Genomic DNA, 57,671 nt, shown 5'->3' with positions numbered 1-57,671 from the left:
TTTCCGGCAACTGCTATTCACAAAATAATTTTAATGCACGTATTATAGATGGAGAAACGAATACTCCTCTCCAGGGGGCTAATGCTGTGGTTAAAGGCAGCAATCTTGGTGATACCGCCAATGATGAAGGTTTGATTGAAATCAACGGTATTGCAGATGGAGAAAAGACTATAATTTTCAGCTATATAGGTTTTGAAACTCTTGAAACCAGTTATAATTTCCCACTTTCAGATGAAGATATTAAAACTATCTATTTGTATCCGGCTGGTGAACAAATGGATGCGGTCTTTATCTCTTCCACACGTTCCCGACGCACCATTGCAGATCTTCCAACAAGAGTGGAAGTGATTTCGGGTGAAGAACTGGGGGAAAAAGGAAATATGAAGCCCGGTGATATCCGGATGCTCCTGAATGAGACCACAGGGATCCAGACCCAGCAAACATCAGCCACTTCGTATAATTCGAGCATTAGAATACAGGGACTTGACGGGAAATATACTCAGTTATTAAAAGACGGGTATCCCTTATATTCCGGGTTTTCAGGCGGCCTCAGTCTTCTTCAGATCGTACCTTTGGACCTAAGGCAGGTGGAAGTGATAAAAGGTGCTTCTTCAACATTATATGGAGGCGGAGCCATCGCCGGACTTGTTAACCTTGTTTCGAAGACGCCTACAGACGAGGAAGAACTTAACCTGTTATTGAACGGGACCTCTGCTCTTGGTCTTGATGCAAGTGCCTTTTACTCCAACAAATTTGGAAAACTGGGCACCACGGTTTTTGCTTCTTATAATATTGGAACCCCTTATGACCCCGCCGATATTGGTCTAACAGCCATTCCGGAGTTTGACAGGTATACTTTGAATCCCAGGTTTTTCTATTATCCCAGTGAGAATGCTACTCTGGATCTGGGGGTAAATGCCGTGATAGAAGAACGAACAGGAGGAAATATCGAATTCATTGAAAATGATGGGGGAGTAGAGGATCCTTATTTTGAAAAGAACAATACCCAGAGAATTACAACCCGTGCTGGCTATGAGCAGCATTTTGAGAATGGCGCCAGTCTGAATATAAAAAACAGTTTTAGCTTTTTTGAGAGAAAGATCCGCATTCCGGATTTTGTATTTTCCGGAGATCAGTTCGCCTCTTTTAACGAAATCACCTATGCTTTTGGAGACAGGGAGTCAGAATGGATTGCAGGAGCCAATCTTTGGGTAGATAGCTTTAACGAAGATGAGAATCCTGAATCCCGGGGAGTAGATTATAACCATCTTACCTATGGAGCCTTTTTACAGAATAACTGGAAGGTTTCAGAACTTTTGAGCCTGGAAACCGGATTAAGACTGGATCACCAGAACGATTATGGTACTTTTTTACTACCCAGATTATCGGCAATGTTTAGTATTTCTGAAAGCTTTACTGCAAGACTTGGAGGGGGGCTTGGCTATAAAACGCCTTCCATCTTTACGGAAGATGCCGAAAGAATCCAGTTTCAGAATGTACTCCCTGTAGATGTTTCAGAAACTGAAGCGGAGCGTTCCTACGGAGCTAATTTCGATATGAATTATCGAACTGAACTGTTTGAAACCATTGATTTCAGCCTTAACACACTTTTCTTCTACACCCGTGTAGACGACCCCCTTATTCTTACAAATACCATGGGAGAGAATTTTGAATATTTACAGCCTGAAGGATATCTGGACACTAAGGGAGTTGAAACAAATGTGAGATTATCTTACAAGAATTTTAAATTATTTGTTGGACATACACTGGCTGATGTAAATCAACATTATGGAGATGAAACTTCAGAAATGCCCCTGGTAGCCCAAAACAGGCTGAACAATGTTCTGGTCTATGAGATAGAAGATAAACTCGTGATCGGTCTGGAGGGGTACTATTTTGGTCCTCAGAAGCTTGGGGATGGTACAACTGGTGATAATTACTGGATCTTCGGGTTGATGAGCGAGATGAAATGGGAAAGATTCTCATTATTCCTGAATTTCGAGAATTTTACAGATACACGCCAAACCAGGTTTGACTCAATCTATACTGGTTCGATTTCCAACCCTCAGTTTAAAGATATATACGCTCCGGTTGACGGATTTGTTATTAATGGTGGAATTAAGCTACAGGTTTTATAAATGATGGGTTTTTTCACCAAATTTGCGACTTCAATTTTGATCTATGTGGAAAGCTGCAATTGAAGCTATACAGAATAACGATAAAGACTGGATAAATAATAACCACCTGGCTTTCCGAAGTTTTTTCAGGGAAGAAAATACACTGGAAAAAGGAAAGCTCGGGAAAAAAGCTTTGGATCTGCATTACAAGGAAAGGCTTTTCAAGATGTTCATTGAAAATTCACTGGGCGGACTTGAACTTGATCTTAAAACAGGTGCAAAGTGGATAGAAAACGCTTCCCATCTTGATGGTAACTGGGGCTGGCTGCTGGCAATAGGAGTAGGGGGAGGATATTTTACCCATTATCTTGAAGAAGATTTAAGGGAGTCCTTTTTTAAACCTGAAAACGCATTGATCGCGGGTAGCGGAAAACCTGTAGGCAAGGCTGAAAAAGAAAAAGACCTGTGGAAGGTGAATGGTAGCTGGGATTATTGCAGCGGGAGTGAACAGGCTTCTCTTTTTACTGCTGTCACCCAGAAAGATGGCCGTATTACAGCCATGGTATTACCTAAGGACCAGGTGAAAATTGAAAGGAACTGGAATGCCATAGGACTCAAACTTACCTGTAGTCATAGGATAATTGCTGAAAACGTTCAGATCACGGAAGATCATTTTTTTGATCTTTCTCAGTCGCCGGCCAGTTCGGAATATCCTTTAAGCAGTTACCCTTTTGATCTTTTCGCACGTGTATGTTTTGTTCCTGTGGTCCTTGGAATTAGTAAAAGCCTTTGGCTGGAGGTTCAGAAAATAGTTGACCGTAAGATGAATATCTGGAAACAATATCAGCCGGAAAAGTATCATAAAATCCAGCATTTGATATCTGAGTTTGAAAAGGAGCTGGATAAATTGTCCAATGCTTTCTATGCAGCTGTTGAAAGAAGCTGGAAGGGCCATTTAAATAAACGGGATGCTCATATAAGTGCGGTACAAAAATACAGTCTGGAATTGAGCCATTTCTGTTATAATAAGACTTCCAGGATCGTTCCGCTACTGGGAATGGAAGTGATGGAGCTGGATCACCCCGTTCAGGTCTGCTGGCAGGATCTTCAAACTGCCTACCAGCATATGGTTTTCAGGGATTATTAATCTCAGGTAAGCTCTTTTCTTAGAACTACAAGCGGCGGACTTTTAATTACGCTTATACTGTTACCGAGACCTATTGCCATTACGAGCAGTGTAATTCCCGGAAATAAGACAAGGAAGGGTATCCACGATGGAACAAATGAAGTCTCAAATACTAGCCATCCCAGTAACTGACTACTTATAAGGGATAAAAGTATTCCTGAAAGTCCGCCTAAAATTCCCAGGTATAAATATTCCAGAGCCAGGATCTTAAGTATCTGGTCACTTCTGGCTCCGATGGTCCTTAACAAAACACTCTCCTTAATACGCTGATATTTGCTCGTTCTTACGGCACCAATAAGTACAATGATCCCTGTAAGTATACTAAAGAAAGCCATGAAATTAATAAGCCATGAGATCCTGGTAAGTATCTTTTCTATAAGGCTTAAGACCTGTCTAAGGTCTATGATGGTAACATTTGGAAAATTGGCCACCAGTGCCTGCTGCAGGGAGGCTGAACTTGCTTCATCAGGAACTTTAGTGGTGAGTACCCTGAATTGTGGTGCATCCTCCAGCACTTCTGTTGGAAATACTATAGAAAAATTCAGTTGCATCCGGCTCCAGTCTACTGTTCGAATGCTTCCTACAATGGTTTTTAGGATCACTCCCTGTACATTGAAGCTTACTTCGTCGCCTACACTCACCTTTGCGTCTTCAGCGAAATTGTCGCTTACCGAAATCGGAACCAGCCCGTTTTCGGGCCTTTTTCCTATCCATTCTCCCTGTTCCAGAACTTCCGAAGAAATAAGTGTATCTCTGTAAGTGGTTCGGAACTCGTGGTTAAGTACCCAGCCATTTACTCTGGAAGTTGTATCATTTCTTATCTCGTTTACCGATTTTCCCTGTATACTTTGAACCCTCATGGTTACAATGGGAATGTTTTCAAGCACCGATAGTTCCTGACTATTTATAGTCTCCTCAACATTTTCACTTTGCTCAGACTGTACATCCAGCAGGATCATATTCGGACTATTGGACTGATCTTCCAGAGAAGCCTGGGCCAGTAGCAGGTCTTTTGTGAAATAAAGCGTGCTTATTAAGAATGTTCCAATTCCAATTGCAAGAACAAGTATCAGGGTTTGATTCTGTGGCCTGAAAAGATTTAAAAGGCTTTGCCGGGGAACAAATCCCCAGCTGGATGGGAAATATTTCTTTATCATTTTCATGAAAAGATTGGCTACGCCGGCCAATAGGGAAAATGATACTATGATACCAATAACGAATGAAATGGAATACTCCCAGTCTTCCAGTAACCAGTAGGAGAACAGAAATATAAATAGGAAAATACCCGAGAGCACAAGCAAACCAGCCTTTTTAGATCTTGCCGGACTGGCATCCTGCACCCTTAAAGTATGAAGTGGAGAAACATACAGTGTTCCTATCAAAGGGTACATGGCGAACAGAACAGACATAAAAATCCCCAGCAATATCCCCATGAAAATTACCCTGGGAGCGAATGAGATCTCCACATCTACGGGTATAAAGTCTTGTAAGATCAGCGGAAATAGCTGCTGGAGAATCAATCCCAGGCCTGTTCCAATGATACCTCCCAAAAGACCGATCATCGAGATCTGTAGAAGATAGATCAGAAAGGTTTGTCGCTTTGTGGCTCCAATACACTTTAATACAGCTATGGATTTCAGTTTCTCCTTAATATAGATATGGATGGCACTGGCAATTCCAACGCAGCCAAGCAAAAGGGCTATAAAGGCTACAAGATTAAGGAATTTACCGAAATTCTCATACCGCCGTCCCATTCTTTCACTGGTGGAAGTATGGGTATCCAGGTCTGCATCATTCGCATCCAGCATGGGATCCAGTTGCTCATCAAATTTTTCCATATCCAGTTTAGGATCGGCCAGGAAATAATATTTATAGGTGATGCGGCTACCCGTTTGCACCAGACCGGTTTTTTCAATGAATTTATATGGAATAAGGACCGGGGGAGCTACAGAACTGAAGACAGCCGAACTTCCGGGAACCGATTTCAAAGCGCCGATTACCGGCAAGCTGATATCTCCGATTTTAATTTTATCACCTGGGGCAATTCCCAGCTGAAGCATTACGGTGGCGTCCAGAAGAGCGCCTTCTTTTTCCTGATATTCTGAAGCAGCGCTTACCGGTTGCGTCTCAAGTTCTCCATAGAAAGGGAAATCACCCTCAATTCCACGAACCTGTACCAGTTTTGTCCCATCTTTTCCCGGGAATGCAGCCATAGATGCAAAGCTGATCTCTTTTCCTTCTGGACCTCCCAGAGAATCTATTATAAAGGACACCCTCTCATTCGGTGTTTTGTCACTGTCAATAATATAATCAGCCCCCATCAGGGCTTTAGACTGAAGGGAGATGTTCTTTTTAAGATTATTGCTAAATGACTGAATGGAAACCACTGCTGCGATTCCAAGAACTATGGAAGCCATAAAAAGGATCAGTTTCCTGCTGCTGGCCTTTCCATCCCGCAATGCCATTTTCATGAGCCAGGAAAACCCTGCTTTATTTGAACTATTGTGATCCTCCATTTTATTTATACTTTCCGGGTTTCAAGTATTCTTCCTCCTTTGAGCCTGAGTATTCGCTGGGTTTTTTGAGCCAGTTCCAGGTCATGGGTTACGATCACCAGAGTGGTACCCGATTCTTTATTAAGTTCGATGAGCAGGTCAACTACTTTTTTTCCTGTCTCTTCATCCAGATTTCCCGTGGGCTCATCAGCAAAAAGGATTTCCGGCTTATTGCAAAATGCTCTTGCCAGGGCGACTCTTTGCTGTTCTCCTCCAGACAGTTGCGAAGGGTAGTGGTCAAAACGATCTCCAAGCCCAACTTTTACCAAAAGTTCCTTTCCTATTTTCACAGCGTCTTTATCTCCACGTAACTCCAGCGGAACTGCAACGTTTTCCAGGGCTGTTAAAGTGGGGATCAGTTGAAAATCCTGGAATACAAAACCAACTTTTCTGTTTCTTAATAGTGCTCGCTGATCTTCATTAAGATCATTGAGCCGGGTGCCACAAAGTTCAATGTCCCCGGAGTCGGCCTCATCCAGGCCTGCGCATAACCCCAGTAAAGTGGTTTTTCCACTTCCTGAAGGGCCAACTATGGCAAAGGTTTCCTTTTCATCAATATCAAAATTGATATCCTGTAGTACAGTTAACTTTTTTGAACCGCTGGAATAGCTTTTCTTTAAGTTTTGTACGTTTAATATCTTTGCCATCTTTCGTTTTTGTTTTTTTTTCTTTTTTTACTGGAACAAAATAATGAAATGATTTTGATTTAATTACCTGTGTTATGAGAAGCTTATTAGTTGTTTGGTCTTTACTGTTTATTTTTCTTTCCTCATGTGGAAATAATGAGAAAAAGAAAGGAGAGGAAGAGAGTAGTGATAAGGAGGTCGTTAAGCAGGAAGAAAAACAACAGGATAAAGGAGTTATTCTTTTTTTTGGGAATAGTCTTACCGCAGGATATGGACTCGAACCAAATGAAGCCTTTCCGGCTCTTATTCAGAAGAGGATAGATTCTCTTGGATTGTCATACGAAGTGGTTAATGCGGGGCTTAGTGGTGAAACTACGGCAAGTGGAAAGAACAGGGTAGAATGGGTGTTGAATCAGGATGTTGATGTTTTTGTTCTTGAACTGGGAGCCAATGATGGTCTCAGGGGAATTCCTCTTGACGAAACAAGAAAAAACCTTCAGGAGATAATCGATATTGTAAGGGAAAAGAATCCAGGGGCCGAGATCGTACTTGCAGGAATGCAGATCCCTCCGAATATGGGTCCGGAATACACTTCAGAATTTCGTAATATCTTTCCAGAACTGGCAGAAAAGAATGAAATTTCGCTTATTCCTTTTTTGCTCGAAGATGTGGCGGGCATTCCTGAACTCAATCAGGGAGACGGCATTCATCCAACGGTAGAAGGACAGGAGATAGTGGCAAACAATGTTTGGGAGGTTTTAAAAGCTATTTTAGAAGATCCCAAATCTTAGGCTGTTTTTGCTATAACCTTATTATTTATCATATTTTTTTATCTGATTTTCACACGCCAGAGAATAAATGCTCTATTGCTGAAATTTAGAGAGTTCTTTGGCTGTTTTTTGCAGTTATTTTGAATGAAATTATCTTATTGTGGCGTTTTTCTTCTTAAGACGGCTCATTTATATGTAACATTTCATATAAACCCCTACTTATAATATAATTCGGAAAATCCGATGAATTTTTCTTATTTTAGGAAACTACTATTTACACCTTATTAATCATCGAAATCAATTTTTAATTGCAAATGAATTTCACTTCGTAATTCATCTTTTGAAAAACGATTCGCAAACTTAAACTTTTATGCAAAGAAGAGAATTTGTTCAGCTCGCAGGATTAGGTGCCGGAGCATTGATTTTACCCATGAGTATGATGGGGAATGAAATTCCGGTGGAAGCACTTCTGGATCCAGGTATGGACGTAGCCATGAAGAAAAAACTCGCCGATGTTGCTTTAAATACAGCGAAGTCCCTTGGGGCCAGTTATGCCGATGCAAGAATTGGTAGATATCTAAATCAATATGTTTTTACAAGGGAAGATAAAGTCCAGAATACTGTAAATACCGAATCCTTTGGGATAGGAATCAGAGTAATTGCCGATGGAACCTGGGGATTTGCTTCTACCAATGAGGTAAATGAAGAGGGTATCAAGAAAGCCACCCAACAGGCTGTGGCGATTGCCAGGGCTAATTCTAGTATTCAAAAAGAGCCGGTTGTTCTTGCTCCGGTTAAATCTCATGGTGAAGTCTCATGGAAAACACCCATTAAGAAGGATTTTAAGGAGGTTCCTGTTTCTGAAAAAGTAGATCTTTTGTTGAGCGCGAATGCGGCAGCAATGGACAATGGTGCCAACTTTGTAAATTCCGCTCTGTTCATGGTAAATGAACAAAAGTATTTCGCTTCAACTGAAGGTTCTTATATAGATCAGGATGTACACCGAATTTGGCCAACATTTGGAGTAACTGCAATTGACAGAGAAGCTGGAAAATTCAAATCCAGGGATGCCTTAAGCGCTCCAATGGGAATGGGTTATGAATATATGGACGGACTTGCTTCGGAAAAAGTTGAAGGGCCTAATGGTCTAATTCTTTACCGTAACAGTTATGACATGATTGAAGATGCTAAAAATGCGGCGCTTCAGGCCAAAGAGAAATTAACGGCGAAATCTGTTGACCCGGGGAAATATGATCTTGCTTTAGAGCCAAATCATTTAGGACTTACTATTCATGAGTCTGTTGGACATCCACTGGAACTGGACAGGGTACTGGGTTATGAAGCAAACTACGCCGGAACCAGTTTTGCAACTTTGGATAAATGGAAATCCGGCGACTTTAAATATGGTAGTGATATTGTAAATCTCGTTGCAGATAAAACCCAGCCTCATAGTTTAGGTGCCGTTGGTTATGACGATGAAGGGGTTAAGACAAAAAAATGGGATCTGGTACGAAACGGAGTGCTTACTAACTATCAGGCAATTCGCGATCAGGTCCATATAATCGATCAGAATGAATCTCATGGGTGCTGTTATTCTGAAAGCTGGAACGATGTACAGTTCCAGAGAATGCCTAATGTTTCCCTGGAACCGGGAAAAGAGAAATATTCAATTCATGATATGGTAAAGGATATTGAAAAAGGAATCTACATAGCCGGTAGAGGCTCCTATTCAATCGATCAGCAACGATATAATTTCCAGTTTGGAGGAACTCTATTCTACGAAATTAAGGATGGAGAGATTGCAGGTATGCTTGATGATGTAGCATATCAGTCCAATACTCAGGAATTCTGGAATTCCTGTACAAAGATTTGCGATAAGGATGATTACAGGATGTTTGGATCCTTCTTTGATGGAAAGGGGCAGCCTCCACAGGTTAGTGCCGTTTCACATGGTTGTTCTACAGCTAGGTTTGATGATGTAAATGTTATTAACACAGGTAGAACGGTTTAAAAATTTAATTTAAGAATATAATCATGGCAATATATACAAGAGAAGAAGCACGGCAATTAATGGAAAAGGCCCTGGCATTTTCTAAAGCAGATAATTGTGTTATCAACCTTAGCGGAAGTGAAAGCGGGAATATTAGATATGCCCGGAATACGGTTTCTACGTCTGGCCATAGATCCAATCAATCTATGGTAGTGGAATCTAGTTTTGGTAAAAAATCAGGAACAGCAACCATCGATGAATTTGACGATGCTTCCCTGGAAAAAGTAGTTAGAAGATCTGAAGAACTGGCCCAACTCTCTCCTGAGAATCCTGAATTTATGGAACCATTAGGGCCACAACAATATGATGAGTCAAAAAGTTATGTGGAAGCTACTGCTAACATAAGCCCGGAAGACCGGGCAAAAGTGGCCGGGACAAGTATTGAGGCTGCAGCAGCCAAAGATGTTACGGCAGCGGGATTTTTAAATGATTCTGAAGGTTTTAGTGCGCTAATGAACTCCAAAGGACTTTTTGCATATTCTCAGAACACCAACATAGATTTTACGGTTACCATGCGATCTAATGATGGAACTGGCTCTGGTTGGGTGTCCCGGGATTTTAACGACGTGAATAAGTTTGATGCTGCAGAAGCATCTAAAGTTGCGATAGATAAAGCAGTAATGTCCAGGAATGCCCGTGCGATTGAACCTGGAAAATATACCGTGATCCTTGAGCCTGCAGCTGCTGACGGACTTTTAAGCGGTCTGGGCAGAGCGGTAAGCGCCCGTACGGCAGATGAAGGCAGAAGTTTTATGTCTAAAGGTGATGGCACCAAATTAGGTGAAAAAGTAGTGGATGAACGCGTAACAATTTATAGTGATCCATTAGATCCAAGAGTTCCTACTGCTACCTGGAATAGTGAAGGCACACCACTAAAGAAAACCATGTGGATTGAAGACGGAGTGGTGAAAAATCTTGCTTACAGTCGTTTCTGGGCAGATAAAAAGGGAGCTGAACTAGTTCCGTTTCCTTCTAATTTTATTATGGAGGGCGGTAATGCCACCAGAGATGAACTGATAAAAAGTACCAAACGAGGTATTCTGGTTACCAGGCTATGGTATATTAGAAGCGTTGATCCCCAGACCTTATTATATACAGGGCTTACCAGGGATGGAACTTTCTATATTGAAGATGGAGAAATCAAGTACCCGGTAAAGAATTTCAGATTTAATGAGAGCCCGATTATTATGCTGAATAATCTTGAAGAACTTGGGGAACAGGTGAGGATAGACGGAAGCCTGATTCCGTATATGAAAATTCGGGATTTCACCTTTACCAGTTTATCAGACGCGGTTTAATTGAATTTAATTAATGGAAACTGGTTGTTTTGAGAATTATCTTGGCAACCAGTTTTTTTGTTTGGAGAATTTTTAGGAGCAGAGATTAGTGAGAAACGAATTTTTCTTTACAAGATTGCAGTATGAGTCCGGGGATTGGGATGTGGATCAGCGTATGCCTTCCAATGTACTGAACTCCCTGGTAGAATACACGACTTTGAAGATCGATACCAGAGAGAATATTGTCCCGCTTTCCAGCGACGAAATTTTTGAATGTCCATTCTGTTATATCTCCGGGCATAAGCTCGTTCAGTTTACCAGGAAGGAAAGAGAAAATTTTGAGAAATATGTAAAAAACGGAGGATTCGTTTTTGCTGATGACTGCAATCATGATATCGACGGACTTTTTGCGAAATCATTTGAAAGGCAGATGGAAGAAATATTTGGAGCTCAAAGCCTCAAAAAAATTCCTGATAACCATGAGATCTATTCTTCATTTTTCCAATTTGATGATGGTCCGCCAACCACTTCACAGGAACTAAATGGCTGGGGAGACGATCTGGTACACGATTACCTTAAAGCTATTGAGATCAACAATAAGATAGGAGTTCTGTACAGTAATAAGGATTACGGCTGTGAATGGGATTATGACTTCAGAAATAAAAGATGGAATAAAATTGACAATACTAAATTTGCTGTGAATATTGTGATGTACGCCATGACGGTTTAATAATAACTATGGAGAACAAATTAAAAGAACTGGAAGATGAGGTTAATGTACTCACTTCAAAATTATCAGATTTAAAAGCAGAGATTGCTAAAGTTATCATTGGTCAGGAGAAAACCATAGACCAGCTTCTTATAACTTTCCTGGCTGGAGGTCATGCTTTGCTGGAAGGTGTTCCCGGGCTGGCAAAAACCTTGATGATTCGAACCTTATCAGACGGGATTGATCTTCTGTTCAGAAGAATTCAGTTTACACCAGATCTGATGCCTTCGGATATCATCGGTACTGAAGTCCTGGAAGAGGATCATTCCACAGGAAAGAAATTTTTTCAGTTCAACAAAGGTCCCATTTTCGCTAATATTATCCTGGCTGATGAGATTAACCGAACGCCTCCAAAAACCCAGGCAGCTTTACTGGAGGCGATGCAGGAATTTGAAGTTACTTACTCCGGGAAGACCTATGATCTGGATAGGCCGTTTTTTATTCTTGCGACCCAGAATCCAATTGAACAATCAGGGACCTTTCCGCTCCCGGAAGCGCAACTGGACCGGTTTTTACTGTATATCAAGATTGGATACCCTGAAGCTGTTGACGAATTCAATATATTAAAGAGCACTACAGGAAAAAGGTCCGGAAAGGTGAAGCCCGTAATCGATGGTTCTGAAATTATAAGGCTTCAGGAGCTCGTTAGGGAGATCCCTATCAGCGATGAATTAATTGAGAAGGTAAATAATATAATCCGTGCAACAAGACCATTGGATAGTGAGGTTGATTATGTGAAAAAATGGGTGAGCTGGGGTGCCGGGCCAAGAGCGGGACAGGCTATGATTCTAACTGCGAAGGCCAGAGCACTTTTAAAGGGAAGACTTTCTGTAATACCCGAGGATCTTGTGACGATAGCAAAACCGGTACTCCGACACAGAATTATACCTAATTTCAGGGCCCAGGCAGAAGGAATTACTTCCGATGAGGTGACAGAACAGATCATAAAAATAATTGGAATCTGAATTTAAATGCACAGCGACTATAAAGATCTTTTAAAACCTGAGGTTATTAATACCATTTCTGGTCTGGAACTTATAGCCAGACTGGTGGTCGACAATTTTCTTTCAGGTTTAAATCACAGCAGGCGGGTGGGATCTGGAATGGAATTTAGCCAGTATCGCGCCTATGAGCCTGGTGATGATCTTAGATTGCTGGACTGGAAAATGCTAGCCAGGTCCGGGAGGTATTATGTGAAGCAGGCCGAAATCGAAACCAATGTTTCGATTAAATTTATTCTTGATTCCAGTGATTCTATGGCTTATGAGGAAAATGGCCTGTCCAAACTGGCATTTTCAAAAGTGATTGCCGCCTCTCTTGGTTTTTTGTCACATAGGCAGGGAGACGCTTTAGGATTATTTGCTTTGAACGATAAGAGTCTGTTTCATCTTCAGCCGGAGGTAAGAAAACAGCATTACCATCGTTTTCTTCAGAAATTATCCCAGATCCAGAACGAAGGAAAATGGCCAAAAAATCCAGCAGCACTGGAAAAATTCCATGATCACAGTCAAAGGGAAATGATCTTATTTATCACGGATTTTTATGAATATGATACGGAGATTTCCAGTTTGATAAATAGTCTGAAAAGCCCGAGAAATGAAATTATAGTTATTCATTTAATGGGTAAAAAAGAACTGGAATTTGACTATTCCGGTACTGTTATTCTTGAAGACCTCGAAACAAAACAGAGGATAAAAGTAAACGCCTCTGAAGCCCGGAAAAATTATGTTTCTCAGTTTAACCAGCATCTTAAAAATTTGAAAGAAGACTTTTTGGCTTCGAATATTCATTACCATCTCTTTAATATGGAAGATGATCTCAATGAGACGCTGCAGTTTTTCCTCAAAAACAGAACTCAAATTTTATAATGTATTTTGCCAATCCAACATATTTATGGGGTCTCCTGGGGCTGCTGGTTCCCATATTCATCCATTTATGGAGTAATAGAGACTCCCGGGTGATAAAAGTTGGAAGTATAAAAATGTTCACGGAAGGGGAATCCAGGAATAGCAGAAGTTTCAGGCTAAATGAAATATGGCTGCTGTTACTTAGAGGGCTCATAATAGCTGTTCTTGTTTTAATAATGGCAGAATTAAGGGTTCAAAAAGATAACCGCACACAGGAAATTGCCTATTACTTTGAGGAAAGTATTCTGAATAAGGCTAGTGTTTTGGAACTGGCCGATAGTTTGTCTGCTCACAAGCCCGTTTTTTTATTTAAGGAAGGCTTGCCGGTTTTCGAAAAAGAAGGGAATAAAACCAGACAAAATATTATTCCCGATTACTGGAAGCTGGCCAAAAGTCTCGAAAAAGAAGATTTTGACAGTGCGGTAGTTTTCTCATCGGGCTATTTAAATGGATTAAAAGGTAAAAGGCCGATTATATCTAAAAATATTAACTGGATAACCGTTGATCTGAATGATTCTACCAGGAAGCCACTGGTTCTAAGGAATGTTAAGGATTCCCTCCAGATTGTTTACGGGATTGGGAATTCGCAACGTCTATTCTATGAAAAGGAATTGATTGCTTCCAATTATAAGGGGACGGAAGACCTGGATTCAATACCTGAGATTTGGATAAAACCTTTCGAAATTCAAATTTTTTACGATGACAGTTTAAGGGCCCAGGCAAAGTATTTTCGATCGGCAATCAATGCCATTCAAAATTATACAGGGCGACAGATTGAATTTGATTCCATTTCCCAGGAAGAAATAAAGCAGGAAAAAGATTTACTCATCTGGCTTTCAAATTCCGAAGTTCCAGATCTTGAAAATAAGGTTTTACAGTTGCGAGAAAATGAATTTGCTGACAAGCTCATAGTGGAAGGAAATGTTGAAAATAAATTCTTCCTTACACAGAATATTTCCGCGGAAAATATTCTCGATCACAGGCTTAGTGAAGAGCTACTGAAATTGATCATTCCTTCTGAAGAAATTTATGATCGTAGCAGCGGGATCGATAAAAGAAAGATCTCTGAAGGTTTTTTGGAAACTGGATATTCGGAAATCGAAGACAAAGAATTGCGAATTTATTATTGGGACCTTTCCAGGTATTTATGGATACTTCTGTTTGTGTTGCTAATAGGCGAACGAATACTGGCAAAAATAAGAAGACAATGAGCGGAATGGCAGCCTTAAAATATTTCCGTAGAAAATGGCAATTATTACTGTTGCTGGAAGCAGTTATTGTGGGGATTGGTCCCGCGATTCTTGGGTTGGTTATTGGTTTAAACATTTTCTGGATTATCGCAGTATTCTTATTAAGCACAGCAACTTATTTTATACTCCAAAAACCCTGGAACTTAAATTTGTCAAAAATTACCGGTTTTATTGATTCCAGATTTTCTGCCGCCGAATATAGTTCAGGCTTACTCACAATTCCGGACAGGAACCTAACTTCCCTTGCACGACTTCAAAAACGAAAAACTGAAAAGCTTCTTGAGGGAAATATAAAGAACATCAAACCACAGGTTAATTTTGAAAGAGCTTTTAGTTTCCTGCTCGTATTTTCAATCCTTACGGCGCTTATATTTTTTTCTGGTCCCTCTGCTGGAAACGATTCTAACCGGATTGATGAAAAAACCAGAATAACTTTCACTCCTTTAGATTCTTTGGATCAGTCTTTTGAGGCACCTGAAATTCTAGAGCAGCAGGTGTTTGTAAAATATCCGGCCTATACCAATCTTGGAACAGTTTCATCCGAAGAAATGAATATTAAAACGCTCAGAAATTCCAGGATCACCTGGGTTTTAAGATTTACTCAGCCTGTGAAAGAAGTGTTTTTTGATACTAAAAATGACCGATTTGCTTTTAAATTACAGGGAAGTGAATATAGATATGGAACCACTGCAACTGAATCGGGATTTTATAATTTCCGTTTTAAGGACAGCACGGGTAATAGTTATGTCTCAAAAGTTTATTACCTGGAAGTAGAAGAGGATCAAAAACCGGAAGTGATAATAAAAAACCTTCCGTTATTTTCCGGTTTTGAAGCCGAAGACGAAAAAATACTGAGTTTTGAGACCCAGATAAGCGATGATTATGGGATCAATAATGCGTATATCATCGCCACAGTAAGTAAGGGTAGTGGGGAGGCGGTAAAGTTCAGGGAAGAAAAGATAAATTTTGAAAAGGTAATTTCGGGTAACCCGAAATCGGTTGTTCTAAAAAAATCGATCAATCTTGATGATCTTAAAATGGAACCTGGTGAACAGCTTTATTTTTATGTAGAAGCCATAGATCATCTTAAACCTGTTCCCAATGTGGCGAGGAGCGAAACCTATTTTGCCGAAATTCGGGACACTACAGAGGCCGCGACTGCGGTATCGGGTTCCATGGGGGTGGATTTGATGCCTGATTATTTTAGAAGTCAGCGGCAGCTTATTATTGATACTGAAAAACTGATAGCTGAAAAGGATCAGATCTCAGAAAAGGAATTTAATAGCCGGAGTAATGAACTTGGATTCGATCAAAAAGCACTGCGGTTAAAATACGGTGAGTTTATGGGGGACGAGTCTGAATCTGGAATCGCAGCTCAAAACCATTCTGAAGAGCCGGCAGCGGAAACCGATGAAGATGATGAAGATCCTTTGGAGGATTATACTCACGATCATGATTCTGAAAACGAACATAATCTGGTTCCTGCAGAAAATGACAAAGAGGAAGACCCACTTCATGAGTATCTTCATAATCATGATGATCCGGAAGAATCAACGCTTTTTACGCAATCATTAAAATCCATGCTTAGAGAGGCTATGAATCAAATGTGGGATTCTGAACTACACCTCAGGCTGTATGAACCACAAAACTCTTTACCTTATCAATATCGTTCCCTCAATTTGCTTCAGGAAATTAAAAATAGCGCACGTATTTACGTTCACAGGATCGGGTTTGATCCGCCTCCAATTAAGGAAAGTACCAGATTGAGTGGTGATCTGGATGAAGTCCGGAGTTTTTCAGAGAATACGAACAAGGCCAACGAAAATCAGTTTCAAGCTATTAGAAAGTCAGTTTCCAGATTGGAAATTATAATACAAAATGACCTGCAGCTTACAGAGTCAGATGAAAATTTATTCCAAAGGGCGGCGGAAGAACTTTCCTCCCTGGCAATTGAAGATCCCTTAAAGTTCATTGAAATTCTTAGTGATCTAAAACTTATTGCGGAAGGAAAAAAACTGACTACCGATAGATTAAAGCAACTTCAGAAAGGCTTGTTGTTAGCAATTCCAAACAATGATTCACGTCCCGGGATTGAAAAAGCATATAAGGACGAACTACAGGAAATGTTTTTAAAAGAACTGCAGAATGTGGAGTGATATTGAATTTTTGAACAGCGACTGGATGGCCTATATAATTCCGGGCAGCATCATTCTATTAGTGATTTTTATCTGGAAGGAGTGGAAAACTAATTCAGGAACAAGACTGTTTTTGTTAATTGGGCTGACCGTAATAAGCATCGGTTCTCTCATTATGCTCGCTTTAAAGCCGGCCGTACCCCATTTGATCTCAGGAGATACAGTAATAATTCTTACGAAAAACTATCAGCAGGCAAAATTAGATAGTCTTATGGCTATTTATCCAAAAGCTGAAAAGATAAATTATTATGAAACCGGGGATTTAACTGATAGCGAGGCCGCAGGAGAAGTTTTTATCCTTGGGAATGGATTAAAACCCTACGATTTTCATAAAATCGAAGCCGAGAACAATCCCAATTTTATACCTGGTGAAATGCCAGAGGGAATTGTTCAACTGAAGTTCAGTCAGGATGTAAGCATTGGAGATAGTATTAAAATCAAGGGATTATATAAAAAACCGGTTCCTGGAACCCGACTGGTTCTGGAAGATTTTACCGGTAATTCGCTCGATTCGGTTAAATTTTCAGAAACAAATTCAGAAAAGTTTCAGTTAAATGCAAAGACCACTGTGGGAGGAAATTATCTATATAATTTAACCTTAAAGGATTCCGCTGAGTCCATTCTGAGATCCGATGTTTTACCGATAACAATAACCGATCGCAGTGCTCTAAAAATTTTAATTCTTAATAGCTACCCGCTTTTTGAAACAAAATATCTCAAAGAGTTTCTGGGGCGTGAGGCTAATGAAGTTAGTCTTAAAACAAGAATTTCCAAAGGCAGATATAAATATGAGTTTGTGAATACTGAAAGTCGCACTCTGGGTAAACTTACTGCCGAATTCCTGAAAGATTACAACCTGCTGATAATAGATTCTGATTATCTCGATTTGTTAAGAACCGGCGAGACAAATGCCATAACTGAGGCAATGAATACTGGGGGGCTGGGGGTCTTTATTCAGCCCGGTGAGGACTTTTTTAACGGAAGGCAGGAAATAATTCAATTTAACTTTGTTAATGATCAAAATGCTGTACGCTTAAATTTTGAAGCTTCCGAAAAACTTGTGAAACACGACTACCTCTTCTCTTCGCAGGAAACGCTTATTCCCATTATTGAAAATAAGGGAAGAATATATGCCGCTTATAAATTAAGAGGATCGGGCAAAATTGGAAGCTGGGTTCTTGATCGTATGTATCAATTGGTTCTTAATGGAGATATTCAGACCTATGAATATTTGTGGAGCCGGGTAATAAATACACTGTCAGGTAAAAAAAGCATTGCCGTAGAATGGAAGATTGAAAATTTCCCTGTCTATAAAAATGAACCAGTATCATTTACCCTAAGGACAAATTTTTCAAAACCCAGGGTCCAAACAGGATATAATGTTCCAGTACCCTTATCAATGGACACAGAAATCCCTAATTTGTGGAGTGGCCTGGTTTATCCATCTAAAACGGGGTGGAATCATTTAGCTTTTACCAATGATTCATTGAGTGCTACCGATTATTACGTTTTTGAGGATAGCAGCTGGGAGGCCTTAAATAATTCCAGGATCCGTGAAGCCAACCTAAAACGTTTTTCAAATAGATCGAAAGAGAATTTCCCTGTTGAAAGGTTAAAGCCTATTAATCAGCTTTGGTTTTTTATCATATTTCTTATTTCCGTTTTCTTCCTTTGGCTCATTCCAAAGCTATAACAGATGTAGCCTAATTTGAAAAATTATTGTTTGCTGGAAGCAAAACGCATTCAATAGGAATGTCTGGGAGGTCTAAAGCCTTTATTGTAAACAAAAGCTTTCTCTTAAAATTCCATCAAAGTGGGGGCGGGCTTAAGACCTGGACCTTTGACCATTGGTTCAGGTTCGGTTTTTACACATCTTTTAAATGATAGTAAAACAACTGATGTTTATGCTGGCCTTTCCATTCCTTTTTATAAGAAAAAAAATAAGGAAACGGAGGGATAATTTTTTGAATTATTTAGAATGTTAGCCGTTCTTCGTCAATCACGTGGGACATTTAATCTTTTATATGGGAGTATATTTCTCAAGAATTATTAAAAAATAGAGATCCTGCACAGTTATTTTTTAGGAGTTGGAATATCCGGTTAAAAATGGATATTTTACCGATATATCGGAACTTTTAGGGATGCATACACATCCGTGCTTTTTGTCCTGTCTGAAAATAAATTGGAGAGAATAGATCCGGATCCCACCGTTAGGGGTCCAAATCTGAATCCTGTACCCGCGGTAAGCACTTCATATTGCCTTACACTCAGGGGTAAATAAAAACTGAATAATTTAGTCTCAAATCTGGGCATTGCCGTCACGGTATTAATTACCCTATTAGCAAATCTTCTGGTGCCTGAGATCATAGAAAGGGAGCCGTTAAGACTCAAATAAAAATTCTGTTTGATATTATAATCTACTAAAATGTGAAAAGCAGTAGGCAGATTAATTTTGCTTGTGAAAACATTTCCTTCACCAGAGTAATTTTCATCAAGGATTTCTTCTATGCTTTTATTTTCAAAATTATCTGTGTCTACACTATTGTTCATGTTATAATTCGTTATTTCAGAATTCTTATAGGATATTCTTCCAATATCTGTTACTGAAAGCCCGACTTTAATTTTATAAGAGCTCCATTTGTTAATCTGTGGGTCAGCAGTTTCTGAATTTCTGTATTCGTAAGTAAAACCTAAATCCCCACCCAGACCGGAAGAAGTATTTTCTATTTCAATATAATCGCTATCAAATCCCGGCGTACTTCCATAATCAAGGGTACCCGATGTGCTAAGCATCCTGTCAAACATATTATACCTTCCAGTTAACTCCGGGGAATTACTAAAAATACTCCCTGCACCCATTAAATATTTTAAACTTAAACCACCCTTAAAAAAATGTTGATCTGCCTGCATTAACACTCGCCCATAGGTAATGCCTATTTCACCCCATAAATGTGCAGTTTCCGAAAATTCATATATTCCAAAACTATAGGTTTCCTCAGAGGAAAAATCCTCGATAAAATCTTCGACCAAATTACCGCTGATATTGTTGAAATTGATAAAAGATCTCAGTCTACTCGTAATAGCAAGGCTTTGGATAGGAGATATTTTATACATTAATGACGGCCCCAAAATATCAACATTAGCAAAGATTTGATTATCATTTCTGGAATACTCTTTACCATTAACATTCAATTCCAGATCATCTATGTAGTCCAGTACTTCATCCTTATCCAGTGATAAGTAATCGCTGCCAGCGAAACCGCTCACCGAGATTATATTAATATCCATCTTCATTGGAGAGTCGGCCACCGCAGAAGGATTTAATATAACTCCATGAATTCCGCTGTAGTTACCCAGACCATGACCAATATAAGACTGTGAATTTGTAGTAGTAACCAATAAGAAAATTAAATACAGGAAAGGAATGAATTTTTTCATTAAGATTTGGGTTGGTTAGCACTAATATTCAAAGATTATTCGTTAATCATGCTTTTATAATATGCTAAATACAGGGTAGCTGGGGGCGGTGTAACTAACTGTTAGAGTTAAAAATAGGTAAAAAAAAATTATAAAAAGGAATTTTTTAAGTTAAAGACGGTTAGGAATAAATTTTTGGATCCTGAGCTTAAATAAAATATACGAAGAGTAATGAAGTGCTGATCGATCGATGTTAATTTTTTTTGAGAGCATGGACCGCATATAAAGAAATAGCAGCAGTTGTACCCAGACTTCCTCCGAAACCTTCAAAAAAAGAGCCTGTAGCTAAATAAATCCCAGAAAATAAAATTCCGGCAATAAAGATAATCCTGATTCGGGGAATCACCTTAACGGAAGCCATTCCAATAAAAGAGGCTCCCATAATTACAAAAGGCAGATTTCGGGTAAGCTGCGGATTCAGTAATTCCGGAAAAAAATGGAACCAAAGCCCTGCAAGAACCGATATGCCTGCCGAAGCGGTTACGGCTCCGAGTTTCAAGTGGTTATTCAGGATAAAGGTGATCAGGGCACTTAAAAATCCTGCAAGTATAAAAATAGCTATATCCATATCAAGTAAACAGATAAAGAATGGAATAGACTATTGAAACTCCTCCAAAGGCGATAGAGCCCAGTTTCCCTCCATAACCATTCAGTATGTTCTTAGCCATTACATATAATATTCCCGTAGCCAGGCCGGCGAAGAAAATAAACAGGTAACCGTTGGCCACGAAAGGCGCCGTCATCCCCGCAAAGGCGCCGCAATATAGTGCTGGAGGTATAAGCTTCAGAATTTCAGAATTTTTATTTAGAAGAGGAATAATAGATCCCAGTAAGCCGATGATCCCGGCGGCGAGAACCACACCTATATTTAACTTTAGATTAAAAAAGTAGGTTAAAAGGGCTCCGTAAGTGGATACTGAAATTGATATTAGGTCTCTTTTTTTAAAGATCTTCTCATATGAGTTCCGGATGTTTAAATAGAAGAATACCAATAGTACACTAACGGGAAGCAGGATTAAATATAAATTAAGGTTTTCCCTGTTATCCATAAATACAGCCACGAGAAAGCTGAAATGGAAAACGATAATTAACAGGAAGGTTATCTTTTGAAGAGTTTTTTGCAATGAACCGGCTTTCAGAGAATTCGTTGCAAAAATCAGAAAAAAGTTTCGAACTGAAAATTTATTTCTGCTTAAGAAAGAGACCGTTTATATATTCTGTATTCTGTCAGGCTGAAGCAGGTCCGGTTTTTATTCAATTCTGATTTTTCAATTAGTTAGAAACCTGAAATATTCCAATCTCTACCGCAATAGCACAGCACCTTTTAACCTCCTTGATTCACTTTCGGAAAATATATTCTGAAAGTCGTACCCTTATTAAGCTCACTGCAAACTTCTATCCTCGAATCGTGTTCCTCCAGGATACTTTTTACGGAATTCAGGCCAACTCCCACCCCTGTTTTTTTTGTAGTGTAAAATGCATCGAAAAGTCTCTCTTTTTGTTCTTTTTCCAGACCATGACCATTATCTGATATACACAATAAAATATCTTTATCCTGGTCATTAATATCGATGCTTATAATACCCTCGTCCGGCACCACGGCTTCACTAGCGTTCACTATGATATTAAGAAGTGCGATTTCAAGCTTTTCTCTGTCGGCAAGTACATAATACGGGCCTTTATAATTTTTATTCACTTCAATCCCTGCGAGGTAAATACGATCAGAAGCCTTTTCCAGAATATTTTCTATTATTTCTGCAAGGTCCTGTCTTACCAGAACGGTCTTGTTGTAATTAGAAGAATTCAGGAGATTACTAACCATGTCATTTAATGTTTTAGTGCTGTTTTCCAGTATCCTAAAATATTTCTGACTTGCCTCCTTCTCGCTATCCGGAAGCTTTTTTTCCAACACCTCAGAGGCCATACCTATACTTGTTATGGGGTTTCTAAGCTCATGAGCGAGGGTTCTGGCAACTTCTCCCATAATGGAGAATTTTTCAGCATTTATTAAGGCTTTCTGAGTCTCTTTTTGCTGATTAATGTTCCTGATCAGAAGTACATACTCATCAACCCAGTTGGCATCACGACGGTGGAAAATCTTACCTCTTACGCTGAACCATTCCCAACGATTCCCTTTTAAGCTGAGTCTTATTTCAATATCATGGATATCATCATCATCAGATTTTAATATTTTTCTTTGAAATTCCAGGACCCTTTCCCGGTCTCTGGGATGGATATAGGGAATTATATCAGCAATAGGCGTCCCCAGAATTCTCTCTTTTGTAAGGCCTTCTTCAGGATAGATATCCTTATTGATATAGCGAACATTTTGATCCTTAAGGTTAAGTATAACTATGGTCTCCGGGGATGTGCGCACCAGTTCCTGTTTGAACCGGATGGTTTCTTTTAATTCCTGGTCTTTTAATTTACGTTCGGTAATATCTTCGAGGCTTGCAATAAGCAAATCACCTTGTGATCTTACTGTTATGCGAAACCAGTTGTTATAACCTTTTTTATTAAAATAGATTTCTTCGTCAAAAGCTTTGCCGGTTTTCATCACTTCTTTTAGCTCATCAAAGAGCCCTACTTTAAATCCATGCGTGGAAGTTTCCAGATAGGTCTTTCCAAGAGGATTCTCATCAGAATACATTTCCAGCAGTACCTTATTTACTTTTATATATTTAAAATCCTTTATTTCACCTTCTCTATCATATAACGTCCTGAATACAGCTATTGCCAGGTTCGTAGTATCAAAGACTGTCTGGAGCAGAGCGGTGTTCTCTTCAAGTTGTCTCTGGCGTTTCTTTGCATTCTTTTCCAGCTCGATTTGCGCCAGTTCCATTTTTTCTTTGGCAAGCTTCTGGTCGGTTATATTATGAAACAGTACCGCAACCCGGCGACTGTTATGGTCCCCAAATCGGAAAGCATAAAGATCAAGCCAGGAATTATCAATTTTACCTGCTTTATATTGAAAACGAATGGGTTCGTCTGTTAGCGCTACCTTACCATAGGTCTGAAACCAGTGTTCTTCATGATCTGGAATAAGCTCGCGCATGGTTTTACCCGTAACATCCTTTAGATCTATCTGCTTCTCGAAAGCCGGATTTATCTCCTGGAAGAGATAATCAACAGGCTTTCCGCTTTCATCGTAAATCATTTCAATAATACAAAAGGCCTCATCTAAAGATTGCAGTAAATGCCTGTATTCATTGCTGATCGAATTTTGAGTGGAAGTTTCAGTAGTTTCAAAATCATCTGATAGGGATGCCTGACTTAAAATAAGCTGCTCTCCATCCGGATTCCAGTTATACAACCTGTCTCTAAAACAGAAGGAAGCCCATGAACCACCCCTGGCCTTCAGCCTTATGGAAATATGTTTTTCTTCTTTACCGGAACCTTGGCCCAATGATTTGAGATGTTCTAAATAAATGGAATAATCCTCCGGATGTATAATCTTCTTATAAATGTCTACATTATCACTTAACCAAATACCACTTATCCCGCAATAGTTTTCCAGTGCAGGATTCAGATACCTGATTTTTTTATCAGTTGAATGCACAACTAAAAAAACAGGATGGTGGGGTGGAGGATTAATCTGCGAACCAAATTGATAAGACATATCTGAAGTTTGCAGTGCATCGAACTTATCGTTGGTCATACACCAGAATGTACTAGTTAAATTTAACTCAACAATTTACAAAAAAAAGTTAAATAAGAGTGTTTCACCCGATAAAACGTTAATATAAAGGGGTATTGTGTTAAGAATAATTTCATTTAAAAAGTTTAGCATATTCTGGTACTATTAAACCTTCATAAGCAGATTTTGAAATTAGTCCTTCTTCACAATTCAGGAACTGGCATTAGTTCTTTGTTTATTTCCTCGATGGAAATGGATCAGATAACTTCCGGGCTTGTTAAAAGGATGGAAAGATCCATTATTTCTTTAATTTTTCTATTCAGCGTCTGTTGGTTTAGTATATTTATTAAATCTAAAATCCCTGAATTAAAGAATTGTTATTGATGGAAAAGAAGATCCTGATACCTACGAATTTTTCGAAATACGCCTGGAACGCCCTGATTTATGGTCTGGCTATTTATAAGAATCAGGCCTGTAGTTTTTTTCTGTTCAATTCTTATGCGTCACAGCATTTTCTTGGAGAGAATATTTCTATCTTGAAGGAAAGCGAAGGGCATACGGCAAAGGAAAAATCGGAACATGGTCTTGATAAATTATTGAAAGGCCTGAGTTTTAGAAAGGAGAATCCTAGACATCAATTTGAGACGATTTCTTACAACGGAAGTCTTACCGAAGGATTGCAGGAAGCGGTGGACACTCACGGCATAGACCTGATATTAATGGGGGCGCCTGGTGATAATGCTGCTATTAATTCAGCTTATGATAACAGTATCACAAAGGTCATAGAAAAGATCGAGAACTGTCCGGTTCTGGTTATTCCGGAGCTTATCCAGTTGAGTAAGGATTTCAAAAGGGAAATAGTATTTCCAACTAACTTCAGAAATGGTTTTAAACTGAGGGAACTTAAAGCATTAATAGATATTTCAGATTTTCTGAATGCGGCGGTGAGGGTCTTATATATCGATACCGACAATAAGGGAATGACGGATGAACAAAAGGCTCAAAAAGAAAACCTGGCTTCGCTTTTTTCCGATATTGAATGCAGTTTTCATACACTTACCAAAGCCAATGTAACTACCGCGGTTCATCTCTTTATCGAAAGCAGGGATAGTGATCTGCTGGCCCTGTACAAACGTAAGCAGGGGTTCTTTTCAAAACTTTTCAATCAGACGCTTATAGAAGAGGTTGATTTCCATGCCAGTGTTCCTATTCTTATCCTAAAGGAAATGAATTAAATTAAATTAAATTAAATAGGGGGATTACTCTATGAATCTTTGATGGTCTTTAAGCCATTTGTTTAAAATAATTTTTTTATTCTCTGAAACTTTACGGCCTTCAAAGTCATACCAGTTTTCTTCAGAAACAGGTTTTATAAATTCCTGGACCGTACTGCTGAAAGTAATTCCAAATAATTTAAAAGAGGTCTTTGCCTTAGCTGTATATGCCTCTCCTTTTTTCGATAGATTGATGAGCTTCATGGTCCTTCTTCCCTTTAAAAAATGATGGATTACAAAAGTAAACAAAGTCCTTACTACCGCTAAATATTTATAATGCCTTTAAGATTTTCAGGCTCTTATTTAGGCTATATCCGGTGTGGGGAAATATTCAATAAGGATAAAATTAAAAAACACCCTGAAGAGGGTGTTTTTGTCTTAGCTCTTATCTAAAAGGAAATCTGTCTAATCCTAATTCGATCCCTGATTCGGCTTAATTTGTCCACAGGCTACAGGTAAGGTTATAATATATTGTTCCTCATCTTCTGTAATTACACTCATACCATGCAGGACAATAGCTCTGTTCTGTAGCGGGGTAATATCGCTATCAATCCCATCTGAATATTCGTAAGTCTTTGTAAAATTAATATTACCATTAGCATCAGCCACAGGGAATGAAAGCTCATCTGAGGTATCCATAACTAACGGAAGTTGAATTCCTCCATAAAATGGAGCACCTTCACCTACACTAACCAGTCCATCTCCATTCTTATCGGCAGAGGCAGGCGGACAGGTAGAATTTCCTTTATTTTCAACAAAACCATGAATGTGCTGTGGATGAAGCATCTCTGGTTCCAGGCCGGTAGCCGAAATACTAACGGTTAGCGTACTGCCTTCCAGGCTTAATTCCGCCGTACCCGAGACTCCTGAATTATTCAATGAGCCAAATTCAACAGTATACATTTTTGCTTTAGCACCGTTATTAGCTAATTCATTTGGTTCAATGTGAGCATTTGCCACTGTAGGGTCTTCCATCACCGGTTCCTCTTTTGAGCAACCAGCTGCAAAAATCAAAAATGAGGATAATACTACTGCGTTTAAAATCTTAATAGTTTTCATAATTAAATTTTTTAGTTCACAAATACTTACGCAGCTTATTACATCATGGTTTTTTGTAATGTGTTAATATTCAGTTAAATAAGGGTGACAGGGTATTTGCAGTGAAAACTTATGAATGTACGGGTGCCTGAATTTGTTCATTCCCGGGAATTAAATCCCAAAATTTGTGAATATCTAATGGGCGGATCACCCCTTGTCTTTTTTTCAAAAATATATATTTGCGGCCCTAAAAAACTGAAATATGAGTGTTACCTGGTATGAATGCAAAGTAAAATACAGAAAAACCCATGAAACCGGTGAGTCTAAAGTTACTACGGAAACTTACCTGCTGGATGCAGTTTCCTATACGGAAGCCGAGACCAGAATTACCGAAGAGATGAAGGCTTACACAAGTGAGGAGTTTTTGATCAAGAATATTAAACTGGCCAATCTGGCCGAAGTCCATCCTTTTGAAAATTCAGATCGCTGGTTCAAGGCTAAGATCTCACTGATCGCCTATGATGATGAAAGCGGTAAGGAAAAGAAGTCCAATATGTATCTGCTTATTCAGGCGAACGATGTAAAAGAAGCTTTTGAAAATACCACCCAGGCCATGCAGAATACCATGGGCGAATATACCATCCCGGCTATTACCGAATCTACCATTGTGGATGTCTTCCCTTATTTTGATGGAGAAGAAAATGATGCCGTAAACAATGTGGAAGAAACGGAAAATGAGAAAGTGGACGAAAGTGAACTGGTTTGAATCTAACTGGTTGAAGAATTTTACAATCATTAAGAACCACCTGCATAGATTTGTTAGGTGGTTTTTTTATTGATGGATTATTGATCCCGGTTCTGGAATTCTAACTCCGTGAGATTAATTCTGCAATCTATATTCATTCGGCGTGCAGCCCGTATTCTTCTTGAACATCCTGTTGAAGTGCTGCGGATATTTGAATCCTAATTCGTAAGCTATCTGACTGATGGACTTTTCGGTGTCAAAGATCCGGTCTTTTGCCACATCTATTAATTTCAGGTGGATATGATCTATTGCCGATTTACCGGTTTCTTTTTTGATAAGATCTCCAAAGTAGTTAGGAGAAAGGTTCAGGGCTTCAGCAAAATAGCTGACGGAAGGAAGTCCTATTTTCTGTGGATTTTCAGACTGGAAATAATCGTTCAGTAATCTTTCAAATTTAGATACTATCCCCTGGTTTAAATTTTCACGGGTAATGAATTGCCGGTCATAAAAACGATCGCAATAGTTCAGCAGCAATTCGATATTATTTGCAATGATGGTTTTGCTATGTTTATCTATATTCTGATCCAGCTCATAATCTATTTTTGAAAACAGCTCTTTAATGATCTGTTGTTCCTTTTCAGATATATGCAGGGCTTCATTCAGTTCATAAGAGAAGAAGGAATAGGTATGCATTTTTTCAGCCAGGGAGGTTCCTTTGATGAAATCGGGGTGAAAAAGTAATGCATTTCCTTTGGGATTATAATCCTTCGCGCTTTTAATGCCAACCACCTGTCCCGGCCCCATAAAAACTAAAGTGCCTTCCTCATAATCATAGGAACTCCTTCCATATTTCAATTCGCCACAGTTCACACCTTTTAAAAAGATGGCGTAAAATTCAAATCTATACTTTCCACTCGATAAGGGTTTAGCCGTAGAGCTGTCAAACGAAGTAATTAGCGGGTGCCTCGTTGCGATTTCCTTTAATGCATTGTACTGGGAAATGCTTTCTACCTTTAGTATCTCTTCCATAAGAAAAAGTCAAAATTCATTAACAAATATACCAATCAGATTATTAGTAAATTAGATACTCGCGGTATATCAGTGAAAATGGTTAGGATATCAGTATTCTATATACTAAATATGCCCTTATAATGAAGGATATTTGATTTATGAGAAATCCAGGGGCAAATAGCGAAAATCAAGACTATAGATGACTTATAAAAAATACCGCAAATTAGAAATTTTCCTTTCGGATGAAAATGAGTATGTGCAGTTTTGACCCCTTAGAAGACGGGGGTTTTAATCCTGCTAATCAAAGCACTGCCGGGCAAACACTGCATGGCGACCACGCTTTTGTATTTTATCAGAAGCCTGCAAATGCACGAAAGCTTCCTTTGGTGTTCTGGTATGGGGGGTACGGTTAATAAATATGGAGGGGACGTTACCCTTGTTCCTCTCCCCGCAATCGGACTTAATGGGGGATACTCTTTTTCCAATGTCAGACCTGAACAATAAGCAGGTCGCGGAACATTTATTTGAATGGCTAAAACAGAAAGAGCTGGATTAAAAAAGCAACTAAATTCTAAAATTTATATCATGAAGAACATAAAGACTTTCTATTTAATTCTTGTAATCGGGTTACTTATACCTGGCTGTATGATGGCTCAGGACAGTATTTTCCCAAAAGGCAAATTAGCCCCAAATGTTCATCATACCGGGGATGTTTGGTTGAGCCATGTGTTTGATGCAGATGAAACATTTGATTTTAATATAGCCCAGGCTGTATCTGCAGAAGGTTCCAAACTGAATTGGCATTTGCATCCCAAAGGCCAATTATTATTAATAACTCATGGTGTTGGTTTTTATCAGGAAAAAGGAAAGGAAGTTCAGGTAGCCCGTGCAGGAGATGTTATCAAATGTCTTCCCGATGTGGAACACTGGCACGGAGCGGCACCAAATAGCCCTGTTACATATATAGCAATTAGTGGAAACGCGGCTACAAAATGGACAGATACCCTTACCGCTGAGACTTATAATAGTTTTAAAGTTCCTGAGTTAGCCAGGAAAGATACAGAACAGGAGATCATTGAACTATCTAAAGAGAAATGGCAATGGATGGCCGATAAGGAGGCTGATAAACTTGCGGATTTATTCCATGATGAATCTGAATTTGTGCACATGGGCGGAAGCTGGGGAAAAGAGCGTGAAGTTGCAATAATCAGAAGTGGAGGTATCTATTATAAAAAAGCTGATATACATAAGGTCTCGGCCGATGTAATGGGCAACACGGCCATCGTTTTAAACGAGATCACCCTGCTCGCGGTAGTTGGAGGAAATGAGGTTACAAATCCATTCATTGTCACCGAAGTTTACGTAAAGGAAAACGGAAGCTGGAAATTAGCCAATTTGTCGTTTGTAAAACAACTTTCCGGCTCTCCGAAAGAATAAGAAAGGGATGATTTTGAAACCGACACTGATAATCTTTTGCCTATTGCTTTCGGTTTGCAGTAATACAAAACCTGAAAGTATACTGATCGTTTATCTATCCCGAACCAATAACACAAAAGTGGTAGCAGAGATCATTCAGAGAAATGTCGGTGGGAAACTGGTAGCTCTGGAAAAGAAAAACCCTTACCCCGAAAATTATCAGAAAATAGTAGCCCAGGTAGACCGGGAAAATGAGAAAGGATATCTGCCTCCTTTAAAAACCAATATTAAGGATCTTGAAAAGTATGATATTGTATTTATCGGATTTCCCACCTGGGATATGCAGATGCCCCCGCCGGTGAAGACCTTTCTTAAGGAAAACGACCTTCGGGGGAAAACGGTAATCCCATTTAACACTAATGCCGGCTATGGCGTAGGGCAGGGGTTTGACCAACTGAGGGAGTTATGTTCCGATAGTAAGATTCTCAAAGGCTTTTCAGTAGAAGGTGGATATGAAAAGAAAGGTGTATTTCTTGCGATCAAAGGGGAACGTGAAGCGGTGGTTGAAGATCAGGTTATCGCATGGTTAGAAGAAATCAGATTAAAATGAAAAAAATAATCACATTTCTGTACGGTATAATCGCTTATATGCTCTTTTTGATTACCTTTTTGTACGCCATAGCATTTTTTGGAAACCTTTTGGTGCCAAAACGCAATCGATACTGGAGCTGAGGTCGGGTTTTGGGATGCCCTGGGAATTAATGTAGTGTTGCTTAGCATTTTTTGCCCTGCAGAATAGTATTATGGCCAGGCCGGGATTTAAAAGATGGTGGACGAAGATAATCCCGAAATCTATAGAACGCAGTACTTATCTTTATTTACAGAGAAATAAACGGAAAAGGTTGAACCTTTCCCCGGTTTGCTTTCCACCTTAATACTTCCGCCGTTATTTTCCAGCATTCGTTTGATGATATAAAGCCCCATACCTGTGCCTTCAATATTGTGGGAAACCCTGGTGGATTTATGGAAGATAGCCTCCTGATGCTCCTCGGCAATTCCAATGCCGTTGTCCTTTACCTGTAAGACTACGTAATCATCCTGTTTAACTGTAGAAATGTTGATCTTTAATGGTTCCCCGGCCTTCTTATATTTAATTGAGTTTCGCAGCAGGTTATATAAGATACTTCTTAAATTATTTTTTGAGAAGATAATTTCTGAAGTTTGAAAATCAGCAGCTATTGAAATACTTTTATTAAAGATTTCCGACTTTAAAGAAACAATCACGTCCTGCGCGATGTTCTCAATATTTACCCTAACCGGTTCTCCATCAAGTTCAGGTTGATCTTCACTTACGGCTATAAAATCTTTTAGCAGATCTCTCATGGCATTGGAGCTGGCCTTTAGAGTAGCTATATATTTTTCGAACTGAGGTGTATTTTGTTTGTTATAAGCATTCAATAAAGTATCAGAAAGCAGTACTATAGCCGAAAGCGGTTGTCGTATATCGTGGGAAAGAGCGTCTATTAGTGTGTGATATTCAGAATTTAACTTCTCAAGTTCTCCTATGGCTCTAATTCTTTTAGTGATATCTACAAAAGTAATAATTACCCCATCGTTCCTGTTCTCCTCAAAAACTCTGTAGGGAAGAATATTCATTTGGTACCATTTCCCATCTGTTGTTTGTACTTCCTTCTCAAGAATCTCCCCGGTTTGGATCACTTCTTCAATATTTTCAATAAGAGTGGGAAAACGAAAATTTTCTTTCACGTCATGAATATCTCTGTTTATATCCTCATCTGTAAGAGAGAAATGCCTCATCGCAGGAGGGGTGAATTTCTTCAGGATAAGATTTCCATCGATGAAAAGCTGCGGAATTATTGTATTGGCGAAGTAATTCTCAAGATCCTGATTTTTCTTATATTCATTTTCTGATTTATTTTCATCAATTACTTGAGGCATGCTGGAAAATATCATTTTTTATGAATTTTTTAAAGGTAAGCATTAATTAAGGGAACATCTTACTATTGAAGCCTTATTAAATCTTAGTAAGTTCCTGCACAAGAGTCTTTTCTTCTGCCGATCAAAATCTTAGACAGGTATTTATTTTTCCTGCTTTATGGTCTTATTTTCTATAGAGGTGATTCTTTTAAGTATGGTAGAAAGGATCAAACTAAAGAGTACGAAAACAATGAAAATAATAAAACCGGGTTGTAAAGAGGTTTTGTTGGTGGAAATACTCACGAGGGAATCAGTATCTCGATTAACAAGTGCCAGCTGGTTATCAAGTATTCCCTGGAAACCTATATAAGCCATAAAGATCGCAATGACATAAACATCTGCCATACTCCATTTTCCTGATTTAAAAGCGAAGAAGTTCAGGATCCCGTTCTTTCTTGTCTTATCATTTCCGGCCAGGTAGATTTGTGTAGCCAGTAATTTTGCAACAGGAAAAATGATACTGAAGACAAGAATAAGAATCCCTACCAGGTATGAGTCTATCTTTCCGTTATTGAAGAGAATTCCTATTACGTCCAGGATGCTCTTGCTTCGAAAGAAGATTACCTGGTCATTAAATGTGATACTTTCCCCTATCAGTAGAAAATTAATCTGTTGAAAACGGGCATCTATTTCAATCATTGGTGCAGTAAGACCTGAAAACAGCACCACCATAGAAACCAGGACCGAAATAATGAAAAGTGGTGTGTGTACAGCTTTTTGATTTCTCAACAACCACCACAAGAGAAGAAACACAACAATGATTCCCAATAAAATATAGGTGTGAAAATAGGTCTCATCCTCCAGGGAATATATTTTCTCCGGAATTTTCTCATTGAATCCGGCAAGATCTTCGACCTTATATTTATCAAAAAGAGCTTTTATTTTCAGTGTTTCTACCTGGGAATCATCATAGGTGAGGTCGCTGTATTCCTGTAACTTGCTTTTAATGACATATTTCAATGCCTCTTTATTTTCCGGTTTTTGAATTTCATTGACGATGGTCTGGGCGAACATGGGGACAAGAGCCCTTATTTTATCTTCAGGAACCAGTGTCTTTACCGCAAATTTTTGAAGTTTAGCTTTAAGTCCTTTCTGTTTTTGATCCAGAATATCTGCTCCCTTGTCAATGCCCGCCGTTAGTATATTTTCAACCTGGTGAACCAGGGTATCCTCCTGGGCCTCTGTAAACTCGAATTCATCGATCCGGTTTAGAACCATTGTGGTAAGATGGTCACGCCAGATGTTAACTGACATTATTCCGTGAGTGATACTGTTTAGCTCGCTGTAATCTTTTTTAATTTCTGCTGCTTCTGAAGAGTACTTAAAAATAGAATAGCTGCTCCATCCAGCGAGTAGCATTAAAGCTCCCGCGAGAAGGATTACAAGGAATTGCTGAAAGGTCCTGGACATGGAAGTTGAAATTTATTAAAGGTAGTCTTTAGGATTGATTACGTAGCTATTGCAACTTACCTATTCCAACAAACCAAATGAGATCGAAGTCTAAGAGATTTATACAGCCTACTATTCTTTCTATCGCTTAACAGAAATACCGGAGAGAAATTTTTTGTTTTATGTTTGCTGGATTACCTCCCCAAAGGAACAATCATAAATGCAAGTGCATTTCAAATGTTCATATTGTTGGAGTGTCCACAATACAAAATAAGTTTTATAGTGTTTATGATACTTTTAAAAAGTAGGTGCCTAGGATTTTTCCTTTGTTTATATAGATTTGTAAACGACCGGACCCAAATAGGTTACAAATTTTTTATTTTTTATTCATGTCGATGGCTCAAATAACCTGCACGATTAGTTATTTATAAAGTTTCAGTCCGAACTTGCATAGATAATATTTTAGGGATTCAACCAATATGTCACTTTGAGGTTTGTTGATCTGTAACTCGTTGCAAATCTATCAGTGAAATAAGAAGAAGTTATTGAGGCCAGAAGATTTTTTGCAGGTGAATTTTTTATCAATGCGTCATTACCTGTCAAAGTAAAATATACATTTCCTATTGCCAATACATTAGTAATTAGTTAATATCAGCTTTCCCTGGCGATGCTTATTTTCTAGTATGAAATGGTCTTTATCATTTTTCCTTTTATCTCAAACAGCTGATCCCGGAATTTTATTTTCACCGGTGAAGCGGCCCCATCCCGGGATTTGATCCGGCATTGATTTCCTGAAAACTCCAGTGACAGCCATACTCCACGATAGTTGATTTCCATGCCAAGAGAAGTGATCTCTTCCGGGAAATATGGATTCAGCCGCAGCACATTATCCCGTACTTCGAGGCCGGTAAAACACCTTTGCAGAATATCTACAGTTCCGGCCATGGAACCCATATGAATGCCTTCAGGTGTGGTGCCGCCCTGCACATCTTCAAAATCGCTTACAATGGCTTCCCTAAAACAGTGCCACGCACATTCACGATCAGACCGGGCTTCAACCCAGGAACGAACAATGCGGCTGAGTGTAGAGCCGTCTGAGGTTCTGGATACATAATATTCAATATTGTCCGGGATCCTTTCGGGATTGAACTGGTATCCCATGTCTTTAAATAATTGAACTAATTCTTCTGCCGAAAACAGGTAGAAAAGCATAAGTACATCTGCCTGCTTGGAGGCTTTGTAACAGTTGACGGAATCTCCTTCCGCGTTTAGTATCCTGTCAAGTCGCTGGATGCTCTGATACTTTTCCCGGTAAGCTTCCCAGTCAAATTCAGGTAGCTGTTCATATCCTTCAAACTGAGCGATGATCCCTTCTTTGATAAAAGGGACATATAACTTCCTGCTTATTTCTTCCCATTTACTAAATTCCCGGTCATCTAACTTCAACTTTTGTTTTAATGCTTCCTGACGGGTAGTGCCAATAAGTTCAAATGCCTTCTTGGCGTGGGAGAAGAGCCAGGAAGTCATTACATTGGTGTAGGCATTGTTGTTAATGCCCGGCTCATCACTTCCAGGATAGGCTGTATGGAATTCATCGGGACCAACCACATTTCTGATCTCATACCGCTGCCTGAATTCGCTCCAGGTAGTGATACTGGCAAAGAAATGTGCTATTTCCAGAAGCATTTCAGCTCCGTAGAACTTCATGAAATTCCTGTCTGCTGTTACCTCATAGTATTGCCAGATGTTATAGGCTATAGCAAGATTCACATGGCGTTGCAAATAAGTGTGGTCTGGCAACCATTTTCCTGACTTCGGGTTCAAATGTATTACCTGGCTTTCCTCGCGGCCACTACTTCCGCTTTGCCATGGAAACATAGCACCCTTCAGTCCTTCTTTTTCAGCCAGTTTCTTTGCTGCACCCAGTCGATAATACCGGTAAAGTAGTAATGAATGGGTGAGATCGGGAAGCCGGTAATTCAACAATGGGAATATGAATAATTCATCCCAGAAAATATGACCTCGGTAGGCCTCCCCGTGCCAGCCACGGGCAGGTATACCCACATCCCGGCCAATTGTATGCATGGAGCTGGTTTGTAAAAGGTGGAAAATGTGAAGCCGAAGTAAAAGTTGTGAGTTCCCAGGAGATTTAAGGGTGATATCGAATTGCTTCCATAATCTGCTCCAGGCTTCGGAATGCCTGGCTTTTAATGCAGAGAAATCAAGCTCATTCCTAAGCGTCTCCAGGGAGCTATTGAGAGGCTCGTTTATCGCCCGGTCTTTGGATGAGGAAACGGAAATAATTTTTTCGATCGTCACTGTTTTTCCCTGTGAAGCCTGAAAAGAAAACCGTTCAGAGATTTTCCCCTCTTCCTCTAAGATTTCCCGATTTGTTCGAAGCTTCTTATTTCCGGAATATACATGACACCGGGCTGCCTGGGCCATATATATTCTGGACTGATTGGTTTGAACAAGAAGATAAATGATATCATTTGTTTTGCCCTGTTCAATTATTTTCAGGTGTTTGCTGCTCAGAGCTTTGTATCGTTTTACACCTTCATTTTTTACAGAGCCGTCCAGTGCAGAACGCATCATGACCGGCCCAGACCAGTTCACCGGCGTAAATTCCCACTTAATGCAAGCCAGGTGAGGGTTGGCCATACTTACCAGTCTTGTGCTGGTTATCTTTGTTTCCCTGTGTTTTTTATCCTTGAAGTGCATCTCTCTCCTAAGGATACCTTCTGAAAAGTCCAGTTCCTGGCGATAGTCCAGCACCTGCTTTTCTTCCAAACGAAACCAGTTTTTATCACCATCTAATCTGAAGCTCAGCTGCAACCAGTTGGGCCAGTTAACGAGGTCTTCATTTTCCAGGGTCTTTCCGGCCACTTCAGATTTAAGTCGGTTATAACTCCCCGCCAGGTAAGTGCCGGGGTAATGTACATCATCTGCTTCTGCTTCTTCTGCCGCACCCCTCGTGGCAAAGTAGCCATTGCCAAGGGTACAGAGAGCCTCACGGAGCCCTTCCTGCTCTTTATTCAAACCGGAATATTTTAATTTCCAGCCAGACATTGCTTTAATGCTTTTGTTTGACCTACTGGAATATCAAGGCTTCGAGCCTTCTGATAACTTCTGATGGCTCTAAAACAAGATTTGGCATCAAGGTATTCCGGCTTAAATGTGGTAGTGACAAATTCCTGGCAGGTTTCTTTCGGGACCTTCCAAAACCCGGCATGGACTTGGACTGTTTTGATCAGTACTCCATGCAGGCCCAGGAGATGCTTCTTTATTCTTTTTTTCATATTCAGTGATTTATGCTCCTGAATAAGCGAATGCTAAGTTCAGGTTACCGCTCTTTTTCTATAAGTATGGCGGATGATTACTCTACCTGTTTGCTTTGGAGGAGCTTTTCTTGAATTAATTCCGTTCAACCTGTTTAAGAAACTAAATTTCCAGTGATCAACATTATTTATTTTTATTGTTCTCCTCATTGCACGCATTCGTTTTTCCTGTTCAGCTTCATCCTGTTCCACGGCTTCTTTAATAGCCTGTGCCATTGCGTTTTCGTCAAAGGGGTTGACTTTTATTGCAGCATTTAACTCATATGCTGCTCCTGCAAATTTACTCAGGATCAACACACCTTTACCTTTTCCTTTAGTGGCCACATATTCTTTAGCAACGAGGTTCATGCCGTCTCTAAGCGGTGTAACCAGGGCAATGTCTGCAGCTTTGTATAAACCGACCAATTCGTTAAAAGGTAGGGAGCGATAAAAATAATGAATAGGTATATTTCCAAAATGACTGAACCGGCCATTGATCCGCCCAAGTTCACCCTCCAAATGGTTTTTCAGTTCCCGGTAATTACCAACATTTGTGCGGGAAGGGACCACAAGCATCACCAATTTAACGTTTCCAACATATTTCGGGTTTTGTTCCAGGAAACGCTCAAAAGCATAGAGACGATGGAGAATTCCTTTGGTATAATCCAGTCTGTCAACAGAAAGAATAATCTTCTGGTCTTTAAATCTCATCCTGTATTTCCTTTCTATTGCCTTGATCTCAGGACTTTTACTTGTTTTGTTGAATTTGTCAAAATTGATACTCATAGGAAATACACCCGTATTCCGGGGAGTGGAAATATTATCACCCGATTTCCTTATTTTCTCCTGGCATTCATGAAAGTATTTTCTATAAGCTTCAGTATGGAAACCTATAAGGTCTGCAGATGAAATGCCATCCAATATCTGGCTGGCCCAGGGCAGCATCCGGAATATTTCGTAGGAGGGGAAGGGGATATGCAGGAAGAAACCAACCTTCAGGGAAGGCTTTTTCTTTTTTAGCAATGCCGGCAGCAACATTAAATGATAATCATGTACCCATACGGTATCGTTATCTTCTGCAATTTTCAGGACCTCCATACAAAACTGGTCATTCACTTTCTGGTAGCTTTCCCATTCAACATCATCAAAATGAGTGTAACAGGGGAAGTAATGAAAGAGGGGCCATATTGTGCAATTACTAAAGCCTTCATAATAGTTCTTTTTGTCTTTTTCTGAAAGGAAAACAGGATGAAGGTGGAGTTGTTCCAATTGTTTGTTAAGCTCATCTTTTACTGGCTGCTCGCGATTGGAGATCCCGGGCCAACCTATCCAGCATTCCTCTGAATCTGAACCTGAAGAACTTTTTAATCCTGTGCTTAAGCCTCCTTCAGTGGGTACGAGATGGAAACTGTTTCCCCTGGGAATTGCTTTTACCGGAAGCCTGTTTGAGACGATGATTAACTTATTCATTATTATTTATCTTTTTTGTTGATGTAGAAATTTTTTATTTACTATTCCCGGTTCTTCAAGAGGAATGAATGCCGGAATCCTCTTTTTATAATCTGGGAACCGGTATCCAAATCTTTCAGACAGCTTCCTTTCCGCATTAAAGGGCAATAATAAGTAATCATCAAAGTAAGCTTCTATAGGATTACTATAGGGGGAACTGAAGAAGCAGGCATATAGAAACAAACCTTTATTCTTTGATCTTACTTTTAACGCTGACCTTTATAGTTGAAACTATTCATTTTTATTCTCATTATCCATGTTGTTCATATCATCATTATTTTTCATCATACCATTTTGCATATCCATGCCCTCCATTTTTTTCATAGAAGACTGCATGCAATCTGAACTCATCATGCCTTTCTGATGCATCATTTTCATCATGTTTCTCATCATACCTCTGTGACCAGCCATCATATTCATTATGTTGATCTGAGCAGAAGTGTCTGATTGCATCATATTCTGCATCATTTCATCTCGCATTTCAGGGTTTTCCTGCATCATATTCCTCATCATTTTGCGGTTGCCCATCATCATACGCATCATTTCCGTGTTTTCCGACATCATCATTTTGCCATGCTCACTATTCATCATGGCCTGGTTCATTTCCATCATCAGGTCATGATCTTCAGCAATGGCTTCCATGATCTCCTGACGCTGCTCCTCATTTTCGAGCACCTCTTCAGTGCTGATTTGCTCGTTACAACCTGAAAAGAGTAAGGCGGCTGTTACTGAGAGCATTACGATTGTCTTTTTCATTATTATTGATTTTAGAGTTAATATTTACTGGGTTCAACTTTCGGCAATGTTTTTTAGACAACAAGTAATATCCAGTCGTTTTAATTTGAACTATCGCTATCAGGATCTGTGATGCTGTAACCGGTTTTACCCTGCTTTTGCAGATCAATCAATCAGCTTTTACTCTATGTATTATCCAAACCTCAGGCATCTGCCTAACAAGACAGGTGTGCCTGGTTTTTCGGCCTTAAAGGCTGGTCATGTCTCTTTTTTTACTTTGTCTTATTCTTACTTTTATTATTGCTTATTTAAATAATTGATTCTTTTCCTGAACTGATGATGCGCCTGTAGATTTTGGGCTTATCTGGTTGTTGTTTATCATCAGGTAGATGGAGGGCCGGTTCAAACCTGGAAGCATACGGATATGCTTCCAGGTTGAAGAAATCTTTGCTGGGCACCATATAAGAAACCTGTGCTTTGTTATGCTCTTTTTCAGGTATACATTGCCTGTAATTCATCTTAGTGCAATGATCAGAGCAGAATTTTATAAAAATTGTTTTGGGAAAAAAGGATCCATCACAGTGCGGGCAAGTTTTCTCTATTCCATTATTACTACTCATTTTTCCTGAAGTCGTTAGCTGTTGCCTGGTATAGCTGCCTGATGCATGCTATCCGATAAAATCTGTTGCCCTGAAGAGAAGGCAACAATAATGGACAACTACTGTGCTTTAAAGATAGCCAAAAAATAGGAGTTAGGCATACATATGAGAAGTGGTTTTTATCTTACATCCGGTAATAACACGAATAAAGAGAAAAGCAAAAAAACAATTACTTTCCAATACAGAAATTCGCAAAGATATTCCCTAATAGATCATCGTTTGTGATTTCTCCGGTGATCTCACCAAAATGATGCAGCGCCTGGCGTATATCAATTGCCAGCAGATCTCCCGAAAGATCGGCATTCAAACCATCTTCTACCTTGTTGATCTCTTCCAGGGCTTTTAGAAGCGCCGCATAATGCCTTGAGTTGGTAACGATAGTATCACTGTTACGCAAAGCTCCGGTATTCACATATTCCAGAAGCTTTTGTTTTAATTCTTCTACTCCGGCGCCCGTCCTGGCAGAAAGTAACTGTAAAGAGGTATGTGATATGTTACCAAGATCAGACTTAAGGTCTTCTATTTCTTTCTCTGAAAGCTGGTCGATTTTATTTGCAATGATTATCAGTGGTTTTTGTGGAAATTTATTCTTGATCTTTTCAACCTCAATAAGAACTTCCTTCAGTCGTTGCGCATCATTTTCTATTCTGGAACTGTCTACCAGATATGCAACCACCTGCGCCTGACTTATCTTTTCAAAGGTCTTTTTGATCCCGATGCTTTCCACAACATCCTTGGTTTCCCTGATTCCGGCAGTATCAATAAATCTGAAACCTATTCCGCCGATACTCATTTCGTCTTCAATGGTATCCCGGGTAGTTCCTGCAATTTCCGAAACAATGGCGCGTTCCTCATTTAGGAGTGCATTGAGCAAAGTGGATTTTCCAACATTTGGTTCCCCGACAATGGCGACGGGAATTCCGTTTTTCAAAACATTTCCTGTGGCAAAGGAGTCTATAAGTCGTTTTAGTACTTTTTGAATTCTCGATACCAGATCTCTGAACTGATCCCTGTTTGCAAACTCCACATCTTCTTCGGCAAAGTCCAGTTCAAGCTCTATAAGTGAAGCAAAGTTCAGCAGTTCTTCTCTGAGCCTTTGAATTTCTTGTGAGAATCCCCCGCGCATCTGCTGCATCGCCATCTGGTGGGAAGCGGCATTTTCAGAATTAATAAGATCGGCAACGGCTTCGGCCTGGCTAAGATCCATTTTAGCATTCAGGAAAGCACGAAGCGTAAATTCACCGGCTTCCGCAGCCCGGCAACCTTTCCGTATCAATAACTGAATGATCTCCTGCTGGATGTATGGGCTTCCATGGCAGGATATCTCCACGGTTTCTTCCCCGGTATATGATTTTGGAGCCCTAAATACTGATACCAGCACTTCATCCAGCGTTCTTTCTCCATCTACAATGTTTCCAAGATGAAGGGTATGGCTAGGTTGTTTGGCAAGATCCTTTCGGTTTTTTGCTTTAAAAAGTGGCGACACAATATTCAATGCATCGGGTCCGGATACCCTTATAATAGCAATGGCTCCGGCACCCGATGGTGTTGCAAGCGCGACAATGGTATCATTCATTTTCATGCCTGCAAAGATAATAATTAAGAAAGGCCTTTACTAATACTGTTTATTTTCTATAATCTAATGCTGGTTCCCGATCACCGATTAGCGGCTCATAGATAAAATCATCACCCCTGCGATTATTGAACTCAAGTTTTACCTCTTCAATTAATTCCGGAGATTTAAAGAGGTCTATTGCACTTACCGCAAGTGTTTTGGCAGCCAGAAGCATTCCTTTTTCTCCTATGCTCATTCCTCCTGAAGCTACCGCCTGCCAGCTATGTGCCGGTGTTCCGGGAACCCATGTTGCAGTTCTTAAGCCCCCTGTGGGTACGGCAAAACTCACATCTCCAACATCAGTAGATCCAAAACCGGAAGATGGGATCTCTTCTGAAAAAGGTTCTATTTCTTCAGCATCACTATATTTTACTGATTTTAAATCCAAGGTGGGAGCTATGGCTTCTGCAAATTCTTTTTCTTTTGCTGTGTATTCAAAACCTCCTATTTCAGTCATGTTCTCATGGATTAGTTTTTGGAGAGTAAGGTTTGGCAATAATTCATGCGTTCCTCCAATAATTTCATATTTCATAGTGGTCCCGGTTCCAATAGCAGCTCCTTCAGCAGCTTTAACCATTCGGTCAAAGATCTTTTTTACTTCTTCCCTGTTGGGATGGCGGGAATAGTAATATACTTCTGCATAGTCTGGAATTACGTTAGGAGCTTTTCCTCCACTGGTAATCACATAATGTATACGTGAAGTCGCAGGAACATGCTCTCTCATCATATTAACCATATAATTCATGGCTTCTACAGCGTCTAAAGCAGATCTTCCCTGTTCGGGCGCACTCGCGGCATGAGCAGATTTCCCATAAAATCTGAATTTAGCCGATTTATTGGCCAGGGCTATTCCTGGATTTGCCGCATTTTTTGAAGAGGGGTGCCAGTTTAAAACAACATCCACATCATCAAATAATCCGGCCCTTACCATATATACCTTGCCAGACCCACCTTCTTCGGCGGGACAACCATAGAAACGAATTATTCCTTCCTGATTATTTTTTTCCAACCACTTTTTTACTTCAATAGCTGCGGCGGTAGAGGCAGTCCCGAATAAATGATGACCGCAGGCATGTCCTGCTTCCCCGTTTCCGGGAGCCTTTTCCGGAACCGCTTTTTGAGAAAGTCCGGGAAGGGCATCATATTCTCCAAGAATTGCAATTACCGGCCCTTTGTTACCATATTCTGCAATAAATGCCGTGGGTATGCCTGCAACTCCCTTTTCTATTTTAAAGCCTTCATCCTCTAAGGTTTTTTGAAGAAGGGCAGAGCTTTTTTCCTCCTGATAACCCATTTCGGCATATTCCCAGATGGTATGTGCTATTTCGCTATATTTTTCTTTTTGTGATTCTAAATTTGAAACCGCTTCTGACTGGGCAAACAGACTTGCCTGAAACATAAGGAATAGTAAAAATAATTTTTTCATAAATAGGGTATTTAAAAATCAATTTAAAAGTTATTAGTTTTCTTATTTGGGAAAAACGAATTCAATTTACATTGAAAATCTGTAACAAAGCACCTTCCTTAGCGTCTTTTATATAGATGCTTTTCATTAAAGCCTCATCTTAACCATCAAACAATCATTATGAGAGAAGACAACCAAATGTTAGTTATGACCCACCTGAGTCAGTTACTTGACCTGGTGACTGGTATAGGGGGATTTATAGTTCCGCTAATCTTATGGCTGACTCAAAAAGATAAAGTAGCAGGAATGGATATGCATGGAAAGATGATCCTCAATTTTCAGATAAGTCTTTTTATTTATTCCATCATCAGTATTCCTCTGATCATTTTATTTGGACTTGGAATATTGATGCTGATCATTATAGGACTTATAGCGCTGATCGTACCGATAATGAATGCGATAAAAGTGAGCAATGGAGAGATGCCTTATTATCCCTTAACGATTGAATTCTTAAAATAGAAATTTACCAGTGGTTTTTTTAAATAGTTAGAAGTAAAAAGCCCGTTCAGATTAATGAACGGGCTTTTTTATTTTTGAAAAAATGTATTTTTCTATTGCTTACTGAGACTGCGAACAGCAAACTAATTATTTAGCATTACCGGCATTACAAGCATGGTGATCTTTTCACCTTCATCCAATCCATCAACCGGTGTAAGAATTCCGGCTCTATTGGGCAAACTCATTTCCAGCATTACATCATCTGAAGTGAGGTTCCCAAGCATTTCAGTAAGGAATCTTGAATTGAAACCTATCTGCATATCATCACCCTGATAAGAACAGGTTAAACGCTCCTCAGCTTTATTGCTGTAGTCCACATCTTCCGCTGAAATATTAAGTTCAGCGCCAGCAATTTTAAGTCTTACCTGGTGAGTGGTTTTGTTAGAGAAAATAGAAACCCTTCTGACCGAGCTTAAGAACTGATTTCTTTCTATAGTAAGTTTATTTGGATTCTCTTTAGGGATCACCGCTTCATAATTCGGATACTTTCCGTCGATGAGTCTGCAAATAAGTTCGGTATCATCAAAAGTGAATTTAGCATTTGAATCGTTGTATTCTATCTTTACTTCAGATTCACTGCCAGCAAGGATACCTTTAAGAAGATTCAAAGGCTTTTTAGGCATGATGAATTCAGCCGCCTGTTTGGCATGGATATCTTCTCTTGAATATTTTACCAGTTTATGAGCATCTGTAGCGACAAAAGTTAGCCCGTCTTCTTTGAACTGGAAGAAAACACCGCTCATGACCGGCCTAAGATCATCGTTGCCTGATGCGAAAATAGTTTTTGAAATTGCAGTTGCCAGCACATCAGCCTCTACTACAGTACTACTGGGGTCTTCCAGCTCTACCGGATTTGGAAACTCTTCACCATCGGCATAAGCAAGTGCATACTTACCATGATTGGAACTTAATTCTATAGTGTTGTTATCTTCCACCACGAAGGTAAGCGGCTGCTCAGGGAAAGTCTTTAACGTATCTAATAATAGTTTAGCAGGCACAGCGATCTTTCCTTCAGAATCTGACTCCACCTGAAGCTTTGCAGACATAGTAGTTTCAAGGTCTGAAGCTGATACGGTTAGCTCGTCGTTTTTAAGATCAAAAAGAAAGTTGTCCAGAATAGGTAAGGTGTTTGAACTGTTGATTACCCCTCCAAGTATTTGTAGCTGTTTCAGCAGATAATTGCTGGATACAATAAATTTCATCGGCTTTTGTTGATTTATTTTGAATCAATTACAAATATATTTTAATAAGTCAAAAATCAGGGGCTGTTTGGGGAGTTTTTATTAACAGGCTTATAGAGCTTAAAAGAGGTATTTAGCTGTAAATCAAACTACTGAAAAACATTAATCAATCAAAATTGTTAATATGTACCTGTTAAAACAACAGGCTGGCTTTTTCCCGGTCTTTTACTTTACATATTTATGTTTTCGGTAATACCTGAAGCCAAGACCGAAAATGAACAGAACCAGTAAAGGTCCTAGAAGATTTATAATCTGCCATTTTTCCCTCTGGGCTGCGACTTTTTCCTTATCCAGAAAGGAAAGGCTTATATCCTTGGAGCGTATATTGATAAGGCCCGTATCATCCAGTAGATAATTCACCGCGTTAAGAAGAAATTCTTTATTTCCATAAGTGTTGCCGGTATACCTCTGAAAACCCAGTTCCAGTGGTTGGCCTCCCTGAAGGTCATTTTTTATAACATCACCATCCGAGACCACCAGCATTTTTGTTGGGACGCTTTCTTCAATGGAATTCTCCAGTTCAAAAGGCTTAATACGGTTCTTATAGACTGATTTGAAATTACCTTCAAGAAGAACTGCCAGTGGTTGTTCCCCGGCATTATACGTTTCCAGATCTGGTTTTTGATTCACCATATCCAGACTTATTTCTGCCGGAACGCCTTCCAGTTTACTCCGTGGTGAACTGGTTAGCAGGATTGTTTTATTAACATTATTTGCCAGAGTATCTATAGGGTTGGCATATTCAAATTTTACCGCCTCAATATTATTGATGACAGGATGATCATTTGGCGAACTGGTAAGCGGACTGTAGAACCAGGGGAAAGGATTGAATCTTGTGTTATTCCCCGAACCGCTGGCAAGAATGATAGGTGCCGAATAAAGATCGTTTACAATTGCCGGGTTTATCCTTAGGCCGTATGAAAAGAAATAATCTCCCAGGTTGAGGTTTCTGGGAATCGCGATGGCTGAACCTCTTTCGTTAAAAAGACTGTCGGTTTCCATATTTGTCACTTCAGCGAGCCAAAGCATTTTTCCTCCATTCATAAGGTACTGGTCAAGTACATATTTTTCCTTCTCGTTAAAAGCCTGGGTAGGTTTTGGATCGATTACCAGATCGTATTTATTAAGGTCTTCCAGGGTTTTCTGAGGGTTAGCTACAACAGAATCAAGCGTAAAAGGCGCCATAAAATAGTATTCCTGGATGGTTTTGATAAAATCGGCTATCCTGGCGTCGGGCAATTCTCCGTTCCCGCGCATTACCGCGATCTTCTTCTCCCTGGGATAAATGAGTTTACTTAAACCATTGGCCAATGCATATTCCAGTTGCTGTACAGATGAGGTTACCCGTTCTTCATCTGTAGCTCCTATCTGGTTTTTAAGGAGTGGGATCTTTACTGTTTTGTTGCCATGGTTAGCAATGGCCCAGGGAAAAATGATGCTTTCACTATTTCTTCCATTCTCCTGAACATTCAGTCGTGCAGGGGTCATTCCCATTTTATAGAACTCCTCGGCTATGGCATTGGCATCGTCATCTTCGGCCAGCGGATCTATAAAATTGAATTTTATATTCCTGTTATAGGCCGAAAACTCCTCCAGCATTTGCCTAGTCTCATTTCGTAATCTTCTGAATTCCGAAGGAAAATTACCTTCCAGAAAAACATCAAAAACCACGGGCTGTTCAACATCTGAAACTATCTCCTTTGCAGCGGGAGAAAGGCTGTACCGTTTGTCCTGAGTAAGGTCAAACCGCATGAAGAATTCAGAAGCCAGGAAATTCACGACTACCAGAATAACAAGTAGAATAAGCAAAGATCTTATTTTGTTAAGTATCTGCACTATCTCCGGTTTTTTGTGGCTGAAAGGTTGATTTCTGTTAGCTTAAGGAACAGTAAGATCAAACTGAAAAAATAGATCAGATCCCTGGTGTCTATCACCCCCCGGCTAATGCTTTGATAATGGAAACTGATCCCGAATGACTCCAGGAAATAACTTGAAATTCCAAAGATCCCGGTTTCGCTAATCCCTTCAAAGGCAAAATAGCAAAGGAAACAAAGAAATACGCCTAACAGGAAAGAGATGATTTGATTGGATGATAAACTTGAAGCAAACACTCCAATTGAGGCATAACAGCCTCCAAGAAAAAGCAGTCCGAGGTAGGATCCTAAGGTAGCTCCCATATCAAAGTTTCCAGCAGGTCTGCCCAGTTCGCTTATGGTTAGCACATATAAAAGAGTAGGAGCAATGGCCAGGATAATGAGGAGTAACACACCTAGATATTTCCCAATTATGAGTTTTTTAAGGCTTACAGGTTTTGTTAGCAGGATTTCCAGTGTGCCCATACGTTTTTCGTCAGCAAAAGTCCTCATGCTTATAGCCGGAATCAAAAAAATAAAAATCCACGGCGCAATATTAAAGAAGCCTTTAAGATCGGCGAAACCACTATCCAGGATATTATAGCTGCCATTGAAAACAAAAAGAAAAAGTCCGCAGGCAATAAGAAAAAGTCCAATCACCAGATATCCGGTAAGAGAGGAAAAAAAGGATTGTATTTCTTTATTCAGTATCGCGAACATACCTTCAATTATCAATTATCAGCTGTTTGTCAGGTTTTTGAATTAATTCATTTCCACCAACGGGAGAAATCTCATTTCTAATTTCCCACATCTCAATACTCCTTATTCCATACTCACTACTTTATCAACACTCCAGGCGTCCGGTTTTTCTTTGAACAGGATTTTGGTTTGTGCCCAGACATTTTTAAAAAGTTCAGAATGCCGGTAATTCTCCAGAGCATCTTCATCTTTCCAGTAACTATACGTAAAAAAGCGGTTTGTATTGTGTTTGTCGCGGTAGAGTTCCAGGAATTCACAACCTTCAAAACCTCTTATTTTTGATTTGTTTTCCTCAAAATTGGCAAGAAACTCATCTATCTTATCTTCCTTAAAACCCATTTTTACAATTCGTACGAACATCTATTCAAAATTTATGGTGACAGAATCCAGGTACTCTAGTCCGAATAAGGTGGAAGCACTACCTACGGTACTTGGATTGCTTTTATAAATGGCCAGTTCTATATAACCGGCAGAATTGAATACTGCCAGTTTTTTCCCGTCTTCTTCTTTCCTCTTTTCTTTTTCTACATTGAAGTTGATGGCATGACTGTAAGTTTCATGGATTTCAGAAAAATTGACCCTTCTGGCCCTGATTGTGAAATCCCTTCCTTTGCCTACAGTTTCAAATAGCTTACGTGAGATATTCGTGATCACATTTCCGTAGTTGTCTATATAGATCACATGGCCCAGGATCTGATTTTTTTCCGAATTAATGATAGGCTCAAACTGCTTAAGATATTTGATGGTACTAACGCTTTTACCTATTACTTCCAGGGTGCCCCCACGGGCCAGATGGCAGGCTACTTTTACGAATACATCCAGAACCGGAAAATTGGTCTCAACCTTATCGTGGATATTTATTTCCACAACCTTTTCGGGTTTTATTTCAGAAGCAAGCAAAGACAGGATTCCATTGTTGGCACATATGAAATAATGCTCATCCAGTTTTACTGCCAGGTGTTTGTTTTCCGGAGTCAGTTCCGAATCGATTCCGATTATATGAATACTTCCCTTTGGAAAACTTTTATAGGCATTTTTGATGATATATGCTGCCTCATTTATATGAAATGGAGAAACCGAATGTGAAATATCAACAATCCTAACATCACTAAGTTCGCTATAGATAGCCCCTTTAACCGCGCCAGCGAAATAATCCTTTTCCCCGAAATCGGTTGTTAAAGTAATGATTGCCATAGGCGATTGTTAATATTTTTTTAATCTGAGACTGGTTATTTTCCTTAAGTTTGTATAGAAGGCGAATATAATTTTAATTTTAGTGATTCGCTCAGCCAGAAAGGTAAAAAATACCATAAATCTGATCCAAAATTAGGATATTGAAAACGAAGGACAAATTAAAATAGTCTGAAAAAAACCTGTAATGCTTCACCAAAAAAATATAGCTTTTGAACGAACTTCTTATTGAACTCTCAGAAATTAGCCCTCGCGAATTCTTCGGGCAACAAAATGAACATATTGAACTTTTAAAAAAGTACTTTCCTAAACTGAAAATTGTTGCCAGAGGTAGCAAAATACGTGTTTTTGGTGATGAGGAAATGCTGGAAGAGTTTGATAAGCGTTTTACCATGCTGATGGATCATTTTGGAAAATATAATAAGCTGGATGAGAATACCATAGAAAGAGTCCTTACCAGTGAGAGTGAAGAAGATTATAAAACTTCCCAGGAAAGTGGGGAAACCATAGTTCACGGGATTAGCGGAAAGGTTGTGAAGGCTCAAACGGCCAATCAGCGCAGGCTCGTAGAACTGTCCAAGAAGAACGACCTGGTATTTGCCATTGGGCCAGCAGGGACCGGAAAAACCTATACAGGTGTGGCACTTGCCGTAAAAGCACTGAAAGAGAAGCAGGTTAAAAGAATTATCCTTACAAGACCGGCGGTGGAAGCAGGGGAGAACCTTGGGTTTTTACCGGGTGATCTCAAGGAAAAGCTGGATCCCTATATGCAACCACTTTATGATGCATTAAGGGATATGATTCCGCACGAAAAACTCGAAATATTTATTGAGAAAGGAGTTATCCAGATCGCGCCACTGGCTTTTATGAGGGGTAGAACACTGGATAATGCCTTTGTGATCCTTGACGAAGCTCAAAATACTACCCATGCCCAGATGAAGATGTTTCTTACACGTATGGGAAAGAATGCAAAATTCATTATCACAGGCGATCCCGGCCAGATAGATCTGCCACGCAGGGTAATCTCCGGACTAAAGGAAGCACTTCTGATCCTTAAAGATGTTAAGGGAGTAGGGATGGTTTACCTTGATGATAAGGATGTGATTCGTCACCGACTCGTGAAAAAGATCATTGCGGCATATAAAACCATTGAACATAACGAATAATAAAAATTAAAGTTTTCACTCTTTATGAGTAATACAATTATTAGAACAGATTTTAACTTTCCCGGCCAGAAGTCGGTTTATAAAGGCAAGGTACGTGACGTTTATTCACTTGAAAATGATAAACTGGTAATGATTGCGACAGACAGGCTTTCAGCTTTTGACGTGGTAATGCCTAAGGGAATCCCGTATAAGGGCCAGATTTTGAATCAGATCGCAACCAAGATGATGGAAAAGACCAGCGACATAGTTCCCAACTGGCTGGAAGCAACGCCCGACCCGAATGTGGCAGTTGGCTATAAATGTGAGCCCTTTAAGGTTGAAATGGTGATCAGAGGATACCTGTCGGGCCATGCGGCAAGAGAGTATAAAGCAGGAAAAAGAGAACTATGCGGTGTTGCCATGCCTGAAGGTATGAAAGAGAATGATAAATTTCCAGAACCTATAATAACACCGGCCACTAAAGCTGAACAGGGCGATCATGACGAGGATATTTCCCGGGAAGAGCTCTTGAGAAGAAATATTGTTTCTGAATCCGATTATACGAAACTTGAGGATTATACAAGAAAACTCTTTCAAAGAGGTACCGAAATCGCTGCAAAACAGGACCTGATTTTGGTGGACACCAAATATGAATTCGGGAAGACTCCAGATGGAACCATTGTACTGATCGATGAAATACATACACCTGATTCTTCAAGGTATTTCTATAAGAAATGCTATGAGGAAAGACAGGAAAAAGGTGAGGCTCAAAAACAGCTTTCCAAGGAGTTCGTTAGGCAGTGGCTTATCTCAAATGGATTTCAGGGAAAAGAAGGACAAAAGGTGCCGGAAATGAGTGATGAGTATATCACATCAGTTTCAGATAGATATATTGAGCTCTATGAGAATATCACCGGTGAGAAATTCGAGAAGGCCGATGTTTCCAATATTGAAAAACGTATTGAGAAAAATGTGGTGAATTTTCTTAAATAAGATTAATAAACCCCTAAATTTAAAGCTGGATTTTAATTCCGGCTTTTTTTATGCTCTATACTTAATCGAAAATTTATATATTTAAACTTTACTTTTATTAAAAATTAACTAAATGAAATTTTCTTACAATTTTTTAAATTGCAGGAAATGAGAAGGAAGTCAAACATAACCACATTAACTTGAATTATGAGTAATTATCACATTAAGAATCTTGAAGAATATTTCCAGGTATATAGGAAATCTGTAAGGGAGCCAGAAAACTTCTGGCAGGAAGTAGCCGAGGAGCACTTCGTTTGGAGAAAAAAATGGGATAATGTGCTTAGTTGGGATTTTTCAAAACCCGAGGTGAAGTGGTTTGAAAATGCAAAACTCAATATTACTGAAAACTGTATAGACCGTCATTTGCTTACCAATGGTGAAAAGACCGCTATTATCTGGGAACCCAACGACCCTGAAGCGGAAGCGATTCACCTGTCTTTTAATGAGCTTAATAAGAAGGTAAATAAGTTTGCGAACATCCTGAAAGATAATGGGATTGAAAAAGGGGACAGGGTATGTATCTATTTACCTATGATCCCGGAACTGGCCTTTGCGGTTCTGGCCTGTGCCAGGATAGGAGCGATCCATTCAGTGGTTTTTGCAGGATTCTCTTCTTCGGCACTCGCTACTAGAACCCTGGATGCCGATTGTAAAATGATGATAACATCAGATGGTTCTTTCAGAGGAGCAAAGACTATCGATCTAAAAGGAATTGTAGACAGGGCTTTGGAGGAATGTCCCGATGTAAAAACGGTCCTGGTAGCTAAAAGGACGGGGGCAGAGGTAAATATGAAAGAAGGTCGTGACAAGTGGCTTGAACCTTTAATGGAGGAAGCATCAGATGTATGTGCGCCTGAAATCATGGATGCGGAAGATCCTCTTTTTATCCTGTATACTTCTGGGTCTACAGGAAAGCCTAAAGGTATGCTTCATACCACGGCAGGTTATATGGTTTACTCAGCTTATACTTTCAAGAATATTTTTAAGTATGAAAATGAAGATGTTTACTGGTGTACTGCTGATATTGGATGGATTACAGGGCATTCTTACATAATTTACGGGCCTTTACTTAATGGAGCGACCACGGTGATGTTTGAAGGGGTACCTTCTTATCCTGACTTTGGTAGATTTTGGGAAATTGTTGAAAAGCATAAAGTAAATCAGTTCTACACGGCTCCAACAGCTATAAGAGCTTTAGCCAAAAAAAGCGTTGACCTGGTGGATAAATATGATCTTTCTTCCATTAAAGTTCTTGGAACGGTGGGAGAGCCAATTAATGAGGAAGCCTGGCACTGGTATAACGATAATATCGGGAAAGGAAAAAGTCCTATTGTTGATACCTGGTGGCAGACTGAGACCGGTGGAATTTTAATTTCGCCAATTCCGTTTGCAACTCCTACAAAACCAACCTTTGCAACCCTGCCATTTCCGGGGATCCAGCCCGTTTTAATGGATGAAAATGGAGAGGAGATCAAAGGTAATCAGGTAGATGGACGACTTTGTATCAAGTTTCCGTGGCCCTCAATAGCCCGTACTATCTGGGGGGATCATGATCGTTATCGCGATACTTACTTTTCGGCATTTAAAGGTAAATACTTTACCGGCGATGGCGCGTTAAGAGATGAGGTAGGTTATTATAGAATAACAGGTAGGGTAGATGATGTGATCATTGTTTCCGGACATAATTTAGGAACTGCCCCTATAGAGGATGCAATTGATGAACATCCGGCAGTTGCAGAATCTGCAGTAGTTGGCTTCCCGCATGAAGTGAAAGGAAATGCCCTTTATGGATTTGTTATTCTGAAGGAATCTGGAGAGTACCGAAACCAGGATAACCTTCGTAAAGAAATCAATCAGCAAATCTCTGATAAGATTGGACCTATAGCCAAACCTGATAAGATACAGTTTGTGGAAGGCCTGCCTAAAACCCGTAGCGGAAAGATCATGAGGCGTATCTTGCGTAAAATCGCATCTAAGGATACTTCCGATCTTGGGGATACTTCAACACTACTTAATCCGGAAGTTGTTGAAGCGATTATTAGCGGATCAGAAGACCTATAGTTAAAAACGGTAGAGCTTCCTCAGACTTGAAATTTTTTCGCTGCCCAGGCGGCTTAGGACCTTTATGAAAACTATGGCGGTTATATAGGCATCACCGGAAGCTGTGTGCCTGTCAGTCATATCTATATTGTAGGCTTCTGCAATTTCATCCAGAGAATAGACCCTGTCCCGGTCTATAAGATTGGTGCTTATACGGGTTTTTTTATAAAGTACCGAGGTGTCTAATACCTTATTTTTCAGTTTTGGCAATCCATGCCTGGAGAGAGCCTTGTTGACCATTTTTACATCAAAACGGGCGTGATGAGCTACCAAAACGGAATTTTCTATGTACTGCAGGAACTTTTGTAGAGCTTCCATTTCAGAAAGCTTATCAAACTTTTCATTCTGGATTATACCATGAATTTTCACGGTTTCTGGATTGAACTTCTCCTGGTCTAAATAAACTTCAAAATTATCTTTGACCTCAATGCTTTTGTTCCTTACAACAACAGCACCAATACTCAATATCCGGTCTTTTTCAAAATCGAATCCGGTGGTTTCAGTATCAAAGACTACAAACCGGATATCACCGGTGTCTTCCGGAAGTTTTTCCTCAAAGCTGTTTTCATATTCCTGCCAGAAACCCGGAAAATCCTCCAGATTATGCTTCTTCTTGAACCAGTTGAATATCATATATAATAGGTTACTTCAAATCTTAATTTAATAAGCTCCTGGATCTCTTTGATCGTTTTAAAACAACGCTTTAGTTTTACCTTATCTTCTTTGCCGAGATCTTCAAGATTTATGAACCGGCCACTATCCTTATTTTTCAATCCCTGTTTGGTCCTGAATTTTATAAGGGCCTTGGAAGAATAGGCACAGGCAAGGTATAATTCTTTGTTTTTAGGCTCCAGCTGAGCCAATTTTTCGAATCTTTCAGCGGTATTACTGATGTTTTTTACTCGATATTCAAGTATGAGTAAACGCCCTGCATCTGTTAAAGGCATGATCCCTCTTTTTTTGATATCGAAAAGATCTTTTTTCTCTCCGTCCTGTTCAACAAGGAACTGCCTGAAGAAGCCTAAGGGGGAAGGGTTTCTCAGGGCCTGAGCTGCAAGGCTGTTCAGGAAGTGTCGGTTTCCTTTTAGAATTTCAAAAACATGGTCTGAAATTGAATTGGTAAGCTTCACATCACCATAGGAAATATCAAAATCAAAGAATATCTGGCAGAGTAATATCTCTTCACTTCCCGAGGTTGTGACCCATCTTGAAAACTGGTCTTTCCATTCAGAAAGACTGAGGCAGTATTTTGGGTTTCTGGCCATCATTTCAGCTGGACAAAATTCATAACCTATAATATTCAGTCTTTTGGTGACCTTTGTTGCGAGTTTTAAATAATATGCACGTGTTTCTTCAAGTTTTTCTTCAGGTACATCTGCAAATACAAGTGCGTTGTCCTGGTCTGTATGTAATAATTGCTCTTTTCTTCCCTGGCTACCCAGAGACATCCAGGCAAAATTCACTGGTGGAGGGCCCTCCATCTTATCCACACATCTCTTGATGGTTCGCTTAATGGTCGCGTCATTGAGCTCGAACATTATTTTAGAGATATGAGTAAGCGGAATGTTGTTTTTTAAATATCCCTGTAAAAGAAATAATATCTTGCTTCTTATTTTTTTAAGTTTCTTGGTGCTACGGGCTCTTTTAATAGCTTTCATGAGCACTGAAGGGTTATTCCCCTGCGAAACCATTAGGTCATGTTCAGAAACAATTCCTTTTACCTTTGTATTGGGAGTGCCGTCTTTGGTGATGCAGATATGGTTAATATCATGTTTCATCATTGTGAGCTGGGCCTGGGCAATGGTGATGCCCTTTGAGTAGCATATCACCGGCGAGTTCATAATTTTATTTACAGCACAGTCTATAGAAAGTTTTCCTGTGCCTATGAATTCCCTGAAGTCCAGGTCGGTTAAAATGCCCACTGGCTTATCATCTTCTACAACTATTACAGATCCCACTCGTTTCTCGCTCATTAGCGTGGCAGCTTCCTGAATACTGGTTTCCGGAGATACGGTCACCATTTTCTTAACCATGGGAATGGGCTGGAGGTCGAATAAAGCTTCTTGTTTAAAACTAATTTCTTCGTCTTCTGTAAAAAGTTTACCACGATGTTCAGTGGAATAAGGGTTTCTGGTATTTGAAGCGAAACTTTCCATCAGGAAATTGCCTACCTGGGAATTGCTAATGGCCAAGGGCTTGAATTCCTTAAGCGGAATTGCATATATAATGCTTTCTTCATCGGTAATGGCATTGATCTGGTAATTCTCCTTTGCGAACAGGGGTCTTAGACCAAAAACATCTCCTTCGTCACATTTATCGATAGTCTCCGGTTCTTCTTTCTCATTGACCTTTTGAAGGTCTACAGCTCCCTTATGAACAATATAGAAATACTCATGTACTTTTTCACCCTTTAGAAAAATGGCTTTTCCCTGTTCATAATAATTTACCCTTACCTCTGCGGCAATGCTATATAGTTGCTTTTTCTCAAGCAAAGAAAAAGGTGGATAATCGCTTAAAAAATCTGCAATTCTGGCGGCAATAGTATTAGTCATATTCCAAATTTATCCGAAATATGGGAAAGAAGACAATGCTCCACTAGATTTATTCCTCATCGATCTCAATTTTATAATCCTGAATAAGCTTATAAATAGCTTTTTCAGTCTCTGAAAGCTGAATATAATCCGGGGATTTATCTTCCTTTACTCTTTTGAAATAAGGGACAATTTCACCATTTTCATAGGTTTCCACTACTTTTGGGTGTACATAATAAGTTCTGCATATGGCCCGGGTGTTTCCCAATCCCTCGGCAGCGGAGTCGAATGCTTCCAGGGTCTTCTTTTTGTTTTCTTTCTCATCTTCACTATAGCCTAGTTCGCGCAGGGTTTCGAAGAAGATTTTAGTTGCAGACCAGGTCCTGAAATCCTTGGCAGAAAATATATCCCCGCTAATTTCATGTATATATTCATTGATCATCCCGCTGTCTACGCTTTGTTTCTGGCCATTCTCATCATAAAATTTGAAAAGTTCCCAGCCCGGTATCTCTTCACACTGATTAATAAGGTCTACAAGTTTTCTGTTTTCGACAGTGATTGAATGTTCCTTTCCCTTCTTCCCTATGAATTCGAATTTTAAACCATTCTTGAATGTCTTTACATGTTTGGTTCTGAAAGTGGAAAGTCCGTAGGTTTTATTATTCTTTGCGTAATACTGGTTACCGATACGAATATGGGTTTCTTCCATCAATCTTATAACAAGGGCCAGAACCTTCCTTTGAGGCATTCCCTTAAGCTCCATATCTTGGCTTACCTGCTTCCTTATTTTTGGAAGGACTTTTCCAAAAGCTGTCATTTTGAAGAACTTGGTCTGATTCCTTATTTTAGACCAGACGGGGTGGTACATATATTGTTTTCTGTCTTTATCATCACGTCCCACTACCTGGATATGTCCGTTTTTAAGATGGGCTATTTTAACATCTTTCCATGCCGGTGGAATCACTAGATTCTTGATTCTGTCGATCGTCTTTTGATCTGATATTTTCTCTTCTTTTTTGTAGTAAGCGAACCCCCGACCTACTTTTTTTCTTTTTATGGAAAGATGGTTTTCTGAAACATATACCAAATTGGCCATTCTTACAGCTTCCTGCGGATCATTAATAATTGCATTGATATCGTCCTGGGATAGGGTCATGGCTTTTTCCCTAAAGATAACTGGAATGCTATTCGTATTTAATTAAAGAATTGTGAAATATTCTGTAATAAAAACAAAACTCCCGGTGTGCCGGGAGTTTTAAAGTTGCCATTTATACAGTGAAGCTGATTAGTCGAAATAGCTAAAAGTATCTCCGTCCTTTATTTTTAGAATTGATTCATAAATAAGGTTAATCACGTTTTCCACATCATCACGGTGTACCATTTCTACAGTGGTATGCATATACCTTAAAGGAAGTGAGATCAGGGCTGAAGGTACCCCGCCATTACTGTAAGCGAATGCATCAGTATCGGTTCCTGTAAACCTTGAAGAAGCATGTCTCTGGAATGGGATCTTCTTTTCTTCGGCCGTGTCTATGATCAATTCTCTAAGCTTATTCTGAACAGCCGGGGCATATGAGATAACAGGTCCATCACCAATTTTATTCAGACCATTGGTCTTTTTTTCTATCATTGGAGTAGTGGTGTCGTGGGTCACATCGGTCACAATGGCTACATTTGGCTGTATCCTGTGAGTAATCATTTCAGCTCCGCGTAATCCAATTTCTTCCTGTACCGAGTTTGTTACATACAGCCCGAAAGGTAATTTTTTCTTGTTCTCTTTTAAAAGCCTGGCTACCTGAGCTATCATGAATCCGCCAATACGGTTATCAAGGGCACGGCAAACAAACTTGTTTTTATTCAGAACAAAGAACTCATCAGGATAAGTGATAACACAACCAACATGTACACCAAGTTCTTCAACTTCTTCTTTACTGGTACAGCCAACATCTATACAGATATTGTCCATTTTTGGTGCCTGTTCCTTTTCTTTATCTCTTGTATGAATGGCAGGCCAGCCAAATACACCTTTAACTATTCCCTTTTTGGTATGGATATTCACCCTTTTTGAAGCGGCTATCTGATGGTCGCTACCTCCATTTCTTACCACATATATAAGACCTTCATCTGTGATATAATTTACATACCATGAAATTTCGTCAGCATGCCCTTCAATTACTACTTTATATTTTGCTTCCGGATTTATCACGCCAACTGCAGTACCATAAGTGTCGGTGAAGAATTCATCAACATATGGTTTCAGGTATTCCATCCATAATTTCTGCCCTTCAGATTCGTAACCAGTAGGTGCAGCATTATTCAGATAGTTCTCCAGGAACTTTAGCGATTTTTCATCTAGTATTTCGGTTTTCTTCATAATTCATAAATTTTAGCGAAATTAAAAAGATTTGGGTGGAAGGCAACCGGCGAATGATTAATTTTGGAATGATTTTGGTTAAAAGTCTTGTTGAAAGTTGAAAGTTGATGAGCAAATATATTTCCATATTAATATTTTTACTGGGTTTTGCCGGGTTTAGCCAGAAAAGCATTTCTCAAATGGAAATGGATACTCTTGATAGTGATACTCTACAAAAACGGTATATGATCATTGCAGGTGATTCGGTTCCTCGTGAGACTATTGACCTGGAAGAAGTGGTATTACTTCGCCGGCTTAAGTTTGATGATATTAATGCCAGGAGGCGTTACCTTATACTAAGGAAGAAAACCCGGAAAGTTTACCCTTATGCTAAGCTGGCTTCGGAAAGGTTAGTAGAGCTTAATTCTAGACTTGATAAGATCAAATCCAGGAGGGATAGAAAAAGGTACACTAAAATTGTACAGAATTATATTGAAGAAGAATTTTCGGCAGAGCTGAAAAAGTTAACCCGCACGGAGGGTCAGATACTTGTAAAACTAATCCACCGGCAAACCGGTACTACTACCTTTGATCTTGTAAAGAATCTAAAAAGCGGATGGCGGGCTTTCTGGTACAATACCACGGCTAGCATGTTCGATATTTCCCTGAAGGAAGAATACGACCCGGAATCTAACCAGGAAGATTTCCTTATTGAGGATATCCTACAAAGGTCATTTCGGGATAACATTTTAGAAAGGCAGGCCAGTGCTCTGGATTTTGAATACCTCGATTTAAGCGATAAATGGAGTAATTCTGGTTTCTCAAAAAATAGAAGTCGTTAAATCATCTTTATTTGTGTCTGGTGTTCAGAGGCTTAACGAGAGCTCTTAAAATTATCTAAAAATACTTCACGAAAAGTTTTGCCAAAAGAAAAGATCGGGTGTATATTTGCAGCCGCTTTCACGGGGAGCGTATGTTCAC

Annotated in this window: 48 protein-coding genes (1 of these 48 running past the window's edge); 21 read left to right on the top strand and 27 right to left on the bottom strand. The window is 39.6% G+C overall.

What is annotated here, in order from left to right:
* Window positions 1-2,138: the 3' portion of a TonB-dependent receptor gene (locus LU635_RS01925; protein ID WP_240095630.1), read on the top strand. It extends 37 nt beyond the left edge of the window; 2,138 of the gene's 2,175 nt are visible here — the last part of the coding sequence; its start codon lies off the left edge, out of view; it ends in the stop codon at window positions 2,136-2,138.
* Between the two features lie 43 nt (window positions 2,139-2,181).
* On the top strand, window positions 2,182-3,264 hold the full coding sequence (locus tag LU635_RS01920; RefSeq protein WP_240095628.1) for an acyl-CoA dehydrogenase family protein: 1,083 nt from the start codon (window positions 2,182-2,184) through the stop codon (window positions 3,262-3,264).
* 2 nt (window positions 3,265-3,266) lie between these two features.
* Here the strand turns inward: LU635_RS01920 and LU635_RS01915 are convergent, their stop codons facing one another.
* Window positions 3,267-5,819 carry an ABC transporter permease gene (locus LU635_RS01915; RefSeq protein ID WP_240095626.1) on the bottom strand — a complete coding sequence of 851 codons (2,553 nt, stop codon included), beginning with the start codon at window positions 5,817-5,819 and terminating at the stop codon, window positions 3,267-3,269.
* Window positions 5,820-5,824: 5 nt separating this feature from the next.
* Window positions 5,825-6,505 carry an ABC transporter ATP-binding protein gene (locus tag LU635_RS01910; RefSeq protein ID WP_240095624.1) on the bottom strand — a complete coding sequence of 227 codons (681 nt, stop codon included), beginning with the start codon at window positions 6,503-6,505 and terminating at the stop codon, window positions 5,825-5,827.
* 74 nt (window positions 6,506-6,579) lie between these two features.
* On the opposite strand from LU635_RS01910, the gene LU635_RS01905 reads away from it, so the two are divergent.
* The 9 genes from LU635_RS01905 to LU635_RS01865 all read left to right on the top strand — a co-directional run bounded on the left by LU635_RS01905 (window position 6,580) and on the right by LU635_RS01865 (window position 18,395).
* Window positions 6,580-7,275, top strand: coding sequence for an arylesterase (locus tag LU635_RS01905; RefSeq protein ID WP_240095622.1), 696 nt, complete (start codon window positions 6,580-6,582; stop codon window positions 7,273-7,275).
* A 349-nt stretch (window positions 7,276-7,624) separates the two neighbouring features.
* Entirely contained in the window at window positions 7,625-9,265 is a 1,641-nt protein-coding gene (locus LU635_RS01900; RefSeq protein WP_240095620.1) for a TldD/PmbA family protein, read from the top strand.
* Between the two features lie 23 nt (window positions 9,266-9,288).
* Entirely contained in the window at window positions 9,289-10,602 is a 1,314-nt protein-coding gene (locus LU635_RS01895; RefSeq protein WP_240095618.1) for a TldD/PmbA family protein, read from the top strand.
* 88 nt (window positions 10,603-10,690) lie between these two features.
* Window positions 10,691-11,311 (top strand): DUF4159 domain-containing protein, encoded by a 621-nt coding sequence (locus LU635_RS01890; RefSeq protein ID WP_240095616.1) that lies wholly within the window; start codon window positions 10,691-10,693, stop codon window positions 11,309-11,311.
* Window positions 11,312-11,319: 8 nt separating this feature from the next.
* A complete protein-coding gene (locus LU635_RS01885) occupies window positions 11,320-12,315 on the top strand; it encodes an AAA family ATPase (protein WP_240095614.1) in 996 nt (331 codons plus the stop codon).
* Window positions 12,316-12,321: 6 nt separating this feature from the next.
* A complete protein-coding gene (locus tag LU635_RS01880) occupies window positions 12,322-13,218 on the top strand; it encodes a DUF58 domain-containing protein (protein WP_240095612.1) in 897 nt (298 codons plus the stop codon).
* The gene (locus LU635_RS01875) at window positions 13,218-14,468 is read left to right on the top strand and encodes a BatA domain-containing protein (protein ID WP_240095610.1); all 1,251 of its coding nucleotides are present in this window, start codon (window positions 13,218-13,220) and stop codon (window positions 14,466-14,468) included. Before LU635_RS01880 ends, LU635_RS01875 begins: the two co-directional genes overlap by 1 nt.
* Complete coding sequence (locus tag LU635_RS01870) at window positions 14,465-16,663, top strand: tryptophan-rich sensory protein (protein ID WP_240095608.1); 2,199 nt, start codon at window positions 14,465-14,467, stop codon at window positions 16,661-16,663. Before LU635_RS01875 ends, LU635_RS01870 begins: the two co-directional genes overlap by 4 nt.
* The gene (locus tag LU635_RS01865; protein ID WP_240095606.1) at window positions 16,653-18,395 is read left to right on the top strand and encodes a hypothetical protein; all 1,743 of its coding nucleotides are present in this window, start codon (window positions 16,653-16,655) and stop codon (window positions 18,393-18,395) included. Before LU635_RS01870 ends, LU635_RS01865 begins: the two co-directional genes overlap by 11 nt.
* Window positions 18,396-18,817: 422 nt before the next feature.
* On the opposite strand, the gene LU635_RS01860 is transcribed toward LU635_RS01865, so the two are convergent.
* From LU635_RS01860 to LU635_RS01845, 4 genes are all read right to left on the bottom strand, one after another.
* A complete protein-coding gene (locus LU635_RS01860; protein WP_240095604.1) occupies window positions 18,818-20,140 on the bottom strand; it encodes a DUF5723 family protein in 1,323 nt (440 codons plus the stop codon).
* A 232-nt stretch (window positions 20,141-20,372) separates the two neighbouring features.
* Window positions 20,373-20,747 carry a hypothetical protein gene (locus tag LU635_RS01855; protein ID WP_240095602.1) on the bottom strand — a complete coding sequence of 125 codons (375 nt, stop codon included), beginning with the start codon at window positions 20,745-20,747 and terminating at the stop codon, window positions 20,373-20,375.
* A gap of 1 nt (window position 20,748) precedes the next feature.
* Window positions 20,749-21,303: a hypothetical protein gene (locus LU635_RS01850; protein ID WP_240095600.1), complete on the bottom strand. Its 555-nt coding sequence runs from the start codon at window positions 21,301-21,303 to the stop codon at window positions 20,749-20,751.
* 200 nt (window positions 21,304-21,503) lie between these two features.
* Window positions 21,504-23,837 carry an ATP-binding protein gene (locus tag LU635_RS01845; RefSeq protein WP_240095598.1) on the bottom strand — a complete coding sequence of 778 codons (2,334 nt, stop codon included), beginning with the start codon at window positions 23,835-23,837 and terminating at the stop codon, window positions 21,504-21,506.
* A gap of 362 nt (window positions 23,838-24,199) precedes the next feature.
* Here LU635_RS01845 and LU635_RS01840 point away from each other — a divergent pair, with 362 nt between their 5' ends.
* On the top strand, window positions 24,200-25,051 hold the full coding sequence (locus LU635_RS01840) for a universal stress protein (RefSeq protein ID WP_240095596.1): 852 nt from the start codon (window positions 24,200-24,202) through the stop codon (window positions 25,049-25,051).
* Window positions 25,052-25,075: 24 nt separating this feature from the next.
* Here the strand turns inward: LU635_RS01840 and LU635_RS01835 are convergent, their stop codons facing one another.
* Together LU635_RS01835 and LU635_RS01830 are read right to left on the bottom strand one after the other, a co-directional pair.
* Window positions 25,076-25,294, bottom strand: coding sequence for a hypothetical protein (locus LU635_RS01835; protein ID WP_240095594.1), 219 nt, complete (start codon window positions 25,292-25,294; stop codon window positions 25,076-25,078).
* 207 nt (window positions 25,295-25,501) lie between these two features.
* Entirely contained in the window at window positions 25,502-26,149 is a 648-nt protein-coding gene (locus tag LU635_RS01830; protein WP_240095593.1) for a superoxide dismutase family protein, read from the bottom strand.
* Window positions 26,150-26,390: 241 nt separating this feature from the next.
* On the opposite strand from LU635_RS01830, the gene LU635_RS01825 reads away from it, so the two are divergent.
* Complete coding sequence (locus tag LU635_RS01825; RefSeq protein WP_240095591.1) at window positions 26,391-26,894, top strand: DUF4494 domain-containing protein; 504 nt, start codon at window positions 26,391-26,393, stop codon at window positions 26,892-26,894.
* A gap of 114 nt (window positions 26,895-27,008) precedes the next feature.
* On the opposite strand, the gene LU635_RS01820 is transcribed toward LU635_RS01825, so the two are convergent.
* Entirely contained in the window at window positions 27,009-27,902 is an 894-nt protein-coding gene (locus tag LU635_RS01820) for a helix-turn-helix domain-containing protein (RefSeq protein ID WP_240095589.1), read from the bottom strand.
* A gap of 224 nt (window positions 27,903-28,126) precedes the next feature.
* Between LU635_RS01820 and LU635_RS01815 the strand changes: the two genes are divergently transcribed.
* The 3 genes from LU635_RS01815 (at window position 28,127) to LU635_RS01805 (ending at window position 29,910) form a co-directional block, all read left to right on the top strand.
* Window positions 28,127-28,297, top strand: coding sequence for a hypothetical protein (locus tag LU635_RS01815; RefSeq protein WP_240095587.1), 171 nt, complete (start codon window positions 28,127-28,129; stop codon window positions 28,295-28,297).
* A gap of 172 nt (window positions 28,298-28,469) precedes the next feature.
* Entirely contained in the window at window positions 28,470-29,321 is an 852-nt protein-coding gene (locus LU635_RS01810; protein WP_240095585.1) for a DUF4440 domain-containing protein, read from the top strand.
* A 7-nt stretch (window positions 29,322-29,328) separates the two neighbouring features.
* Window positions 29,329-29,910, top strand: a complete 582-nt coding sequence (locus tag LU635_RS01805) for a flavodoxin family protein (RefSeq protein WP_240095583.1) — start codon at window positions 29,329-29,331, stop codon at window positions 29,908-29,910.
* Window positions 29,911-30,152: 242 nt separating this feature from the next.
* Here LU635_RS01805 and LU635_RS01800 read toward each other — a convergent pair whose 3' ends face one another.
* From LU635_RS01800 to LU635_RS01760, 9 genes are all read right to left on the bottom strand, one after another.
* Window positions 30,153-31,259: a sensor histidine kinase gene (locus tag LU635_RS01800; protein WP_240095581.1), complete on the bottom strand. Its 1,107-nt coding sequence runs from the start codon at window positions 31,257-31,259 to the stop codon at window positions 30,153-30,155.
* A gap of 141 nt (window positions 31,260-31,400) precedes the next feature.
* A complete protein-coding gene (locus LU635_RS01795; protein ID WP_240095578.1) occupies window positions 31,401-32,708 on the bottom strand; it encodes a paraquat-inducible protein A in 1,308 nt (435 codons plus the stop codon).
* Window positions 32,709-33,365: 657 nt separating this feature from the next.
* Complete coding sequence (locus tag LU635_RS01790; RefSeq protein ID WP_240095576.1) at window positions 33,366-35,756, bottom strand: glycoside hydrolase family 65 protein; 2,391 nt, start codon at window positions 35,754-35,756, stop codon at window positions 33,366-33,368.
* Window positions 35,738-35,986: a hypothetical protein gene (locus LU635_RS01785; RefSeq protein WP_240095574.1), complete on the bottom strand. Its 249-nt coding sequence runs from the start codon at window positions 35,984-35,986 to the stop codon at window positions 35,738-35,740. The genes LU635_RS01790 and LU635_RS01785 overlap by 19 nt, the downstream gene beginning before the upstream one ends.
* A gap of 39 nt (window positions 35,987-36,025) precedes the next feature.
* Complete coding sequence (locus LU635_RS01780; RefSeq protein ID WP_240095572.1) at window positions 36,026-37,474, bottom strand: bifunctional alpha,alpha-trehalose-phosphate synthase (UDP-forming)/trehalose-phosphatase; 1,449 nt, start codon at window positions 37,472-37,474, stop codon at window positions 36,026-36,028.
* A 270-nt stretch (window positions 37,475-37,744) separates the two neighbouring features.
* On the bottom strand, window positions 37,745-38,269 hold the full coding sequence (locus LU635_RS01775; RefSeq protein WP_240095570.1) for a DUF4175 domain-containing protein: 525 nt from the start codon (window positions 38,267-38,269) through the stop codon (window positions 37,745-37,747).
* Between the two features lie 287 nt (window positions 38,270-38,556).
* Window positions 38,557-38,766 (bottom strand): hypothetical protein, encoded by a 210-nt coding sequence (locus LU635_RS01770; protein WP_240095568.1) that lies wholly within the window; start codon window positions 38,764-38,766, stop codon window positions 38,557-38,559.
* Window positions 38,767-39,076: 310 nt separating this feature from the next.
* Window positions 39,077-40,489, bottom strand: coding sequence for a tRNA uridine-5-carboxymethylaminomethyl(34) synthesis GTPase MnmE (gene mnmE, locus LU635_RS01765; RefSeq protein WP_240095566.1), 1,413 nt, complete (start codon window positions 40,487-40,489; stop codon window positions 39,077-39,079).
* A gap of 43 nt (window positions 40,490-40,532) precedes the next feature.
* Window positions 40,533-41,948 carry an amidohydrolase gene (locus tag LU635_RS01760; RefSeq protein WP_240095563.1) on the bottom strand — a complete coding sequence of 472 codons (1,416 nt, stop codon included), beginning with the start codon at window positions 41,946-41,948 and terminating at the stop codon, window positions 40,533-40,535.
* 159 nt (window positions 41,949-42,107) lie between these two features.
* On the opposite strand from LU635_RS01760, the gene LU635_RS01755 reads away from it, so the two are divergent.
* The gene (locus tag LU635_RS01755; RefSeq protein ID WP_240095561.1) at window positions 42,108-42,446 is read left to right on the top strand and encodes a DUF4870 domain-containing protein; all 339 of its coding nucleotides are present in this window, start codon (window positions 42,108-42,110) and stop codon (window positions 42,444-42,446) included.
* Window positions 42,447-42,568: 122 nt separating this feature from the next.
* On the opposite strand, the gene dnaN is transcribed toward LU635_RS01755, so the two are convergent.
* The 5 genes from dnaN to LU635_RS01730 all read right to left on the bottom strand — a co-directional run bounded on the left by dnaN (window position 42,569) and on the right by LU635_RS01730 (window position 47,532).
* A complete protein-coding gene (gene dnaN, locus LU635_RS01750; RefSeq protein WP_240095559.1) occupies window positions 42,569-43,687 on the bottom strand; it encodes a DNA polymerase III subunit beta in 1,119 nt (372 codons plus the stop codon).
* Between the two features lie 204 nt (window positions 43,688-43,891).
* A complete protein-coding gene (gldG, locus tag LU635_RS01745) occupies window positions 43,892-45,562 on the bottom strand; it encodes a gliding motility-associated ABC transporter substrate-binding protein GldG (RefSeq protein ID WP_240095557.1) in 1,671 nt (556 codons plus the stop codon).
* Window positions 45,562-46,299, bottom strand: a complete 738-nt coding sequence (gene gldF, locus LU635_RS01740; RefSeq protein WP_240095555.1) for a gliding motility-associated ABC transporter permease subunit GldF — start codon at window positions 46,297-46,299, stop codon at window positions 45,562-45,564. The genes gldG and gldF overlap by 1 nt, the downstream gene beginning before the upstream one ends.
* A gap of 102 nt (window positions 46,300-46,401) precedes the next feature.
* A complete protein-coding gene (locus LU635_RS01735; RefSeq protein WP_240095554.1) occupies window positions 46,402-46,698 on the bottom strand; it encodes a putative quinol monooxygenase in 297 nt (98 codons plus the stop codon).
* Window positions 46,699-47,532 carry an SAM hydrolase/SAM-dependent halogenase family protein gene (locus LU635_RS01730; RefSeq protein WP_240095552.1) on the bottom strand — a complete coding sequence of 278 codons (834 nt, stop codon included), beginning with the start codon at window positions 47,530-47,532 and terminating at the stop codon, window positions 46,699-46,701.
* A gap of 209 nt (window positions 47,533-47,741) precedes the next feature.
* Here LU635_RS01730 and LU635_RS01725 point away from each other — a divergent pair, with 209 nt between their 5' ends.
* From LU635_RS01725 to acs, 3 genes are all read left to right on the top strand, one after another.
* The gene (locus LU635_RS01725; RefSeq protein ID WP_240095550.1) at window positions 47,742-48,695 is read left to right on the top strand and encodes a PhoH family protein; all 954 of its coding nucleotides are present in this window, start codon (window positions 47,742-47,744) and stop codon (window positions 48,693-48,695) included.
* A gap of 24 nt (window positions 48,696-48,719) precedes the next feature.
* Window positions 48,720-49,667, top strand: a complete 948-nt coding sequence (locus tag LU635_RS01720) for a phosphoribosylaminoimidazolesuccinocarboxamide synthase (protein ID WP_240095548.1) — start codon at window positions 48,720-48,722, stop codon at window positions 49,665-49,667.
* Between the two features lie 186 nt (window positions 49,668-49,853).
* The gene (gene acs, locus LU635_RS01715; RefSeq protein WP_240095546.1) at window positions 49,854-51,767 is read left to right on the top strand and encodes an acetate--CoA ligase; all 1,914 of its coding nucleotides are present in this window, start codon (window positions 49,854-49,856) and stop codon (window positions 51,765-51,767) included.
* On the opposite strand, the gene LU635_RS01710 is transcribed toward acs, so the two are convergent.
* From LU635_RS01710 to LU635_RS01695, 4 genes are all read right to left on the bottom strand, one after another.
* Window positions 51,768-52,439, bottom strand: coding sequence for a 3'-5' exonuclease (locus tag LU635_RS01710; RefSeq protein WP_240095543.1), 672 nt, complete (start codon window positions 52,437-52,439; stop codon window positions 51,768-51,770).
* Complete coding sequence (locus LU635_RS01705) at window positions 52,436-54,358, bottom strand: DUF294 nucleotidyltransferase-like domain-containing protein (RefSeq protein WP_240095541.1); 1,923 nt, start codon at window positions 54,356-54,358, stop codon at window positions 52,436-52,438. The genes LU635_RS01710 and LU635_RS01705 overlap by 4 nt, the downstream gene beginning before the upstream one ends.
* Window positions 54,359-54,407: 49 nt before the next feature.
* Window positions 54,408-55,493, bottom strand: a complete 1,086-nt coding sequence (locus tag LU635_RS01700) for a DNA topoisomerase IB (RefSeq protein ID WP_240095540.1) — start codon at window positions 55,491-55,493, stop codon at window positions 54,408-54,410.
* Window positions 55,494-55,622: 129 nt separating this feature from the next.
* Window positions 55,623-56,711, bottom strand: coding sequence for a M42 family metallopeptidase (locus tag LU635_RS01695; RefSeq protein ID WP_240095538.1), 1,089 nt, complete (start codon window positions 56,709-56,711; stop codon window positions 55,623-55,625).
* Window positions 56,712-56,818: 107 nt separating this feature from the next.
* Here LU635_RS01695 and LU635_RS01690 point away from each other — a divergent pair, with 107 nt between their 5' ends.
* Complete coding sequence (locus LU635_RS01690; RefSeq protein WP_240095536.1) at window positions 56,819-57,532, top strand: DUF4294 domain-containing protein; 714 nt, start codon at window positions 56,819-56,821, stop codon at window positions 57,530-57,532.
* Window positions 57,533-57,671 lie beyond the last annotated feature (139 nt).

Origin of the sequence: Christiangramia crocea (assembly GCF_022410465.1) — a bacterium.
In the GTDB taxonomy this organism is placed as follows: Bacteria; Bacteroidota; Bacteroidia; order Flavobacteriales; family Flavobacteriaceae; genus Christiangramia; species Christiangramia crocea.
The sequence above is the reverse complement of the archived record's forward strand: the minus strand, read 5'-3'. Positions and strand labels throughout refer to the sequence as shown.

What these genes read in the sequence shown, in the direction of transcription:
- LU635_RS01920 (WP_240095628.1), top strand. Translation starts at nt 2,182, where the DNA reads ATGTGGAAAGCTGCAATTGAAGCTATACAGAATAACGATAAAGACTGG.
- LU635_RS01915 (WP_240095626.1), bottom strand. Translation starts at nt 5,819, where the DNA reads ATGGAGGATCACAATAGTTCAAATAAAGCAGGGTTTTCCTGGCTCATG.
- LU635_RS01910 (WP_240095624.1), bottom strand. Translation starts at nt 6,505, where the DNA reads ATGGCAAAGATATTAAACGTACAAAACTTAAAGAAAAGCTATTCCAGC.
- LU635_RS01905 (WP_240095622.1), top strand. Translation starts at nt 6,580, where the DNA reads ATGAGAAGCTTATTAGTTGTTTGGTCTTTACTGTTTATTTTTCTTTCC.
- LU635_RS01900 (WP_240095620.1), top strand. Translation starts at nt 7,625, where the DNA reads ATGCAAAGAAGAGAATTTGTTCAGCTCGCAGGATTAGGTGCCGGAGCA.
- LU635_RS01895 (WP_240095618.1), top strand. Translation starts at nt 9,289, where the DNA reads ATGGCAATATATACAAGAGAAGAAGCACGGCAATTAATGGAAAAGGCC.
- LU635_RS01885 (WP_240095614.1), top strand. Translation starts at nt 11,320, where the DNA reads ATGGAGAACAAATTAAAAGAACTGGAAGATGAGGTTAATGTACTCACT.
- LU635_RS01880 (WP_240095612.1), top strand. Translation starts at nt 12,322, where the DNA reads ATGCACAGCGACTATAAAGATCTTTTAAAACCTGAGGTTATTAATACC.
- LU635_RS01875 (WP_240095610.1), top strand. Translation starts at nt 13,218, where the DNA reads ATGTATTTTGCCAATCCAACATATTTATGGGGTCTCCTGGGGCTGCTG.
- LU635_RS01870 (WP_240095608.1), top strand. Translation starts at nt 14,465, where the DNA reads ATGAGCGGAATGGCAGCCTTAAAATATTTCCGTAGAAAATGGCAATTA.
- LU635_RS01865 (WP_240095606.1), top strand. Translation starts at nt 16,653, where the DNA reads ATGTGGAGTGATATTGAATTTTTGAACAGCGACTGGATGGCCTATATA.
- LU635_RS01860 (WP_240095604.1), bottom strand. Translation starts at nt 20,140, where the DNA reads ATGAAAAAATTCATTCCTTTCCTGTATTTAATTTTCTTATTGGTTACT.
- LU635_RS01855 (WP_240095602.1), bottom strand. Translation starts at nt 20,747, where the DNA reads ATGGATATAGCTATTTTTATACTTGCAGGATTTTTAAGTGCCCTGATC.
- LU635_RS01845 (WP_240095598.1), bottom strand. Translation starts at nt 23,837, where the DNA reads ATGACCAACGATAAGTTCGATGCACTGCAAACTTCAGATATGTCTTAT.
- LU635_RS01840 (WP_240095596.1), top strand. Translation starts at nt 24,200, where the DNA reads ATGGAAAAGAAGATCCTGATACCTACGAATTTTTCGAAATACGCCTGG.
- LU635_RS01835 (WP_240095594.1), bottom strand. Translation starts at nt 25,294, where the DNA reads ATGAAGCTCATCAATCTATCGAAAAAAGGAGAGGCATATACAGCTAAG.
- LU635_RS01830 (WP_240095593.1), bottom strand. Translation starts at nt 26,149, where the DNA reads ATGAAAACTATTAAGATTTTAAACGCAGTAGTATTATCCTCATTTTTG.
- LU635_RS01825 (WP_240095591.1), top strand. Translation starts at nt 26,391, where the DNA reads ATGAGTGTTACCTGGTATGAATGCAAAGTAAAATACAGAAAAACCCAT.
- LU635_RS01820 (WP_240095589.1), bottom strand. Translation starts at nt 27,902, where the DNA reads ATGGAAGAGATACTAAAGGTAGAAAGCATTTCCCAGTACAATGCATTA.
- LU635_RS01815 (WP_240095587.1), top strand. Translation starts at nt 28,127, where the DNA reads ATGAAAATGAGTATGTGCAGTTTTGACCCCTTAGAAGACGGGGGTTTT.
- LU635_RS01810 (WP_240095585.1), top strand. Translation starts at nt 28,470, where the DNA reads ATGAAGAACATAAAGACTTTCTATTTAATTCTTGTAATCGGGTTACTT.
- LU635_RS01805 (WP_240095583.1), top strand. Translation starts at nt 29,329, where the DNA reads ATGATTTTGAAACCGACACTGATAATCTTTTGCCTATTGCTTTCGGTT.
- LU635_RS01800 (WP_240095581.1), bottom strand. Translation starts at nt 31,259, where the DNA reads ATGCCTCAAGTAATTGATGAAAATAAATCAGAAAATGAATATAAGAAA.
- LU635_RS01795 (WP_240095578.1), bottom strand. Translation starts at nt 32,708, where the DNA reads ATGTCCAGGACCTTTCAGCAATTCCTTGTAATCCTTCTCGCGGGAGCT.
- LU635_RS01790 (WP_240095576.1), bottom strand. Translation starts at nt 35,756, where the DNA reads ATGTCTGGCTGGAAATTAAAATATTCCGGTTTGAATAAAGAGCAGGAA.
- LU635_RS01785 (WP_240095574.1), bottom strand. Translation starts at nt 35,986, where the DNA reads ATGAAAAAAAGAATAAAGAAGCATCTCCTGGGCCTGCATGGAGTACTG.
- LU635_RS01780 (WP_240095572.1), bottom strand. Translation starts at nt 37,474, where the DNA reads ATGAATAAGTTAATCATCGTCTCAAACAGGCTTCCGGTAAAAGCAATT.
- LU635_RS01775 (WP_240095570.1), bottom strand. Translation starts at nt 38,269, where the DNA reads ATGAAAAAGACAATCGTAATGCTCTCAGTAACAGCCGCCTTACTCTTT.
- LU635_RS01770 (WP_240095568.1), bottom strand. Translation starts at nt 38,766, where the DNA reads ATGAATTACAGGCAATGTATACCTGAAAAAGAGCATAACAAAGCACAG.
- mnmE (WP_240095566.1), bottom strand. Translation starts at nt 40,489, where the DNA reads ATGAAAATGAATGATACCATTGTCGCGCTTGCAACACCATCGGGTGCC.
- LU635_RS01760 (WP_240095563.1), bottom strand. Translation starts at nt 41,948, where the DNA reads ATGAAAAAATTATTTTTACTATTCCTTATGTTTCAGGCAAGTCTGTTT.
- LU635_RS01755 (WP_240095561.1), top strand. Translation starts at nt 42,108, where the DNA reads ATGAGAGAAGACAACCAAATGTTAGTTATGACCCACCTGAGTCAGTTA.
- dnaN (WP_240095559.1), bottom strand. Translation starts at nt 43,687, where the DNA reads ATGAAATTTATTGTATCCAGCAATTATCTGCTGAAACAGCTACAAATA.
- gldF (WP_240095555.1), bottom strand. Translation starts at nt 46,299, where the DNA reads ATGTTCGCGATACTGAATAAAGAAATACAATCCTTTTTTTCCTCTCTT.
- LU635_RS01735 (WP_240095554.1), bottom strand. Translation starts at nt 46,698, where the DNA reads ATGTTCGTACGAATTGTAAAAATGGGTTTTAAGGAAGATAAGATAGAT.
- LU635_RS01730 (WP_240095552.1), bottom strand. Translation starts at nt 47,532, where the DNA reads ATGGCAATCATTACTTTAACAACCGATTTCGGGGAAAAGGATTATTTC.
- LU635_RS01720 (WP_240095548.1), top strand. Translation starts at nt 48,720, where the DNA reads ATGAGTAATACAATTATTAGAACAGATTTTAACTTTCCCGGCCAGAAG.
- acs (WP_240095546.1), top strand. Translation starts at nt 49,854, where the DNA reads ATGAGTAATTATCACATTAAGAATCTTGAAGAATATTTCCAGGTATAT.
- LU635_RS01710 (WP_240095543.1), bottom strand. Translation starts at nt 52,439, where the DNA reads ATGATATTCAACTGGTTCAAGAAGAAGCATAATCTGGAGGATTTTCCG.
- LU635_RS01705 (WP_240095541.1), bottom strand. Translation starts at nt 54,358, where the DNA reads ATGACTAATACTATTGCCGCCAGAATTGCAGATTTTTTAAGCGATTAT.
- LU635_RS01700 (WP_240095540.1), bottom strand. Translation starts at nt 55,493, where the DNA reads ATGACCCTATCCCAGGACGATATCAATGCAATTATTAATGATCCGCAG.
- LU635_RS01695 (WP_240095538.1), bottom strand. Translation starts at nt 56,711, where the DNA reads ATGAAGAAAACCGAAATACTAGATGAAAAATCGCTAAAGTTCCTGGAG.
- LU635_RS01690 (WP_240095536.1), top strand. Translation starts at nt 56,819, where the DNA reads ATGAGCAAATATATTTCCATATTAATATTTTTACTGGGTTTTGCCGGG.